The 57671-nt window shown below is 45.2% G+C and carries 59 protein-coding genes and 5 tRNA genes (2 of these 64 cut by a window edge); 45 read left to right on the top strand and 19 right to left on the bottom strand.

The features are described 5' to 3' along the window. The 3 genes from spoT to gmk form a co-directional block, all read right to left on the bottom strand. Positions 1–905 carry the 5' end (the start) of a bifunctional GTP diphosphokinase/guanosine-3',5'-bis pyrophosphate 3'-pyrophosphohydrolase gene (gene spoT, locus ST37_RS08615; protein WP_084885491.1) on the bottom strand. Its footprint begins 1216 nt before the window's first position, so only the first 905 of its 2121 coding nucleotides appear in the window; its start codon is at positions 903–905; its stop codon lies off the left edge, out of view. A gap of 39 nt (positions 906–944) precedes the next feature. Beyond that, on the bottom strand, positions 945–1217 hold the full coding sequence (gene rpoZ / locus ST37_RS08610; protein WP_084885489.1) for a DNA-directed RNA polymerase subunit omega: 273 nt from the start codon (positions 1215–1217) through the stop codon (positions 945–947). Between the two features lie 134 nt (positions 1218–1351). After that, a complete protein-coding gene (gene gmk, locus ST37_RS08605) occupies positions 1352–1975 on the bottom strand; it encodes a guanylate kinase (protein ID WP_084885487.1) in 624 nt (207 codons plus the stop codon). A 519-nt stretch (positions 1976–2494) separates the two neighbouring features. Here gmk and ST37_RS08600 point away from each other — a divergent pair. After that, entirely contained in the window at positions 2495–3502 is a 1008-nt protein-coding gene (locus tag ST37_RS08600) for a porin (RefSeq protein WP_084885486.1), read from the top strand. Between the two features lie 80 nt (positions 3503–3582). Here ST37_RS08600 and ST37_RS08595 read toward each other — a convergent pair whose 3' ends face one another. Both ST37_RS08595 and ST37_RS08590 read right to left on the bottom strand, forming a co-directional pair. Next, entirely contained in the window at positions 3583–4458 is an 876-nt protein-coding gene (locus ST37_RS08595) for an EamA family transporter (protein WP_084885484.1), read from the bottom strand. Between the two features lie 80 nt (positions 4459–4538). After that, on the bottom strand, positions 4539–5882 hold the full coding sequence (locus ST37_RS08590; protein WP_084885482.1) for an MATE family efflux transporter: 1344 nt from the start codon (positions 5880–5882) through the stop codon (positions 4539–4541). A gap of 245 nt (positions 5883–6127) precedes the next feature. On the opposite strand from ST37_RS08590, the gene ST37_RS08585 reads away from it, so the two are divergent. After that, positions 6128–6418 (top strand): co-chaperone GroES, encoded by a 291-nt coding sequence (locus ST37_RS08585; protein ID WP_084885480.1) that lies wholly within the window; start codon positions 6128–6130, stop codon positions 6416–6418. A gap of 43 nt (positions 6419–6461) precedes the next feature. Beyond that, positions 6462–8111: a chaperonin GroEL gene (gene groL / locus ST37_RS08580; RefSeq protein ID WP_084885478.1), complete on the top strand. Its 1650-nt coding sequence runs from the start codon at positions 6462–6464 to the stop codon at positions 8109–8111. A gap of 106 nt (positions 8112–8217) precedes the next feature. On the opposite strand, the gene ST37_RS08575 is transcribed toward groL, so the two are convergent. After that, on the bottom strand, positions 8218–9357 hold the full coding sequence (locus ST37_RS08575) for a peptidoglycan DD-metalloendopeptidase family protein (protein ID WP_084885476.1): 1140 nt from the start codon (positions 9355–9357) through the stop codon (positions 8218–8220). A gap of 60 nt (positions 9358–9417) precedes the next feature. Beyond that, positions 9418–10956 (bottom strand): 2,3-bisphosphoglycerate-independent phosphoglycerate mutase, encoded by a 1539-nt coding sequence (gene gpmM / locus ST37_RS08570; RefSeq protein WP_084885475.1) that lies wholly within the window; start codon positions 10954–10956, stop codon positions 9418–9420. Between the two features lie 320 nt (positions 10957–11276). Between gpmM and ST37_RS08565 the strand changes: the two genes are divergently transcribed. The 6 genes from ST37_RS08565 (at position 11277) to ST37_RS08540 (ending at position 16266) form a co-directional block, all read left to right on the top strand. Further along, positions 11277–11717: a rhodanese-like domain-containing protein gene (locus ST37_RS08565; RefSeq protein WP_084885473.1), complete on the top strand. Its 441-nt coding sequence runs from the start codon at positions 11277–11279 to the stop codon at positions 11715–11717. A 58-nt stretch (positions 11718–11775) separates the two neighbouring features. Continuing rightward, entirely contained in the window at positions 11776–12243 is a 468-nt protein-coding gene (secB, locus tag ST37_RS08560) for a protein-export chaperone SecB (protein ID WP_084885471.1), read from the top strand. A gap of 95 nt (positions 12244–12338) precedes the next feature. Then, positions 12339–13364: an NAD(P)H-dependent glycerol-3-phosphate dehydrogenase gene (gene gpsA, locus ST37_RS08555; RefSeq protein ID WP_277922139.1), complete on the top strand. Its 1026-nt coding sequence runs from the start codon at positions 12339–12341 to the stop codon at positions 13362–13364. A gap of 83 nt (positions 13365–13447) precedes the next feature. After that, positions 13448–14263 (top strand): serine O-acetyltransferase, encoded by an 816-nt coding sequence (cysE, locus tag ST37_RS08550; RefSeq protein ID WP_084885525.1) that lies wholly within the window; start codon positions 13448–13450, stop codon positions 14261–14263. A gap of 83 nt (positions 14264–14346) precedes the next feature. Then, complete coding sequence (locus ST37_RS08545; protein WP_084885469.1) at positions 14347–15513, top strand: nucleotide sugar dehydrogenase; 1167 nt, start codon at positions 14347–14349, stop codon at positions 15511–15513. Positions 15514–15630: 117 nt separating this feature from the next. Then, positions 15631–16266 carry a TetR/AcrR family transcriptional regulator gene (locus ST37_RS08540; RefSeq protein ID WP_084885467.1) on the top strand — a complete coding sequence of 212 codons (636 nt, stop codon included), beginning with the start codon at positions 15631–15633 and terminating at the stop codon, positions 16264–16266. A 61-nt stretch (positions 16267–16327) separates the two neighbouring features. On the opposite strand, the gene asd is transcribed toward ST37_RS08540, so the two are convergent. Beyond that, a complete protein-coding gene (asd, locus tag ST37_RS08535; protein WP_143698167.1) occupies positions 16328–17209 on the bottom strand; it encodes an archaetidylserine decarboxylase in 882 nt (293 codons plus the stop codon). 97 nt (positions 17210–17306) lie between these two features. After that, positions 17307–18365 (bottom strand): small ribosomal subunit biogenesis GTPase RsgA, encoded by a 1059-nt coding sequence (gene rsgA, locus ST37_RS08530; protein WP_084885463.1) that lies wholly within the window; start codon positions 18363–18365, stop codon positions 17307–17309. A gap of 73 nt (positions 18366–18438) precedes the next feature. Here rsgA and orn point away from each other — a divergent pair, with 73 nt between their 5' ends. The 6 genes from orn to ST37_RS08500 all read left to right on the top strand — a co-directional run bounded on the left by orn (position 18439) and on the right by ST37_RS08500 (position 19964). Beyond that, the gene (orn, locus tag ST37_RS08525) at positions 18439–18987 is read left to right on the top strand and encodes an oligoribonuclease (RefSeq protein WP_084885462.1); all 549 of its coding nucleotides are present in this window, start codon (positions 18439–18441) and stop codon (positions 18985–18987) included. A 150-nt stretch (positions 18988–19137) separates the two neighbouring features. Next, positions 19138–19213 (top strand) — tRNA-Gly (locus ST37_RS08520). Positions 19214–19339: 126 nt separating this feature from the next. Next, positions 19340–19416: transfer RNA gene (locus ST37_RS08515), tRNA-Met, on the top strand. A gap of 32 nt (positions 19417–19448) precedes the next feature. Next, a tRNA-Gly gene (locus ST37_RS08510) sits at positions 19449–19524 on the top strand. 166 nt (positions 19525–19690) lie between these two features. Continuing rightward, positions 19691–19767 (top strand) — tRNA-Met (locus ST37_RS08505). A 121-nt stretch (positions 19768–19888) separates the two neighbouring features. Continuing rightward, positions 19889–19964, top strand: a tRNA-Gly gene (locus ST37_RS08500). Positions 19965–20521: 557 nt separating this feature from the next. On the opposite strand, the gene queG is transcribed toward ST37_RS08500, so the two are convergent. Further along, positions 20522–21631: a tRNA epoxyqueuosine(34) reductase QueG gene (gene queG, locus ST37_RS08495; RefSeq protein WP_084885524.1), complete on the bottom strand. Its 1110-nt coding sequence runs from the start codon at positions 21629–21631 to the stop codon at positions 20522–20524. A 180-nt stretch (positions 21632–21811) separates the two neighbouring features. Here queG and tsaE point away from each other — a divergent pair, with 180 nt between their 5' ends. The 11 genes from tsaE to ST37_RS08440 all read left to right on the top strand — a co-directional run bounded on the left by tsaE (position 21812) and on the right by ST37_RS08440 (position 33455). After that, positions 21812–22267 carry a tRNA (adenosine(37)-N6)-threonylcarbamoyltransferase complex ATPase subunit type 1 TsaE gene (gene tsaE, locus ST37_RS08490; RefSeq protein ID WP_084885460.1) on the top strand — a complete coding sequence of 152 codons (456 nt, stop codon included), beginning with the start codon at positions 21812–21814 and terminating at the stop codon, positions 22265–22267. Positions 22268–22281: 14 nt separating this feature from the next. After that, positions 22282–23976, top strand: coding sequence for an N-acetylmuramoyl-L-alanine amidase (locus ST37_RS08485; protein ID WP_242426262.1), 1695 nt, complete (start codon positions 22282–22284; stop codon positions 23974–23976). Position 23977: 1 nt separating this feature from the next. Then, positions 23978–25939, top strand: coding sequence for a DNA mismatch repair endonuclease MutL (mutL, locus tag ST37_RS08480; protein ID WP_084885456.1), 1962 nt, complete (start codon positions 23978–23980; stop codon positions 25937–25939). A 10-nt stretch (positions 25940–25949) separates the two neighbouring features. Further along, positions 25950–26882, top strand: coding sequence for a tRNA (adenosine(37)-N6)-dimethylallyltransferase MiaA (gene miaA / locus ST37_RS08475; RefSeq protein ID WP_084885455.1), 933 nt, complete (start codon positions 25950–25952; stop codon positions 26880–26882). Positions 26883–27031: 149 nt separating this feature from the next. Continuing rightward, positions 27032–27292 carry an RNA chaperone Hfq gene (gene hfq / locus ST37_RS08470; protein ID WP_084885453.1) on the top strand — a complete coding sequence of 87 codons (261 nt, stop codon included), beginning with the start codon at positions 27032–27034 and terminating at the stop codon, positions 27290–27292. Between the two features lie 46 nt (positions 27293–27338). After that, positions 27339–28631 (top strand): ribosome rescue GTPase HflX, encoded by a 1293-nt coding sequence (gene hflX, locus ST37_RS08465; protein ID WP_084885451.1) that lies wholly within the window; start codon positions 27339–27341, stop codon positions 28629–28631. A gap of 42 nt (positions 28632–28673) precedes the next feature. Continuing rightward, a complete protein-coding gene (hflK, locus tag ST37_RS08460; protein ID WP_084885449.1) occupies positions 28674–29888 on the top strand; it encodes an FtsH protease activity modulator HflK in 1215 nt (404 codons plus the stop codon). Between the two features lie 2 nt (positions 29889–29890). Then, positions 29891–30871, top strand: coding sequence for a protease modulator HflC (gene hflC, locus ST37_RS08455; protein ID WP_084885447.1), 981 nt, complete (start codon positions 29891–29893; stop codon positions 30869–30871). Between the two features lie 109 nt (positions 30872–30980). Next, complete coding sequence (locus ST37_RS08450) at positions 30981–31166, top strand: DUF2065 domain-containing protein (protein ID WP_084885445.1); 186 nt, start codon at positions 30981–30983, stop codon at positions 31164–31166. Positions 31167–31299: 133 nt separating this feature from the next. Continuing rightward, positions 31300–32616 carry an adenylosuccinate synthase gene (locus ST37_RS08445; protein WP_084885444.1) on the top strand — a complete coding sequence of 439 codons (1317 nt, stop codon included), beginning with the start codon at positions 31300–31302 and terminating at the stop codon, positions 32614–32616. A 203-nt stretch (positions 32617–32819) separates the two neighbouring features. Beyond that, positions 32820–33455 (top strand): tetratricopeptide repeat protein, encoded by a 636-nt coding sequence (locus ST37_RS08440; RefSeq protein WP_084885442.1) that lies wholly within the window; start codon positions 32820–32822, stop codon positions 33453–33455. A gap of 148 nt (positions 33456–33603) precedes the next feature. Here the strand turns inward: ST37_RS08440 and ST37_RS08435 are convergent, their stop codons facing one another. Continuing rightward, complete coding sequence (locus tag ST37_RS08435) at positions 33604–35229, bottom strand: methyl-accepting chemotaxis protein (protein WP_084885440.1); 1626 nt, start codon at positions 35227–35229, stop codon at positions 33604–33606. A 137-nt stretch (positions 35230–35366) separates the two neighbouring features. Between ST37_RS08435 and ST37_RS20360 the strand changes: the two genes are divergently transcribed. From ST37_RS20360 to rplI, 6 genes are all read left to right on the top strand, one after another. Then, complete coding sequence (locus tag ST37_RS20360; RefSeq protein WP_277922137.1) at positions 35367–35498, top strand: hypothetical protein; 132 nt, start codon at positions 35367–35369, stop codon at positions 35496–35498. 29 nt (positions 35499–35527) lie between these two features. After that, on the top strand, positions 35528–37981 hold the full coding sequence (rnr, locus tag ST37_RS08430; RefSeq protein ID WP_084885439.1) for a ribonuclease R: 2454 nt from the start codon (positions 35528–35530) through the stop codon (positions 37979–37981). Positions 37982–37990: 9 nt separating this feature from the next. Continuing rightward, positions 37991–38728, top strand: coding sequence for a 23S rRNA (guanosine(2251)-2'-O)-methyltransferase RlmB (gene rlmB / locus ST37_RS08425; protein WP_084885437.1), 738 nt, complete (start codon positions 37991–37993; stop codon positions 38726–38728). Between the two features lie 263 nt (positions 38729–38991). Further along, positions 38992–39387 carry a 30S ribosomal protein S6 gene (gene rpsF / locus ST37_RS08420; RefSeq protein WP_084885436.1) on the top strand — a complete coding sequence of 132 codons (396 nt, stop codon included), beginning with the start codon at positions 38992–38994 and terminating at the stop codon, positions 39385–39387. 35 nt (positions 39388–39422) lie between these two features. Further along, entirely contained in the window at positions 39423–39650 is a 228-nt protein-coding gene (gene rpsR, locus ST37_RS08415; protein ID WP_000090472.1) for a 30S ribosomal protein S18, read from the top strand. Positions 39651–39680: 30 nt separating this feature from the next. Next, positions 39681–40133 (top strand): 50S ribosomal protein L9, encoded by a 453-nt coding sequence (gene rplI, locus ST37_RS08410; protein ID WP_084885434.1) that lies wholly within the window; start codon positions 39681–39683, stop codon positions 40131–40133. Positions 40134–40205: 72 nt separating this feature from the next. Here the strand turns inward: rplI and ST37_RS08405 are convergent, their stop codons facing one another. Beyond that, positions 40206–40931, bottom strand: a complete 726-nt coding sequence (locus ST37_RS08405; protein ID WP_084885522.1) for a DUF481 domain-containing protein — start codon at positions 40929–40931, stop codon at positions 40206–40208. Positions 40932–41151: 220 nt separating this feature from the next. On the opposite strand from ST37_RS08405, the gene ST37_RS08400 reads away from it, so the two are divergent. Both ST37_RS08400 and alr read left to right on the top strand, forming a co-directional pair. After that, a complete protein-coding gene (locus tag ST37_RS08400; RefSeq protein WP_084885432.1) occupies positions 41152–42546 on the top strand; it encodes a replicative DNA helicase in 1395 nt (464 codons plus the stop codon). Positions 42547–42551: 5 nt separating this feature from the next. Beyond that, positions 42552–43634, top strand: a complete 1083-nt coding sequence (alr, locus tag ST37_RS08395) for an alanine racemase (protein WP_084885431.1) — start codon at positions 42552–42554, stop codon at positions 43632–43634. A gap of 28 nt (positions 43635–43662) precedes the next feature. On the opposite strand, the gene ST37_RS08390 is transcribed toward alr, so the two are convergent. Continuing rightward, positions 43663–44082 carry a secondary thiamine-phosphate synthase enzyme YjbQ gene (locus ST37_RS08390; RefSeq protein ID WP_084885429.1) on the bottom strand — a complete coding sequence of 140 codons (420 nt, stop codon included), beginning with the start codon at positions 44080–44082 and terminating at the stop codon, positions 43663–43665. Between the two features lie 239 nt (positions 44083–44321). Here ST37_RS08390 and pgi point away from each other — a divergent pair, with 239 nt between their 5' ends. Then, a complete protein-coding gene (gene pgi / locus ST37_RS08385; protein ID WP_084885427.1) occupies positions 44322–45974 on the top strand; it encodes a glucose-6-phosphate isomerase in 1653 nt (550 codons plus the stop codon). A gap of 131 nt (positions 45975–46105) precedes the next feature. Here pgi and ST37_RS08380 read toward each other — a convergent pair whose 3' ends face one another. Then, entirely contained in the window at positions 46106–46567 is a 462-nt protein-coding gene (locus ST37_RS08380) for a chemotaxis protein CheX (RefSeq protein ID WP_084885426.1), read from the bottom strand. A gap of 500 nt (positions 46568–47067) precedes the next feature. After that, positions 47068–47958 carry an acyltransferase gene (locus tag ST37_RS08375; RefSeq protein WP_084885424.1) on the bottom strand — a complete coding sequence of 297 codons (891 nt, stop codon included), beginning with the start codon at positions 47956–47958 and terminating at the stop codon, positions 47068–47070. A 551-nt stretch (positions 47959–48509) separates the two neighbouring features. On the opposite strand from ST37_RS08375, the gene ST37_RS08370 reads away from it, so the two are divergent. From ST37_RS08370 to ST37_RS19970, 10 genes are all read left to right on the top strand, one after another. Further along, on the top strand, positions 48510–49712 hold the full coding sequence (locus tag ST37_RS08370) for a site-specific integrase (RefSeq protein ID WP_084885422.1): 1203 nt from the start codon (positions 48510–48512) through the stop codon (positions 49710–49712). Then, positions 49709–50362: a hypothetical protein gene (locus ST37_RS08365; RefSeq protein WP_084885420.1), complete on the top strand. Its 654-nt coding sequence runs from the start codon at positions 49709–49711 to the stop codon at positions 50360–50362. The genes ST37_RS08370 and ST37_RS08365 overlap by 4 nt, the downstream gene beginning before the upstream one ends. 83 nt (positions 50363–50445) lie before the next feature. Continuing rightward, positions 50446–50622: an AlpA family phage regulatory protein gene (locus ST37_RS08360; RefSeq protein WP_084885418.1), complete on the top strand. Its 177-nt coding sequence runs from the start codon at positions 50446–50448 to the stop codon at positions 50620–50622. A 116-nt stretch (positions 50623–50738) separates the two neighbouring features. After that, complete coding sequence (locus ST37_RS08355) at positions 50739–51056, top strand: hypothetical protein (protein WP_084885416.1); 318 nt, start codon at positions 50739–50741, stop codon at positions 51054–51056. 82 nt (positions 51057–51138) lie between these two features. Next, positions 51139–51741 carry a hypothetical protein gene (locus ST37_RS20255; RefSeq protein ID WP_242426261.1) on the top strand — a complete coding sequence of 201 codons (603 nt, stop codon included), beginning with the start codon at positions 51139–51141 and terminating at the stop codon, positions 51739–51741. A 75-nt stretch (positions 51742–51816) separates the two neighbouring features. Next, positions 51817–52908 carry a DUF5906 domain-containing protein gene (locus ST37_RS20250; RefSeq protein ID WP_242426260.1) on the top strand — a complete coding sequence of 364 codons (1092 nt, stop codon included), beginning with the start codon at positions 51817–51819 and terminating at the stop codon, positions 52906–52908. 370 nt (positions 52909–53278) lie between these two features. Next, positions 53279–53890 carry a hypothetical protein gene (locus ST37_RS08345; RefSeq protein WP_084885415.1) on the top strand — a complete coding sequence of 204 codons (612 nt, stop codon included), beginning with the start codon at positions 53279–53281 and terminating at the stop codon, positions 53888–53890. 58 nt (positions 53891–53948) lie between these two features. Beyond that, positions 53949–54245 carry a DUF5681 domain-containing protein gene (locus tag ST37_RS08340; protein ID WP_084885413.1) on the top strand — a complete coding sequence of 99 codons (297 nt, stop codon included), beginning with the start codon at positions 53949–53951 and terminating at the stop codon, positions 54243–54245. Next, complete coding sequence (locus tag ST37_RS08335; RefSeq protein ID WP_084885411.1) at positions 54226–54519, top strand: hypothetical protein; 294 nt, start codon at positions 54226–54228, stop codon at positions 54517–54519. The genes ST37_RS08340 and ST37_RS08335 overlap by 20 nt, the downstream gene beginning before the upstream one ends. Next, entirely contained in the window at positions 54519–54692 is a 174-nt protein-coding gene (locus tag ST37_RS19970; RefSeq protein WP_172400957.1) for a hypothetical protein, read from the top strand. Before ST37_RS08335 ends, ST37_RS19970 begins: the two co-directional genes overlap by 1 nt. A 387-nt stretch (positions 54693–55079) precedes the next feature. Here ST37_RS19970 and fis read toward each other — a convergent pair whose 3' ends face one another. From fis to accC, 4 genes are all read right to left on the bottom strand, one after another. Beyond that, positions 55080–55376 carry a DNA-binding transcriptional regulator Fis gene (gene fis / locus ST37_RS08330; protein ID WP_084885409.1) on the bottom strand — a complete coding sequence of 99 codons (297 nt, stop codon included), beginning with the start codon at positions 55374–55376 and terminating at the stop codon, positions 55080–55082. A gap of 22 nt (positions 55377–55398) precedes the next feature. Further along, the gene (gene dusB, locus ST37_RS08325) at positions 55399–56367 is read right to left on the bottom strand and encodes a tRNA dihydrouridine synthase DusB (protein ID WP_084885521.1); all 969 of its coding nucleotides are present in this window, start codon (positions 56365–56367) and stop codon (positions 55399–55401) included. 127 nt (positions 56368–56494) lie between these two features. Continuing rightward, the gene (gene prmA / locus ST37_RS08320; protein WP_084885408.1) at positions 56495–57379 is read right to left on the bottom strand and encodes a 50S ribosomal protein L11 methyltransferase; all 885 of its coding nucleotides are present in this window, start codon (positions 57377–57379) and stop codon (positions 56495–56497) included. A gap of 115 nt (positions 57380–57494) precedes the next feature. Then, positions 57495–57671 carry the 3' end of an acetyl-CoA carboxylase biotin carboxylase subunit gene (gene accC, locus ST37_RS08315; RefSeq protein ID WP_084885406.1) on the bottom strand. Its footprint extends 1167 nt past the window's final position, so the window shows 177 of its 1344 coding nt (coding positions 1168–1344); its start codon lies off the right edge, out of view; its stop codon occupies positions 57495–57497.

The raw sequence follows: 57671 nt of genomic DNA, 5'->3' as shown, positions 1-57671 counted from the left end.
CCATTCGCTTTTGGTACGGCAATGTAGTCTTTCATCCGTCCGGGACGCGGCTTATATAGGCTGTGGACTTGGCCGAGTACTCGATAGCAGGTGTCTGCGGTATCAACAATGACACGAAAAGCATAGATGTCCATAATGGTATGGAATCGCTGCTCTTTGGTCTTCATTTTATTGTAGATAGAGAACAGGTTTTTCTCTCGCCCCACCACTTTTGCATTTAAACCGCATTCAGCCAATCGCCCTTCCAGCTCAGAGTGAATTCGAGCAATCATCTCTTTGCGGTTGCCACGTGCCGTTTTCACTACTTCTTTAAGTACGCGATAACGATTTGGGTATAAGGCTTCAAAACCGAGCTCTTCGAGTTCGCTTTTAATGTTATGGATGCCTAAACGATGGGCCAGTGGAGAGTAAATTTCGAGAGTTTCGCGAGCAATGCGGCGACGTTTGTCTGGGCGCAGTGCACCTAGCGTACGCATATTATGTGTACGGTCGGCTAGTTTGATCAATATGACGCGAATATCTTGTACCATGGCCAAAACCATCTTGCGAAAGTTTTCCGCTTGGGCTTCTTTACGGTCACGAAATTTAAGTTTGTCTAGCTTAGAGACACCATCAACCAATTCGGCTACCGCCGTTCCAAACTGCTCTTGCAATTCTTCTTTGGTGACTTCGGTATCTTCAATGACATCGTGCAATAGGGCGGCTTGCAGCGTTTCGAGGTCGAGACGCATCTCGGCAAGGATCCGTGCCACTGCGACAGGGTGGATGATGTAAGGTTCACCGCTGGAGCGGGTCTGACCTTCGTGAGCGTCCTTTGCTACCACATAAGATTGACGCAGAGCCTCAACTTGAGGCTCTGAGAGATAGTCTTGGGCAACATCTTTTAGGCTATCGAATAGATACAAACTAAGGCCTTAACTATGTTGTCTTAAAGTATGGTCGGATTAGTGCCCGTGAGTAATGCTGCTTACAGCGGCCAGTTCTGCGGCTTCTTGCTCTTGCTGCTCTTGGCGCTCACGTGCGTCTAAAATGTCTTTTGTGATAAGACCTTCTTCGATTTCGCGTAGTGCGATAACCGTTGGCTTATCATTCTCTTCAGGCACCAATGAATCTTTTCCACCAGTTTGCATCTGACGTGCGCGACGAGCAGAGATCAAAACAAGATCGAAACGGTTACCAACTTTTTCTACAGCGTCTTGAACGGTTACGCGTGCCATGAGAACTCCAAAATTTGATTAATTTACAGGTTGACGGGAAATTATACTCACTTCACAGTAATTCTGCTAGTCATTTGCTAATGAATCTAACTCGCTTTGGTGTTGTGATTGTCTTTTTTAAGATTGTCTATCGCTTATTCTGAAAGCAGTGCTGTAAGCATTCCGCTATATTTCGCTGCTTGTTTGTCTTGTTTCAGACGTTCAGCACGGATCACAGCTTTAAGATCGACCAAAGCAGAATCAAAGTCATCGTTAACAATCACATAATCATATTCATGGAAATGAGACATCTCTGATTTTGCTTCGCTCATGCGCTTGGCAATCACGTCATCACTATCTTGCCCACGAACGTTAAGTCTACGCTCAAGCTCTCCGTTCGATGGAGGAAGAATAAAAATACTTTTTGCTGCCGGCATTTGCTCACGAATCTGTCGAGCACCTTGCCAATCGATATCTAAAAATACATCGATGCCACGTTCAAGGTTCTCTTCAATCCATATGCGTGAGGTGCCGTAAAAGTTACCGAACACTTCTGCGTACTCAAGAAAGCTGTTTTCTTTTATTAAGGCTTTGAAACTGTCTTTCTCTATAAAGTGATAGTGCTGACCATCAACTTCACCAGGGCGAGCTGCGCGGGTGGTATGTGAGACAGACACTTTCATATCATAAGTTGGATTAGTCTCTAATAGAGCCGATATTAGACTGGATTTTCCGGCGCCGCTCGGGGCCGATACGATATAGAGAGTACCTTTGCTCATGAAATGTTCCACTTAACTAACTGTTGTTTGAAACTGCACGTCAATATGGCGAGCCAAATGACACAAGCAGTTTTGAAAAGTTGCGCAGCATACCACGCACATCAATGTTATCACATATTGAATTACTCAAGTTAGCGCACAAATTGAACGCCTTCTTTGGTTTTTACTCTCTATTGTCATGACAGTGTTAGGAAAAATTTGACGCTGTTCACTTTCATTTTAGAACGGTGATTTTGGGAATTTTTTATAACTCTGTTTTTTTTAGAGATCCAGCAACGCCTTGTTAGAGCTGATTTACAATTAAACGCATTTAGTTTCAGGTTGTTACATGTGTTGCACTTAGCTTTTATATTGCTTTATTTATTTCTTTTATTTTTTTTGTTGGGTTGTAACGAGGTGTTTCATAGTGTGTCTGTGGCACTGAGGGGCACTCTGAGAGCTTAAAAGCATCTAATAGGCCATCACGGCACTTCAGATAGAAAAATAATTTTATACCAATCCAACAGTAGGATAACCATAATGAAAAAATTAGCTCTAGCTATCGCAGCGGTACTTGCATCTGGCGCAGCATTTGCAGAAACAGCTTCAACGGACATCTCAGATCTTTCGTCTACTGCTGACGCGCCAAATAACCTTTATGACTTCATCGACAACGATAAGTTAAGCGGTGTGGCTTACGGTGGTGCTGAACTGGGTATGGATGTTCTACTTGGCGATCAAGAAGGCAGCATGGCTCACTGGGATATGTTTAAAGTGGGTGCTGACTTTACTTACGCGTACTCTGAAAGCCTTTCATTCTTGATTGGTGGTGAAGCTCGCTACGCATGGGGTGGCGTCGATAGACTTGACGCAGTCAACTATGTTGATCGTTTTCAATTTGGTATCGAAACTGTTGCCGGTAAAACAACTTGGGGTAAACAGTGTGGTATCGCCGATGTCTACCTTGGCTTTGCTGATATCTCTAAAGAGCACGGTCTAGGCGCTGAAGCTGATGAAGTCGCTTGTACAGAAGAGCAGCTTAACCATCACTACTTTGGTAACAACTTCGATATCGGTGCAGCATACGAGCACACGACGGATGCATGGGCGCTAGGCGGTTCGTACACAGTAGGACCTGTTGTGATTGGTGGTACGTTTGTTGACATCGGTAAAGGCGAGCACTCGGTTGCAGGCGTAGACCACGGTGAGTCAGTTTATACTCTTGGTGCGGTTGTGGTACTGGACAAATTTAACGTAGCGGCTAAATACGCGTACGGTGAAGCTGAGACTGGTGCAGAGACTGAAGAAGTGGCTGGTTATGCACTTGGTGTTGCTTATCAAGCAACGACAAACCTTTCTCTAGCAGCGACTTACAACAACGAAGATTACAATGATGCATACGCAGCAGTAATGAACACGGACTCAGATGACTGGTTCACTCTTGGTGCATCATACCGTCTAAACGAGCACATTGAACTTGTAACAGATTACAAAGTGGCGTCTGAGCAAGACGACAAGCTATTCCTACGCGCGAACGTTTCGTTGTAAGAATCTGCTGACCTTTTTTCTCAGTGAATCATGGATGATGCAATACGAGCGGCTTGGGCCGCTCGTTTTGTATTTGGCCTTTATTGAAGCATAACTAGCATCGCCGCTATGGCAATTAAGATTAGCCCAATGATGTCTTTCCTAGCCACTTTTTGCCCTAACCAAAAGGTGGATATTAGTAAAGTGAACAGCACTTCAATTTGACCTAAGGTTTTCACGTACGGCACAGCTTGCAGCGACATCGCACTAAACCAGCCTAATGAGCCAATACAACTGGTAAAACTGGTCGCTACGGTGTAGCGAGAATGCGCTCGTAAATCCTGCATGGTGTTAGGTTCACGTTTTAATATGTAAATCAGCAGCATCAGCGTTTGCAATGAAATCACCACAAACAGCACCCAAGCGGCCCGATGCGGAAAAGGCAAGCTCAGGTTCAATGATGCTTCCCTGATCCAAAGTGAAGTGATGGCAAATGATCCACCGCAAGCTAGGCCGATAAACAGTGTTTTATAAGATAGAGACTGAATGCCTCGTCCTGCGCTCAAGATAAATACCGCAATTCCGCCTATCAATACCCCAATCCAGCCCATGATCGTCAGCGCAGTGCCAAAAAAGAGTAATCCCAGTATAGCGGCAACTAAGGCTTCGCTCTTTGCAAGACCTGCGCCTATGGCGTAGTTTTTTTGTTGGAACAGCTTAACCATTAAGGCCGTCGCGACAATTTGCATGACCGACGCACCGACAATAAAACCGACACCTTTAAGAGTGACGTTGGGTAAGGGGACAGGCTCAATCCAATATAGAATCATTAGATAGAGTAAGGCGATGGGACTTGCCCAGAGAAAGCGCGCTAACGTAACACCCGCAACACTGACATGATCGCTCAACTTACTTTGTAAAGCATTGCGCCAAGACTGCATAAAAGCGGCGAGAAGGGTAAAGCCAATCCATTCCATGGTCGAGCCTAAGTAATCAACAAGGCCTTACTATTGATTCATCGTTGATAGAAAGCAAGTTTCGCGTCAATAAGCGTTCATTAACTGTCTGAGGATAAAGTGGCTTCTCGGGTTTGAGTCGCTTCCTTATACGCCAATACTCCACCGGCAATGTTGCCCATGGTCAGCCCTACAAATAGCCCTTCAACACCCCAAATAAATGAAAACAGCAGTGCGAGTGGCAGAGTAAATACAAACAAGCGTAATAAGCTCCACTTAAGAGCGTTGAGAGGTTGATGCAAAGAGTTAAAGGTGCTGACGACCATCATCATGATCCCTTGAAATCCATAACTGACCGGAACTAACACAAGGTATAACCAAAGGTAATCAGCGACCGCCTCATCGCTGGTGAACAGCGTAGTAAAGCTGCTACTGAGCGGGACCATTACAATAAACACAAACAGTTGAAATAGTACTGAGAATCGCATTGCCATAAACAAGCCATCAAAGCTGCGTTTATCATTTCCAGCCCCAAAATTTTGAGCCATATATGGATTAAGCACGGAGTTTAACGCCATGGTGGCAAGCAACAGGACTGACTCGATGCGTTGCGCGGCACCATAGGCAGCAATGGCGGCAATACCGTGGCTTGAGATAACTTTCATCAATATAGCCGTGGAAAGTGGGGCTAGGGCGTTAGACAGTGCAGCAGGTGTGCCTAACTTTAAGATATTGAAGCCATCTTGCACTACATACAGTGGGTTGGGGAAAGTGAGCAGTTTTTCACGACGAACTAATATTGTTAGAGACCAAATAACGGCAATCAACCAACTGATGGCACTGGCTATGGCAGCCCCCATCATGCCGTACCCGTCAAATGAACCAACCCCAAAAATCAGCAAAGGATCAAATATAGCATTGACCATGGCGGCGACCATCATGATCTGCGCGGGTGTTTTAGTGTCGCCAGTAGCTCGTATCGCGGCATTGCCTGTCATTGGGATCACCAGCAATGGAATGGTGGCAAAAAACACCAACATATATTCCCGAATTAGGGGAATAAGAGCAAACTCCGCGCCCAGAGCGATAAATAAATTGTCGTGGTAGGTAAAGCCAAAATAGGAGGCAATGATCACCAATCCAACGGCGAGTAAAATCCCGTGACTGGAATAACGAGCCGCTACAGCATGATCACCTCTGCCTAAGTTGCGACCCACGTAGGTGGATAAACCAAGCCCCACGCCCATGGTAATACTGTTGATCCCAAACGTGACGGGAAAGGTGTAGCTGATCGCCGCCAGCGCTTCGGTACCGAGCAGCGAGATGAAATAGGCATCGACTAAGTTCATCAATAGGATGGCTACGATACCAAACATCATCGGTATCGTTTTATGGGTTAGCACCTGCCCTATGGGAGCCGTGAGTAAACTTTGGTTGTCGCGCATCACACCTAGCCGAGTTTCCTTTAGCCAAACAGAATACAAGGTTGCGGCAATGATGCACAGAGAAAACCACGGACGTGCTGACCCAAACAGGCTCCAATACTGACTAGCATTTGAATTCAGTCACAAAATTTTAATGGTTGCGCCCTTGGGTTCACTGAAAGCGACCCCACATAGTCTACATACTATGATCGCACAGGCTGTGTGGATCACCCTTAAAAACGAAGAGCAATCAGGAGAATTGACCAATGAACATTCGTCCTTTACACGACCGAGTAATCGTTGAACGCCAAGAAGTAGAATCTAAGTCTGCTGGCGGCATTGTACTTACCGGTTCTGCCGCGGAAAAATCGACTCGCGGTGTTGTGCTAGCAACCGGCAAAGGCCGTATTCTAGAGAACGGAACTGTTCAGCCACTGGATGTAAAAGTTGGCGACACCGTAATCTTCTCAGAAGGCTACGGCACCAAAACAGAAAAAATTGACGGCAAAGAAGTGCTGATCCTATCTGAAGGCGACATTCTCGCAATCGTAGAATAATCTCGCCCATCCACGGTTTAATAAGAATTTAAAGGAATTGATCATGGCTGCTAAAGACGTGAAATTTGGTAACGACGCTCGCATCAGAATGCTTGAGGGCGTAAATGTATTGGCTGACGCGGTAAAAGTAACGCTGGGTCCTAAAGGCCGTAATGTTGTCCTAGATAAGTCATTTGGTGCACCGACTATCACTAAAGATGGTGTATCAGTGGCACGCGAAATTGAACTGGAAGACAAATTCCAGAACATGGGCGCGCAAATGGTAAAAGAAGTAGCATCACAAGCTAACGATGCTGCCGGTGACGGAACAACCACTGCGACCGTACTTGCGCAGTCTATTATCACTGAAGGCTTAAAAGCGGTTGCTGCCGGCATGAACCCAATGGATCTTAAGCGCGGCATCGACAAAGCCGTTATCGCTGCTGTTGAAGAACTGAAAGGTTTGTCTGAACCATGTGCCGATACCAAAGCTATTGCCCAAGTTGGTACTATTTCAGCGAACTCTGATGCAACTGTTGGTAACATCATTGCTGAAGCGATGGAAAAAGTAGGTCGTGACGGTGTTATCACTGTTGAAGAAGGTCAAGCACTGCAAGACGAGCTTGATGTAGTAGAAGGTATGCAGTTTGATCGCGGTTACCTATCGCCTTACTTCATCAACAACCAAGAAGCGGGCTCTGTTGACCTAGAAAACCCATTTATCCTTCTTATCGACAAGAAAGTATCAAACATCCGTGAGCTACTTCCAACACTAGAAGCGGTTGCTAAAGCATCGCGTCCACTGCTTATCATTGCAGAAGACGTTGAAGGTGAAGCGCTAGCGACATTGGTTGTGAATAACATGCGCGGCATCGTTAAAGTAGCGGCTGTTAAAGCACCAGGCTTTGGCGATCGTCGCAAAGCTATGCTGCAAGACATTGCGGTATTGACTGGCGGCACCGTAATTTCTGAAGAAGTTGGTCTAGAGCTTGAGAAAGTGACTCTTGAAGATCTTGGCCAAGCGAAGCGTGTGAGCATCACTAAAGAAAACACCACCATCATCGATGGCACTGGTGAAGAAGCGATGATCCAAGGTCGTGTTGCTCAAATCCGTGGTCAAATCGAAGAAGCGACTTCGGATTACGACAAAGAAAAACTTCAAGAGCGCGTTGCAAAACTTGCTGGCGGTGTTGCCGTTATCAAAGTAGGCGCAGCGACTGAAGTTGAAATGAAAGAGAAGAAAGACCGCGTAGAAGACGCACTTCACGCAACTCGCGCCGCTGTTGAAGAAGGTGTGGTTGCTGGTGGTGGTGTTGCTCTTATCCGCGCTGCATCTAAGATTGTTGACCTTCAAGGTGACAACGAAGAGCAAAACGTAGGTATTCGCCTTGCACTTCGTGCGATGGAAGCTCCGCTTCGTCAAATCGCATACAACTCTGGTGACGAAGAGTCTGTTGTTGCTAACAATGTTAAAGCGGGCGACGGAAGCTACGGCTACAATGCTGCAACTGGTGGCTACGGCGACATGCTTGAGATGGGTATTCTTGATCCAACGAAAGTAACGCGCAGTGCACTACAGTTTGCGGCATCGGTTGCGGGTCTTATGATCACCACCGAAGCGATGATCACTGACCTTCCGCAAGGCGACGCACCAGCGATGCCTGACATGGGCGGAATGGGCGGTGGCATGGGTGGCATGCCTGGAATGATGTAATCATTCGACCCTCGTTGAAAAGCCGAAGCATGTGCTTCGGCTTTTTTGTGTGCGTTAATTAAGAACGTAATCTATCCCATTCTAAGGGAGACCTTAGGACAGAGCGCTATTGCAACCACTGTGTAGGGTTTTGCGTTTTACTGTTACGCCTTACTTCGAAGTAGAGCGAAGGACGCGTTTGACCACCTGTATCACCCACCAAAGCGATGGTTTCGCCGGCTGTGACCTTATCGCCTTCTTTTTTGGTGAGCACTTGATTATAACCATAGAGCGTCATATCTCCTTTGCCATGGTCAAGCAGTACCACTAGACCGTAGCCTCGTAAATATTCTGCAAACACCACGGTCCCCGAATAGACCGCTTTCACCGGTTGTTCGTATTTGCCGTCAATGACAATGCCTTTTAGATTGACCTGTCCCTCTAGGTTACTTCCATAGCGTTGTAAGACGTTTCCTTTTACAGGCCAAGGCAGTTTTCCTTTGTAGCGCGCTAATCCGTCCATTGGCACAGCATTACGTTTCGCCGCTTTTGCAATTTCTGCTTTTAGGCGCGTTTCATTACGTTGTAGCTCGGCCAACTGTGTTTTGCTGCCAGAGATGGTTTTGCTGATTTTACTGACCGTCGACTTTCTGGCTTGTTGCGAGTTACGTAATTTGTCGCGCTCGCTGGTCTGTTTGGCCAGTAGCGTCTGAATTTGCTGCTGCTCATTGATCAGCTGTTTGTTCTTCGCCTCTAAACTGGCTTCGGTTTGTTCAAGCTCTGAGATGGCTTTTGCGCGGGCTTTTGCCAAGTGCTGATAATAGTAGCTGAGTCGCTGTGCTTCTGGAGACTGGTCGCCGTTCCACATTTGCGTGGCACTTTTTCCGTGCTGCTGGGTCGCATAAAACGTACTCAATAGCCTTTCTAATGTGTCGGTTTGCTGCTGCTTAGTCTGCTCCAAAGTCGCTTTTTGCTGTTCAAACTCATTCAGGTTGCTGTTTGCTTCGGTCAGTTTTTTTTCTGTGGCTTGAATGGACGTCGTCAAAGAAGAGATGGATAACTCCTCTTTCTTAAGCGAGGCTTGCAGTGAGTTCAGCTCTTTTTGTTTGGCTGATAAGCTCTGTTGCTGCTGGCTGATCTGGCTTTTAACGCCCTTAAGCTCTTCTTGTGAGGCCGCCACGTTAGTCGCAGACAGGCATAGCAAAGCGCCAGTGCAAATCACACTGGCGCTTTTTTTCCAATTTGATGCTGTTTTGAACAGATCCATCTAAACAACCGCCAAAAAAAGGAGCGCATAGAGCGCCCCTTTGTTATCTCTTAATTGGCATTATTTCAGATTTACAATAACCTGACCAGACATCTCGGCTGGGATTTCCATATCTGTTAGGCTTAGCATGGTTGGAGCTAAGTCAGACAATTTGCCACCTTCAACAAATTCCAGTTCGCGGTTACCGACGTAAACTAGCGGTACTGGTAGGTTAGTGTGCGCGGTATGGATACCACCTGTTTCTGGGTCAACCATCATTTCTGCGTTACCGTGGTCAGCAGTGATAAGCAATTGACCATCCACTTCTTTAATCGCTTCAACAACTTTACCAACACAAGCATCAACAGCTTCAATTGCTTCGCGAGCCGCTTCGTAAACGCCAGTATGACCTACCATGTCTGGGTTCGGGTAGTTACAGATAATGGTGTCGTATTTGCCAGACTTGATAGCCGCAACCATTTTTTCAGTCAGTTCTTCAGAGCTCATCTCTGGCTGAAGATCGTAAGTCGCTACTTTTGGCGAAGCAACCAATTGGCGCTCTTCACCAGCAAACTCGTCTTCTTTACCACCGTTGAAGAAGAACGTAACGTGCGCGTACTTTTCAGTTTCTGAAATACGTAGCTGAGTTTTACCTTGCTTAGATAACCACTCACCGTAAGTATTTTCTAGTGATGCTGGCGGGAACGCGATAGCAAGAGGGATGTCTGCAGCGTATTGCGTGAGCATCACAAAGTTACATGCAGGGAATACTTTACGCTCAAAGCCATCAAATGATGGAACGAAAGTGCGTGTGATTTGGCGAGCACGGTCAGCGCGGTAGTTCATAAAGATTACAGCATCACCGTCAACGATAGCAGCATCAGCTTGATCGTCAGTTTTTAGTACAGTGGCTTTTACGAACTCATCATTTTCGTCACGTGCGTAAGCGGCTTCTAAGCCAGCAACTGCAGAATCGTACGTGAATTCGCCTTTGCCTTGAGTCAGCAAATCGTAAGCAACTTCAACGCGATCCCAGTTATTGTCACGGTCCATTGCGTAGTAACGACCAACAAGCGACGCGGTGCGACCTTTACCTAGTTTGGCAAACAGTTCATCGAAACGTTTAAGCGAGTTTTCTGCGCTGCGTGGTGGTGTATCACGTCCATCTAGGAAGCAGTGTAGGTAGATATTTTCGGCACCGCGTTCTGCAGCCATTTCGATAGCTGCGTAAATGTGGTCTTCGTGAGAGTGAACACCACCAGGAGACATGAGTCCCATGATGTGTACAGCTTTACCTGCTTTAATCGCGTTATCCATTGCTTCTACAAGCGCTGGCGTCGTTGCAAATTCGTTGTCGGCAATAGACTTAGTGATTCGAGTAAGATCTTGGTAAACCACGCGGCCCGCACCAATATTGGTGTGGCCAACTTCAGAGTTACCCATTTGGCCGTCAGGAAGACCTACATCCATACCAGACGCAGAGATTAGCGTATTTGGTTGGTTTGCAAATAGACCGTCCAATACAGGAGTGTTAGCGTTAGCGATGGCGTTGTTTTGCGAATCTTCGCGATGACCGTAACCATCTAGGATCACGAGCGCCATTGGCTTCTTGTTAGACATAGTTTAAAACCTCAAATCAAATCACTAGTAAAGTAAATTATCGTAATTTTACTACAAAAAGTAACCAATGTAGTGAGCTAAGATCAATAAATTGAATAGGCAATGCCTATTATGTTGAAAGAAATAGTCAAATCGATCAATTTCGTTAAGCAGTGAACAAAAGAATAGTTACAGTCGACCTGATGTGCAATATATGCTGAATAAGTCGACATTGGTCTCACAATCCGAGCGTTATTCAATAAACGTCGATTGCACCGCTTTACCTGAAACCGCTATACTTGCCCCTTTCCTATCGTAGTAACCGAATAAGAGTACGCAAAATGCAAGACATTATCCCTTTCGTTCAACAGAACTTAATCATGTCGTTGATCTGGGTAGGTGTGTTTATCGCGCTTATTGCAAATATTGTGAAAACCAGAACAGCACAATACAAAGAAGTGGATACCGCTGAAGTGACTCAGCTAATTAACCGCGAACAAGGGATAGTGGTCGATATTCGCTCGGCAGACGAATTTAAATCGGGCCACATTACTGACGCAGTTCACATTTTGCCATCAGACATCAAAGCAAATAACTTTGGTAAGCTTGAAAGCCAAAAATCAAACCCAATGATTGTGGTATGTAAAACAGGTCAAACTGCAGTAGACATTGCCAACCATATGGCGGGTGCTGGGTTTGAGAATGTTCACGTACTGAAAAACGGCATCGCCTCATGGAGCGAAGCTAACTTGCCACTGATTCGTAGCAAGAAGAAAAAATAGTACCCATACATAGCATTCAATTAACGCGAACGAATTTAATTATTAAAGGACCCTTGTCATGGCTGAAGCAGCAACTCAAGACAACCAAAACTTCACAATTCAACGTATCTTCCTTAAAGATGTTTCATTTGAAACGCCTAACTCTCCAGAGATCTTCCAAAAAGAGTGGCAACCAGATGTAAACCTAGACCTTGATACCAAAAGCCGTGAACTAGGTGAAAACGTATACGAAGTCATTCTACGTCTTACAGTGACTGTAAAGAACGACAACGACACTGCTTTCCTATGTGAAGTGCAACAAGGTGGTATCTTCTCTGCTGAAGGTATGGAAGCAGGCCAATTGGCTCATTGCCTAGGTGCATTCTGCCCGAATATCCTATTCCCGTACGCGCGTGAAACCATTTCTAGCCTTGTGGTTAAAGGTACGTTCCCACAATTGAACCTAGCGCCTGTTAACTTTGATGCGCTGTTCATGAACTACCTTCAAAGCCAAGCAAAACAAAAAGAAGGTCAAGCGGACGCTTAATCGCACCACTTAACTGATTGATGAAGAATGCACATCATCTCAATATGAGGTAATGTGCATTTTGTTTTTCTACTCTCCAAAAGGCAGGAATGGCAATGGTTGAGAAAGTCTCTGTTCATACTAATGTATCGATGACGGTAATTGGTGCAGGTTCATACGGCACATCGCTGGCAATTTCGTTGGCTCGAAATGGCGCTAATGTGGTGCTATGGGGTCACGAAGCGGAGCACATGCAGAAATTGCAAGACGCGCGCATGAATGAAGAGTTTTTGCCCGGAATTACCTTTCCAGAGTCGCTTATTATCGAGTCCGATCTCTCTACAGCAGTCGCATCTTGTGATGATCTGTTGGTGGTTGTCCCAAGCCACGTGTTTGGCATTGTGCTTAACAGCCTAAAACCTCACCTAACGCCTTCACATCGGATTTGCTGGGCGACAAAGGGCCTTGAGCCTGAAACAGGCCGATTGCTGCGTGACGTTGCCCATGATGTTATTGGGCAGGACTATCCGCTTGCGGTTTTATCGGGGCCAACCTTTGCAAAAGAACTCGCGGCTGGAATGCCAACGGCTATCTCTGTTGCGTCATCGGACTGTGACTATGCCTTAGAATTACAGAATAAAATTCACTGCGGAAAGACCTTTAGAGTGTACGCGAACGATGACTTCATCGGTATGCAGCTAGGGGGCGCAGTGAAAAACGTGATTGCAATTGGCGCCGGAATGTCGGATGGCATTGGGTTTGGTGCTAATGCGCGAACTGCATTGATTACCCGCGGCCTGGCTGAAATGACTCGACTTGGCACGGCATTAGGAGCAAAACCTGAAACGTTCATGGGAATGGCGGGACTGGGTGATCTAGTCTTAACTTGTACTGACAATCAGTCTCGAAATCGACGATTTGGTCTGGCCCTAGGGCAGGGTAAAGACGTGGATACTGCGCAAACTGAAATTGGGCAAGTGGTAGAAGGCTATCGAAACACAAAAGAAGTGTGGCTTTTGGCCAATCGCATGGGAGTAGAGATGCCAATCGTCGAGCAAATCTATCAAGTGTTGTATGGTGACAAAGACGCGCGTCAAGCTGCGCAAGATCTATTAGCGCGCGACAAAAAGGCAGAACGCTAAGTCAAATCTGATGGTAAGGGAGGCGATTCGTGACTCAAGGTGATAAAAAACAGCCGAATAACTGCTCCGAGTCGAAGCAGTTATTGTGTGAGAAAGATAAAGTTTGGAACGAAGTGGTAAAAGAAGCTCGTGAAATGACCGAGCAAGAGCCCATGCTGGCGAGCTTTTATCATGCGACCATCATTAATCATGACAGTTTAGGTAGCGCCCTAAGCTATATACTCGCCAACAAATTGAAAACGGCATCAATGCCCGCCATGGCTGTTCGAGAAGTGATTGAGCAGGCATTCGATGCGGACCCAAGCATTACAGCTTCTGCTGCGTGTGATATTTGCGCCACCGTATACCGCGATCCGGCCGTAGAAAAGTACTCAATACCTCTTCTTTATCTAAAAGGCTATCACGCCCTGCAAGGTTATCGTGTTGCTAATTGGCTGTGGAACAACGGCCGATTTGCATTGGCGACCTACCTGCAAAACCAGATCTCTGTCGCTTGTCAGGTGGATGTTCATCCTGCTGCTAAAATTGGCAAAGGCATTATGTTTGACCACGCAACCGGTATTGTCATTGGTGAAACCGCAGTGGTAGAAGATGATGTGTCCATCTTGCAAGATGTGACTCTAGGGGGAACGGGCAAAGAAGGCGGCGATCGTCACCCTAAAATCCGAGAAGGTGTCATGATTGGAGCAGGGGCGAAAATCTTGGGCAATATTGAAGTGGGACAAGGAGCGAAAATTGGTTCGTGTTCTGTTGTTCTGCAAGCAGTCCCCGCGCATACCACCGTTGCTGGTGTGCCTGCCAAAATAGTTGGGAAACCCAAGTCTGACAAGCCATCACTCGATATGGATCAACAGTTTAATGGACGCTCGCAGCAATTTACTGGCGGTGATGGAATTTAAGCCAGTATCATTTTTAAGGCGCTTTTTTTGGATTAGAATTGCCAAAATACGAATTAATAAAACATTTATAAGAAGATAACGTTATGAAAATTGCAGTTGCAGGTACAGGTTATGTAGGCCTTTCTAATGCGATGCTACTCGCCCAAAATCACCAAGTAGTAGCGCTAGACATTATTCCCGAAAAAGTGGCCATGCTTAATGATAAGCAGTCACCTATTGTAGACACTGAGATTGAGTCCTTTCTAACTACTAAAAAGCTAAACTTTGTAGCGACAACGGATAAAACAGAAGCATACGTGGATGCGCAGTACGTCATTATTGCCACTCCAACAGATTATGACCCCAAGACAAATTATTTTAATACCAGCTCGGTAGAGGCCGTAATTCGTGACGTTATGGAGATCAATCCAGACGCCGTAATGGTTATCAAATCTACGGTTCCTGTCGGTTACACTGAAGATGTAAAGCGACAGCTTGGCTGTGAAAATGTGATGTTTTCCCCTGAATTTTTACGAGAAGGTAAAGCATTATATGACAACCTTTACCCATCCCGTATTATTGTGGGCGAGCAAACAGAGCGAGCTAAAGTGTTTGCCGGCCTACTCGTAGAAGGGGCAATTAAAGAGGACATTGAGGTTCTTTTTGCTAACTCAACCGAAGCTGAAGCGGTGAAGTTATTTTCAAATACTTACTTAGCCCTACGTGTCGCATACTTTAATGAGCTGGACTCTTACGCAGAGGCACTTGGACTCGATTCTCGCCAAATCATAGAAGGCGTTGGATTGGATCCTCGTATCGGCAATCACTACAATAACCCTTCGTTTGGTTATGGCGGATACTGCCTACCTAAAGATACGAAACAGTTGTTAGCCAACTACGAGAGCGTGCCAAATAATATCATCAAAGCCATTGTTGACGCCAACCGTACGCGTAAAGACTTTATTGCCGACTCAATCATGAGTCGCAAACCTCAGGCTGTAGGGATCTATCGTCTTATCATGAAAACCGGATCGGATAACTTCCGCGCATCGTCGGTGCAGGGCATCATGAAGAGACTGAAAGCGAAAGGTATTCCTGTTGTTGTGTATGAGCCGGTATTAGAAGAAGATCACTTTTACTATTCGCCTGTGATACGTGATCTTGATAAGTTTAAGCAAATGAGTGACGTGATTGTGTCTAATCGAATGGTTGAAGAATTAGCAGATGTCGCTGACAAAGTGTACACGCGCGATTTATTTGGTTCAGATTAGCTCATAAATCCATCGTAAAAGACTCGTTTATCGACTCTAGCGGGGTCAGATCTACATAAGTGGATCTGACCCCGCTTTATATTTATACTAATCGGCCAAGTATCAGAAGGTTAAGATATGAAAACGCGCGATAGAATAGTTTTAAAGTCACTCGAGTTGTTTAACGAGCAAGGCGAGCGCAATGTCACTACCAATCATATTGCTGCCCATATGAACATCAGTACTGGGAATCTCTATTACCACTTTAGTAACAAGCAGGAAATCATTCTTGCGATTTACGAACTGTATGAAGGGGAGTTGTTAGAGCGATTTTCACCGCATTATCATCAGCAAGAGAATCTGGCGCTTCTAAAGCACTATTTGGATTCGATCTTTACTTTAATGTGGAAGTATCGTTTTTTCTACGCAAACTTGCCTGAGATTTTGCAACGGGACAGTGCTCTGCATCAGCGTTACATGCGAACCCAAAAAGAGTTAAGTCGCAACTTGCTATCCATTTTGGATTCGTTTCAAAATATGGATCTTGTCACCTTTACAGATATTCAGAAATCGCAACTGTGCGTTAATTTACACATGGTTGCCGTCTCTTGGATAGCGTATCAATCAAGTATGTCGCTCAATATAGAAATCACCCAAAAGGTCATCTATCAGGGCATGCTACAAATGATTTCAATCATCAAACCGTTTGCTACATCATTGGGTAAAGAACAAATGGAATTGTTAGAGGAAGGAATTCAAGTCATGTTGGCTTGATGGCTTCCCTAAAAGTAGAAAAGGGCGCTAAATGCGCCCTTTTTAGTGTCTGTGTTAAACACTACAGCTCGTCGTTTTCTGTCGGGTTTTTATGTGCGTAGGCACTGCCCATTCGTGTTGGCGCACCGTTTTCCATGCTGGTGTCAAAAGTGATGGCTTCTTTGGCAAACACGTTGATAACGGTTGAGCCTAGCTTGAAGCGACCCATTTCGTCACCTTTCTTGAGGGTAATCGCTTCATCGCCTTCCGTTGGATAGTTCCAGCGATATACTGAGTTTCCACGTGGCGGTGTAACCGTACCAGCCCAGATAAGTTCGATACTGCCGACGATGGTTGCACCAACCAAAACTTGCGCCATAGGGCCAAATTCGGTGTCAAAAATACAGACAACACGTTCATTTCGTGCAAACAGGTTAGGCACATTCTCAGCAGTTAGTGGATTGACCGAAAAGAGATCACCTGGGACATAAATCATTTGGCGCAGAGTACCGTCACAGGGCATATGGACGCGATGATAATCTCGTGGGGAAAGATACAAAGTAGCAAAACTGCCGTGTTCAAACTCTTTTGCTAAGCTGAGGTCGCCACCAAGCAACTCTAAGGCGCTATAGTGATGATTCTTGGCTTGCACCAGTTGATTATCAACAAGTGGCCCAAATTGGCTTACACAGGCATCTGCGGGGTGAGTGAGTACAGACTGACGTTCATCCACCGGACGAGCGCCGGGTTTGAGCTCTCTTACAAAAAACTCATTAAACGTTTTAAAGTGCTCAGGATCTGAATGCAAGGCTTCGTCCATATCCACTTTATATTGCTTAATAAACGTTTTGATTACTGCTGTAGTGACACTTCCTAACTTAGCCGATGCCAGTTTTCCAACAAGACGAGTCAGTCCATGTTGAGGTAGCCAATATTGCAGAGTTACTTTCAGTTTGTTTAGCACGGTCAATCTCTTTCGGTCTATAAAGTTTCTAAGCGCGAATCTTACTCAATTCGTACTCGCTTGTCTAAGTCGCTAGATGCAGTGTTGGGGTTGTGAGTTACTGATCCAAGCGTTTGTTTTTTGAATATTGCCTGTTGGCTTTATTTTCAGACATCGATTCTAAAATTCGATGATAGCTTTCAAACCGTTGGGTAGAAATTTTCCCTTCTGAGACGGCGTCGGTGATCAGGCAGCCGGGATCATCAAGGTGTTTACAATCTCTAAATTTACACCCTCCTAGAAAGGGTTCAAATTCGATAAAAGCTTTAGTAATTTGTTCGGCATCAAGATGCCACAGTCCAAACTCCCTAACTCCCGGAGAGTCGATGAGATCGCCACCACTAGGGAAATGATAAAGTCTTGCTGCTGTCGTCGTATGCTGGCCAAGCCCTGAGTTTGTCGAGACGGCACCTTCTTCAATATTTGCTTCGGGCAATAGAGCATTCACCAAACTGGACTTCCCAACACCAGATTGACCAACAAAAATGTTTATCTTGTCGTTAAGTTCAGCTTCTAGTTTCGCTAAACCATCGGTGTCTTCTTTGCTGACAAACAGCACTTTAAAGCCTAGCGATTCATAGATAGATAAGGTTTGTTGGTAACTATCGCGTTCAGCAGTGCTCAGCAGGTCAATTTTATTGAGAACTAATAGCGGCGCTATGTCCAGCGTACGTGAGGCCACTAGGTAACGATCGATAATATCCAGTGAGAGCTCTGGCAATACCGATGAGACGATAACCATCTGATTGACGTTCGCAGCAACAGGCTTGAGGCCGTCATAGTAGTCTGGTCGTGTTAATACTGACTCTCTAGGCTCTACTGCCTCTACAACACCAGAAATACCCGCCATTACTTCCAGTCCCATGCGCCATAACACTCGGTCACCAGAGACAAGACTCTCAATTCCACGTCTAAGGTTACAACGATGGATAACACCGCTGTCCAAATCTTCAATATCTGCATGTTGGCCAAATCGCGTGATCACTAAACCCTGCTTAGCATCACCAAGCATTGCTTCATCCCACTCTACACTCGACTCAGATTGCTTTAAGCGCTTTTTTTGATTCGAGCGGACTCGGCGAACTTGCCCTTTTGTCAGTTTTTTCTTCTTTGCCATTCAAACAGTGTTGGTCGGTATTGGATTATTCAGTATCATACCTGTTTTCGTTCAAGAATAGGGAATTTCCTCCATGGCGACGAACAACGATAGCAACCTGATTTGGGTTGACCTTGAAATGACTGGACTGGATCCAGAGCAGCATAAGATCATTGAGATCGCCACAATTGTGACAGACTCAGAGCTAAACATATTGGCTGAAGGCCCTGTTCTTGCAATTCATCAACCAAAATCAGAGTTGGATAAGATGGATGACTGGTGCACGAACACGCACACCAATAGCGGTTTGGTGGCTCGTGTAGAGCAAAGCAACGTATCGGAACAAGACGCCATAGAGCAGACAATTGCATTTTTAGAGCAATGGGTGCCTCAAGGAAAGTCGCCGATTTGTGGCAACAGCATTGGCCAAGACCGCCGGTTTTTATACAAGCACATGCCCAAGCTTGAAGAGTATTTCCACTACCGATACGTTGATGTGAGCACAATTAAAGAGCTGACGCGACGTTGGAAACCCGAAATTTTGGATGGTTTTTCAAAATCAGGCAGTCATTTGGCGCTCGATGATATTAGAGAATCGATCGCAGAATTGAAATATTACCGCCAAACGGTGTTCAAAATTTAGCCGCTAGCCAGTGAGTGCGGATTTAAGCAGCAACATTTTGCGGTGAATCGCCTAACATTTAGTCACTTAATTAAAAATGACGTTTTTTTTCGATTAAGACTTGCATCACACAGAAATGCTCTTATAATTCGCATCCCTAAACGGTGAAACGCGACACTAGCTCAGTTGGTAGAGCGCAACCTTGCCAAGGTTGAGGTCACGAGTTCGAACCTCGTGTGTCGCTCCATTTATTGGATTGATTTTACCTACCCAAGGAACCTCGTGCCCTAGCCGGTCGCGTCGCTCCAGTGTTTTAATTAAAACGCATTGGTAATGTATCGTTTAGAACAATCATCTAGTTAGATGACATGGACGCGGGGTGGAGCAGCTTGGTAGCTCGTCGGGCTCATAACCCGAAGGTCGTTGGTTCAAATCCAGCCCCCGCAACCAATTTTAGGAATACGTTGTAAAACGGATTCTTTGCGACACTAGCTCAGTTGGTAGAGCGCAACCTTGCCAAGGTTGAGGTCACGAGTTCGAACCTCGTGTGTCGCTCCAAATTTTAGGATTGCCGCGAAAGCACACGAGGAACCTCGTGCCCAAGCTGGTCGCGTCGCTCCAAATTTTAGGATTGCCGCGAAAGCACACGAGGAACCTCGTGCCCAAGCTGGTCGCGTCGCTCCAGTTTTTAAAAGTTCTCATCAGCTTTATATGATGACATGGACGCGGGGTGGAGCAGCTTGGTAGCTCGTCGGGCTCATAACCCGAAGGTCGTTGGTTCAAATCCAGCCCCCGCAACCACTTTTATGTTCAACGGACGAGGTTTTCATAACCCTCAGGCCGTTGACGGATGCGCCGCTCGGATCAAATCCAGTTCGCGCAGCCACATTCTAAACGAAACCGTTGATAAACGGCTTCCGATGCGACACTAGCTCAGTTGGTAGAGCGCAACCTTGCCAAGGTTGAGGTCACGAGTTCGAACCTCGTGTGTCGCTCCAAAATATAAAAAAAGACCACAAATTAGTTTGTGGTCTTTTTTTCTGCTCTTTCATTGCTGTTAGCGACTTTTGCCTGAATTATTCACAGAAGCAAATTTTAGACGCTTAGCTCAAAGCAATATACATAGCCTTAATTTATCCCACATAAGCACAATGTCGCTTACACGAGATTTGTTTTTGTTAGTAACAGAGTTATCCACAAATTCAGACTTGTGGATAACTTGGTGGGTAAATATAATTTCCGAACCAATTTCTGTGATCTTTTTCTTAACCCCTCATTTTTTCAATGGATCAAAAATCAAGGGTATTTTATAACCTATTGTTTTTAAATGATTTTAATGGAATTTGGGAGATCGACCAGTCTCGATGGCGGATCAAAAGCTAGTTATTTATTGATCTTAGTCATTTTATATGGCTGTGCTTAACTTTTTGGGGGATGATCGGCTCAATCCAAAGATGGATTTTTTTCCACATCCAAAAAAATGCGAACTTCGTCAAACATTTTTACCAATCAGTAACAAAAATTAGATAAATGAAGTTTTGGCTTTAAATACACTTTAAGCATCTCTAGGTAAGCCCTTTTCTATTATCCGGATCAAGCGTTGCTGTTTGTTGTTAGGCTGAACTTGTTCTATTTGACGCGCTAGCGCCCATTCGATATGCACGTCCCACAATGGGTCAATACCTTGTATTGAGATCAGTGCCTCAACGATGGCATGAGAAAATGGCGCATTACCCATCGCAATGATGAGGTTTCTACGCCACTGCTTGTGGCCGATACGGCGAATAGCTGAACCCTGCAAGTTGTCTAAAAATGTCGTTTCGTCCCATTCGAGTAAGTGAACCAAATCGCTATTGTTAAATACACGTTTACGTTGGAATTCTGCTTGCTCAGTTAGAGGGGATTCACGGTTGTAAGGACAGACTAATTGACAGTCGTCGCAACCATAGATGCGATTGCCCATCGCAGTTCGAAATTCTTCAGGAATGACGCCTTTATATTCGATGGTTAGATAGGAAATACATCGGCGTGCATCAACGATATTGTCGTCAATAATCGCGTCGGTTGGGCAACTTGTAATGCATGAACGGCATTTTCCACACTGCTCGTCGACTTGCTCATCCGTTGGTAAAGGGAGGTTAACCAGTAACTCTCCAAGAAAAAACCATGAACCTGAATGAGGGTTGATTAATAGCGAGTGTTTACCCGTCCAACCTAATCCCGCTTTTTGAGCCAAAGGGCGTTCCAAAATAGGGGCAGAATCGACAAAAGGACGAAAGTCGGTACCCTCAAAATGGGCTTCGATCTTTTTACCAAGCTCACTTAATCTTTTTCTAATGAGTTTGTGATAGTCGCGTCCTAGTGCATAGCGACTGATATATCCGCTTGAGGTATCTCGAAGATTTCGGGCAAATTGTGCATCTTCGGGTAAATAATCCATCCTTACACAAATCGCACGAACGGTACCTTGATGAAGTTCTCCGGGTCTTGCTCGCATCATACCGTGACGAGCCATCCACTCCATGTCACCGTGGTAGCCGTTATCAAGCCATGATTGCAGATAGGCTTCATGTTGCGAGAGGTCAACATCGGTGATACCGACTTGCTGAAAACCTAATTCTAGCCCCCATTGTTTAATCATTTCGGCCAGTTTTTGCAGGTCCATATTCATCAAATTATCCAATGTGCTTATGTTTAAGTGTAGTCGGGGTTAAGAATTGGTAAAAAAGAGCCTATTTGCAGCGGTTTAGGCAAATTTCTTCTTGTCTCTCATATTCAGATCTGAATACTATTCCCTCAGTTTCGATTTTTATATAGTTAATTAAGAAAAAACTAAGAGTTCACTATGCCTTCTGCCCAATTTGTTTTAACCGATGCTCAAGCAACCGTCGATTTTGGTGCGCGTATCGCCCATTTATGTAAGCAGCAAACCACCATTTATTTGCATGGTGATTTGGGCGCAGGTAAAACTACGCTAAGTCGGGGGTTTATTCAGTCACTCGGTCATGAAGGCAATGTAAAAAGTCCAACCTACACGTTAGTGGAGCCTTATCACCTTGCCACATTCCAAGTATTCCACTTTGACCTATATCGTTTAGCGGACCCTGAAGAGCTTGAATATATGGGTATTCGTGATTATTTCAGTGACGATGCGATCTGTCTGGTTGAATGGCCAGAAAAAGGCGAAGGATTATTACCTCAAGCAGACTTGGATGTAACGCTCACCTATCAACAACAACAGAGAATTGTTGAAGTGTCGGCAAATACCGAATACGGACAGGAAATACTAAAACAATTATGAAAATGACGTCATGGATGAGAAAAGTTTGCACTGCCTTGTTTGGCGTTGTGACGCTGCTTGTTTCGGTTACAGCTCAAGCGAATACCATTGAGCAATTTCGGGTGTGGACATCTCCCAGTGAAACTCGGATTGTAATGGATACTCAAGCGGTGCCAGAGTACAGCTATTTTAGTCTTACCTCTCCCGATCGCTTGGTAATAGATGTAAAAAAGAGCACCAACCAAGCTTCACTGCCCGTTGAGGTCAAAGATAGCCCTGTTCTAAGTAAAATTCGCAAAAGTACGCCTGCAGAATCGTCCAGCTATCGACTGGTGTTTGAGCTAAAGTCAAAAGTCACCCCTAATTTGTTTACGCTTGCTCCGACGCCAGATGGCCAAAAAGGGCATCGCTTAGTCATAGACTTACCTCATAATGCGGCGAAGTCCGTTGCGTCACCATCAACATCGAGCTCCTCTACCACAACGGCTCAGGTTACGTCAGCACCAATAGCTCGAGCTAAAGATGTATTGATCGTCATTGACCCTGGGCACGGTGGTGAAGATCCTGGGTCAATTGGTCCAACCAAAAAATATGAAAAGAATGCAACCTTAGCGATCTCTCGCAAGTTAGAACAACGCCTCAATGCCGTTGATGGCGTAAAAGCGCGATTGACTCGCAATGGTGATTACTTTGTCAATTTAAATCGCCGAGTTGCGCTCGCTCGCGAAAACAACGCCCATCTACTTATATCCATACACGCTGACGCATTTACCAGTCCACAGCCGAGAGGTGGCTCGGTGTTTGTACTTAACACTCGCCGCGCCAATACAGAAATATCGCGTTGGATAGAAAACAGTGAAAGACAATCAGAATTATTGGGTGGTTCAGCCACTGTAATCAATAATGACGATAAAAATGTCAACCAAACATTGCTAGACCTCAAATTTAGCTATTCTCAAAAAGAAGGCTATAAACTGGCAGAAGAAATTCTTAAAGAAATGGGAAAAGTCGCAAAGCTGCACAAAACCAAACCGGTAAATACCAGTTTGGCTGTATTGCGCTCTCCTCAGATCCCATCTGTACTTGTTGAGACGGGTTTCATTTCCAATCCAACTGAAGAAAAACTGCTGTTTCAGCGCTCTCATCAAGACAAGCTGGCCAAAGCACTTGCGGATGCGGTTATCACTTACTTAAAGCAAAATCCACCCGAAGGTGTGTCGCCAATTCAAAGTGCAGCGCCCACCTACCATACAGTGAAAAGCGGTGAGTCTTTGTCTGTCATTGCCAGTCGCTACGGAACGTCGACGAGTGCGCTTCAGCGTGAGAACAATTTGAAAAGCTCGACCATCAAGGTCGGGCAAAAATTGACGATACCTTCAGGCAGCACCTCAAGTCAAAACTCAGTGAAACCGGTAGAAACGGAAACGCTGACACATGTGGTTAAGTCGGGTGAGTATTTGGGGAGCATTGCGCAAAAATACAAAGTGTCCGTTGCAGCGATTAAGCGTGAGAACAACCTAAGAAGCGATACGGTGAGGGTTGGCCAAAAGTTGAAGGTGACAGTTAAGCTGGTGGACAAACCCGTCCGCTACCATACGGTGGCTAGAGGTGAATACTTAGGTAAGATCGCGTCCAAGTATGGTGTGACCATCAGCGCGGTTCGCAGCGCGAATAACCTTCGTTCCGATGAGCTGGCTATAGGCCAAAAATTAGTGATCCCAAATAAATAATATGACAATCAAAATCTTGCCAGCTCGCCTGGCCAACCAGATTGCTGCAGGTGAAGTGGTAGAAAGACCAGCTTCGGTAGTGAAAGAGTTGGTCGAAAACAGTTTGGATGCTGGAGCAACCAAGATTGAAATCGATTTGTCTAAGGGTGGCAGTAAGCTCATTCGAATTCGTGATAATGGCAGTGGCATCAACAAACAGGAGTTATCACTCGCATTAAGTCGCCATGCAACGTCCAAAATTGACTCATTGGACGATCTTGAAGCCATCAGTAGTTTAGGTTTTCGTGGCGAGGCCCTAGCCAGTATCAGTTCGGTCTCACGTTTAACGCTAACCTCACGGACGGCGACGCAAAGTGAAGCGTGGTCTGCGTATGCTGAAGGCCGAGAAATGGCGGTGAAGTTGGATCCAGCCGCGCACCCCAAAGGAACGACAGTTGAAGTCGCTGACCTCTTCTTCAATACACCGGCACGGAAAAAGTTTCTAAGAACCGATAAAACAGAGTTTTCGCACATTGACGAACTGCTTAAGCGAATTGCATTAAGCCGATTGGATGTGACGATGATGCTTCGACATAACGGTAAAGTGGTCCGCCAGTATCGGGCCGCCAAGAATGCACAGCAAACAGAAAAGCGTATTCAAGCCGTATGCGGCAATGCCTTTGTCCGTCATATGGTCAACGTTGAGGTTGAACATCAAGGCTTAAGGCTGCATGGATGGATCACGGCACCGGAGGGTGCAAGACTCACCAACGACTTACAGTATTGCTACGTGAATGGTCGAATGATGAAGGATAAACTCATCAATCATGCGATACGCCAGAGTTATGAGCGAGCATTGTCTCCTGAACAATACGCCACGTTTGTTCTGTATATTGAGCTAGATCCCTCACAAGTTGATGTGAATGTTCATCCCGCAAAACATGAGGTGCGTTTTCATCAAGCGCGATTGGTGCACGACTTTATTTATCAAGGCTTGTCAGATGCACTGCAACAAGCCGAACACGTAGATGTCACGCCAAAAACGGCTTCAGCGTTCCATCACGCGGATACAGAAACTAACGTTCAAGAAAAACCAGAACCTGTTACAGCAAAGGAACCTCAACCTTCTTATCCATCGTACCCCAATCAGGTGCTTGCGGGTTCAGATCGCGCGATAAGTGATAGTGCAACAGGAACACAGTGGCAAAAAACTACAGAACCAAGTAAAGGGCAACTGACAAAAAAAATCGCCTCCTCAAAACCAAATACAGGCGCTCAGCCTGTGGTGTCCAAGGCTTATCAAGAAGCATACAGCGCCCTTATGACACCCTTGCCGTCGCAAACAACTACCGATAGCGTAGTGTCTAATCGTGTGGAGGGTGTAGTGGATGCAGCACCTAGCCCATCGTTGCCACTATCTGCATTGCGAATCGATAAGTCGATTGCCATTGTCGAAGAGGTGTATCTATTGGTGATGCTGGCCGATAAAGCTGGGTTGGTGAACCTTCACTATTTGGAATGGCTAAGAAGCTATTCACAACTTGGTGGCGGCGTAACAGCTCAATCACCGAAACCTCAACCTTTACTAATCCCACTTAAGATAAGTTTAGAGCAGTCTACCGTGGCTCGCATTCAAGCTCATGAAAACGAGCTGTCACACCTTGGATTTCAGTTTAAGTTTTCTGCGTCGTCTATCATGATCATGGCTGTGCCAGGACCACTCAGAGAAAAGAATTTGACGGATGTTATGTCCGCGTTAGGAGGGTGGCTGGATGATCAAAAGGGGCAGAATGACCTAAAATCACTTACAGGCTGGTTAACCCATCAAGCTGTATTGGTTAAGCCGAACTATACTTTATCTCAAGCGGTGCAGTTGCTTGCTGACGCTGAAAACCTTTGGCAAGAAAAGTTGCCGTTAAATGACCCGCGCCTGTTACAGCTAGTGGACTTTTCCGCTACCATTGCGGCGTTTAATGCAAAGTAGATAATTGATCATGACTCAACAGCCCTTGGCGCTCTTTTTAATGGGCCCAACCGCATCCGGTAAAACGGATCTTGCAATCAAATTACGTCAAAAATTTCCTGTAGAGATTATTAGTGTTGATTCAGCCCTGATCTACCGTGGTATGGATATTGGCACTGCAAAACCAGCACCCTGGGAATTAGAATTAGCCCCTCATCGATTGATCGACATTTTAGATCCTGCCGAATCGTATTCCGCCGCCGATTTTCGTCGTGATGCTTTGCGTGAGATGGATGAAATCGTGAAGCAAGGAAAAATCCCTTTGTTGGTAGGGGGCACGATGCTGTATTACAAAGCACTGATCGAAGGTCTATCCCCGCTACCCGCCGCGAATCCAGATATTCGAGCAGAGATAGAAGCACAGGCACAACAATTAGGTTGGGATGCAATGCATGAACAACTTGCCAGTATCGATCCGATTTCGGCAAAGCGAATTCATCCTAACGATCCACAACGACTTTCCCGAGCTCTTGAAGTGTATCGAATTACCGGCAAAAGCTTGACCGAGCTAACGGCTCAAAAGGGAGAACCAATCCCTTACCAAGTAAAACAGTTTGCGATTGCGCCTAAAGAGCGTTCAGTACTGCATGACAGAATAGAGCAACGTTTTGAGAAAATGATGGCGGCTGGATTTAAGCAAGAAGTCGAAAAGTTATTTGTGCGTAAAGACTTGCACAAAGACTTGCCCTCTATTCGCTGTGTAGGCTATCGTCAAATGTGGGAGCACCTCGACGGTGACATTTCATTGGATGAGGCCGTTTTTAAAGGCGTATGTGCCACGAGACAATTAGCCAAACGACAGATCACATGGTTGCGATCGTGGAAGGATCTAACATGGCTTGATAGTGATCACACAGATCTTGCTTTAGAAACGTTGTCAAATGCCGTAATATCTAACACTTGATCACTTTTTGAGTGATTATTTGAATAACCTCTGCATGGAAGTAGTACTTAAAGAGGTGTTTACTGTTTAGCTCGGGTGCAAAATTTGCGCTAAATGCTTACAACCACTAGCTAAATTAAAACTATTACAAACAAATAAGGAAAATAACAATGGCTAAGGGGCAATCTTTACAAGACCCATTCTTGAACGCGCTACGACGTGAGCGTGTGCCGGTGTCTATCTATTTGGTCAACGGTATTAAACTTCAGGGTCAGATCGAGTCTTTCGATCAATTCGTGATTCTTCTTAAAAACACAGTTAATCAAATGGTCTACAAGCACGCAATTTCTACTGTCGTTCCTGCTCGTGCGGTCACGCATCACAGCAGTAACGAGCGCGGTGGCGATCGCCCAGAGAAGACCGAGGAATAAAGCACCTCTTTGAACAATCTAGTTGTATTAATAAGGAACACATCGCTTGTTTGACCGTTATGAATCCGGTGAACAAGCGATTCTTGTTCACATCAATTTTACCCAAGAAGGCGAGTGGGAAGACTTAAATGAGTTCCAAATGCTCGTCTCTTCTGCTGGGGTAAATTCATTGCAAGTAGTGACTGGCAGTCGCCAAGCACCGCAAGTTAAATATTATGTCGGAGAAGGCAAAGCGCAGGAGATCGCAGAGGCGGTGCGCTTACACGAAGCGGATATTGTTATCTTCAATCACGCGTTATCACCGGCACAAGAACGCAACCTAGAACAACTGATGCAATGTCGAGTATTGGACCGTACCGGTTTGATTTTAGACATCTTTGCACAGCGCGCTCGAACTCACGAAGGTAAATTACAGGTTGAATTAGCTCAATTACGCCATATATCTACAAGACTGATACGTGGTTGGACCCACCTTGAAAGACAAAAAGGTGGGATTGGTCTGAGAGGGCCAGGCGAAACTCAGCTTGAAACCGATAGACGTTTGTTGCGTGATCGAATTAAAGCCATTTTGCGTAGGTTAGAAAGAGTAGCTAAGCAACGTGAGCAGGGAAGACGAGCTCGTAACCGAGCTGAGATTCCTACGGTTTCTTTGGTAGGATATACCAATGCGGGGAAATCAACACTGTTCAACCGCATCACCGAAGCTGGGGTTTATGCCGCAGACCAATTGTTTGCGACCTTGGACCCAACACTTCGAAAGATAGAGTTGGACGATGTGGGCCCGGCGATTTTGGCAGACACGGTTGGATTTATCCGACACCTACCGCATGATTTGGTTGCCGCATTTAAAGCAACCTTGCAAGAAACGCAAGAAGCTGACATTTTGTTACATGTTGTGGATGCCAGTGACGACAGGTTTCGTGAGAATATCGCGGCCGTCGACGAGGTTTTGCTAGAGATTGATGCCCATGAAGTTCCGACTTTATTGGTGATGAATAAAATCGATAGCATGGAAGATCAAAAACCGCGTATCGAGTTTAATGATGAAGGTGTGCCGACCCGAGTTTGGGTATCGGCGATGGAAGGCGAAGGAATAGACCTACTGTTCGACGCGTTGACTCAACGTCTCGCGAGCGAAATGGTTAGCCAGAGCTTATGCATACCACCGAGTCATCAAGGTAAATATCGCAGTTTGTTTATTCAAATGAAGTGCGTGCAACAAGAGTCGTATGACGAGCAAGGTAACCTGCGCATCGATGTACGAATGCAGCAAGCCGATTGGGCTAGACTGACAAAAAGAGAAGGAGCAGCCTTCGGTGACTTTATAGTGATCGATTAGACTGTTACATTATATCGTCAAACTCAATAATGGAGTTTTCTGATGGCGTGGAATGAGCCTGGAAATAACAACGGTAACAACGGTAAAGATGGCCGCGATAATGACCCTTGGGGGAATAATGATCGTGGCAACCGCAACTCCGGTGGAAAGAATCAAGGACCACCAGACTTGGATGAAGTATTCAGTAAGCTGAGCCAAAAGCTCGGTGGACTAGGCAAAAAAGGCGGCAGTGGTGGCGGTGCATCTTCTGGCAATGGCGGCTTTATTGGAATGGGGCTTATCGCAGCAATCGCGGTTGGCGTATGGGGTGCCTCAGGTATCTATACGGTTGGCGAAGCGGAGCGCGGTGTCGTCTTACGTCTGGGTAAATTTCATTCGATAGTAGATCCCGGTCTTAACTGGGCACCTACCTTTATTGATGAAGTTCAATCGGTTAACGTACAAGCGATTCGTGCATTGCAAGCCTCTGGAACCATGTTGACAAAAGACGAGAACGTAGTGACGGTTGCAATGGGTGTTCAGTACCGTGTGGCGGATCCATACAAATACCTATATCGCGTAACCAACGCTGATGATAGCTTGCGTCAAGCGACTGATTCAGCTCTACGTGCCGTTATTGGTGACTCCTTAATGGATAGTATCCTGACCAGTGGCCGTCAACAGATTCGTCAAAGTACTCAAGAAGAACTGAACCGAATTATCGACGTGTACGATATGGGCTTGATTGTTGTCGATGTCAACTTCCAGTCCTCGCGTCCACCGGAGCAAGTTAAAGACTCTTTTGATGATGCTATCGCTGCGCGAGAAGATGAAGAGCGTTACATTCGTGAGGCAGAAGCGTACAAGAACGAAATCTTGCCTAAGGCAACAGGTCGTGCTGAACGTCTCAAGAAAGAAGCTTTGGGTTACAGCGAACGTGTAACAAATGAAGCTTATGGTCAGGTTGCACAGTTCGAGAAACTGTTACCTGAATACCAAGCGGCTCCAGAAGTGACTCGTAATCGTCTGTACCTAGACACAATGGAAGAGGTGTACACCAACACTTCTAAAGTGCTGATTGATTCGGAATCAAGCGGTAACCTTTTGTACTTGCCAATCGATAAGATTGCCGAGCAAGGGACAGCCACGCAATCAAAACGCGCTACCCGTTCTGACTCTAGTTATGATCAAATCGAACTTGACTCTTCTTCGACAAGCTCAAGCAGCACTAGTACGTCTAGCTCAAGCTCCACGTCTACTCGTCAAGGGAGATTCTAATTATGCTTCGTAAATTATTTGTCCCAAGCATTGTGATTCTAGTGATCATTGCATTGATGTCTCTGTTTGTCATTCCAGAAGGCGAGCGCGGTATCGTGATCCGTTTTGGCCGAGTGCTTAAAGTGGATAACACGGAAGCCTCAAAAATCTATGAGCCTGGGATTCACTTTAAGATGCCGTTGTTTGATAACGTTAAGCGCTTAGATGCACGTATTCAAACTATGGATGGTCAGTCAGACCGTTTCGTCACCTCAGAGAAAAAAGACGTTATCATCGATTCGTACGTAAAATGGCGTATCGAAGATTTCGGTCAATACTACCTGGCGACTGGTGGCGGTAACGCGCTGACGGCTCAAGCACTACTTGAGCGTAAAGTGACAGACGTACTTCGTTCAGAGATCGGTTCTCGCGACATCAAGCAGATTGTTTCTGGTCCTCGTAACAGAGACGTATTGCCAGATGATCTTGAACTTGACGAAACCGTCACAGAAGCGGCTAGACAAGCTGCTGAGATTGACGGTGAACGTGACAAGATCATGGAAGAAGTACTGAACGATACTCGTGAAAGTGCTATGAAAGACTTGGGTGTGTATGTGGTTGACTTCCGAATGAAGAAAATCAACCTTCCTGATGAAATCAGTGAATCGATTTATCAACGTATGCGCGCAGAGCGTGAATCGGTTGCTCGTAAGCACCGTTCACAAGGTCGTGAGAAAGCGGAAGTTATTCGTGCACAAGCGGAGCTAGAAGTAGCAACCGTGTTAGCGGAAGCGGACAGAACGGCTCGTGTAACTCGAGGTGATGCAGACGCAGAAGCGGCTTCTATCTATTCGACGGCTTACAGCAAAGATCCTGAGTTCTACAGCTTCCTTCGTTCACTCAGTGCCTACGAGAAATCATTTGCAGAGAAAAGTGACATTCTTGTCCTTGATCCAAACAGTGACTTCTTTAAGTACATGAACGATGCTAACGGCGCTAAATAGTCTTCGTTGATCGTCAATAAGGGCTCCCTAGGGAGTCCTTATTTGTTTGTAGGGCCATTTAAATGCTATTTAGCTCAAATGGGCCGTTTGGCTCAAGAAGAGGGAAGTCATGTCAGAATCAATTTGGATCGCGTTTGGAATAGTTTTAATCGTCGAAGGAGCGGGTCCCTTCATCCATCCAAAGGGGTGGAGAAACATGGTTGCCCAACTTGCCAGCCAAGATGATAACCAGTTGAGACGAATTGGTGGATGCCTATTTGTGGCGGGAGCCGTGATGATCCTTATGTTTGGCTGAATTACTATTCAGCAAACCGATCTCGGTTTTAAACATTTACTCAAGCATTTTAGTATTAAATGACTAAAAAATGACTGCAAAGTCACTTTTTCGGTGCTAGAATCCTTTTTTAACCACTATTCAGATTGGAAAAATGGGAAATAACGTAGTCGTTCTTGGCACCCAATGGGGTGACGAAGGTAAAGGTAAAATCGTAGACCTTTTAACAGAAGATGCAAAATATGTGGTTCGCTACCAAGGCGGACATAACGCTGGGCATACTCTTGTCATTGACGGTGAGAAAACCGTTCTCCATCTTATTCCTTCAGGTATTCTTCGCAACAACACAAAATGTGTTATTGGCAATGGTGTTGTATTGTCACCAGATGCACTGCTTAAAGAGATGAAGCCTCTTGAAGAGCGTGGCATTCCTGTTCGCGAACGTCTATTTATCTCAGAAGCATGTCCGCTGATATTGCCTTATCACGTTGCACTTGATCAAGCTCGTGAACTTGCTCGTGGTAAAAAAGCTATCGGTACTACAGGTCGTGGTATTGGTCCTGCGTACGAAGATAAAGTGTCTCGTCGTGGTCTGCGTGTTGGTGATCTTTTCGATAAAGAAGCCTTCGCAGTGAAGCTTAAAGAAGTGATGGAGTACCATAACTTCCAGCTAGAAAACTACTACAAAACCGACACTGTTAGCTACGAAGAAGTGCTTGAGCAAGCGATGGGCTACGCCGATCTATTGACCTCAATGGTTATCGATGTAACCGACGAGCTAGACGCGGCTCGCAAGCGTGGTGACAAAATCATGTTTGAAGGTGCTCAAGGTACGCTTTTAGACATTGACCACGGTACTTACCCGTACGTAACCTCTTCAAACACTACCGCTGGTGGCGTTGCTGCAGGCTCTGGCTTTGGTCCAGCGCACCTAGGTTACATTCTCGGTATTGCGAAAGCGTACTGTACGCGCGTTGGCTCGGGTCCATTCCCAACAGAGCTTTACGATGGTCTAGATAAACAAGATCCAGTAGGTAAGCATCTGGGCGATGTTGGCCATGAGTTTGGTGCGACAACTGGTCGTTTACGTCGTACAGGTTGGTTTGATGCTGTCGCTATGCGTCGCGCAATCCAAATTAACTCAGTGACTGGCTTTTGCTTAACTAAACTAGATGTTCTTGATGGTCTTGAAGAGCTTAAGATTTGTACCGGCTACAAAATGGCCGATGGTTCAGTTCTTGAAGTATCGCCAATGGCTGCTGAAGCTTTTGATCAAGCGACTCCTATTTACGAAACAATGCCTGGTTGGCCTGAAAAAACATTTGGTGCGAAATCACTGGATGAGCTACCTCAAGCTGCATTGAACTACGTTAAGCGCATAGAAGAGCTTACAGGCGTCCCAGTTGACATTATCTCAACTGGCCCAGATCGCCTAGAAACCATCATTAAAGTACACCCATTTGAAGTGTAATTCATCGATGGTCTTTTGATGTTAAAAACCGGCTTAGGCCGGTTTTTTTGTGTCTGTAAGTTAAGTGACAATGCGGATCAAAGGATCTTTTAGGATCCTTGGGTGGCAAGTATTTGCCTCTATCGCCCATCAAAGTGTAAAAATTACTAAAGCTAGGACAAAGATTGCCGCTAAATAAGAACAGTCAGTAAACAAGGTGCGTAATGAAATTAAAAGCGATCACCGCGAGTGTATTATTGGCGATAAGCTCATCTCTAAGTCATGCGAATATTGCAGCTGTGGGGGAGCCTGTCCCCATATACAGTGAAGCGGAATTGATAGATTGGATAGAGCAGGGTAAACATTTAGAACAAGTGAAAGCTGACGGTTGCCAGTTGGTTGAAGATATTGTGGCGCGCGCTACGCGGATCAGTCTGCCATCGTACGAGTTTTTGTATGGTGACATGCTTGCTTGGGGAGTATGTGTTTCGCAGGACGTTGAGCTCGGTATTTATTATATGGAAAATGCCGCACATCAAGGTTTGCCTACTGCACTAGAGCAGTTAGGACGTTACTACTCTCGAGGGACATTGGTCCAACAAGATAAAGAGCGTGCTATTCCTTATTTACGTGAAGCCGCCTCAATGGGGAACTTACGCGCACGGATCCAGTTGGCCGAACTGCTACTGCACGATTATGGTAGCCCGTTGGACTATGAAGATGCGTACCGTTGGCTATACAACTCTGTGACAGCCGATAAACAAATTCACCGTCGAATCGCGATGCTACGCGAAGGTCTTGAGCAAAGAATGCCACAAAATATAGTGGCCAGAGCCAAGCGGCGAGAAACATTTTGGTAATCAAAAAAGTCCTTCATAAAGAAGGACTTTTTTATTGGCTAATTGTTCTGCTCAAAATAAGATGGAACACAGTGCAAAGATACTATTTTCACGGTCATAAAGTCGCGCCTCAACGGCGCGCCGTTGAGAGTCAGCTTTTCAATACCCTCTAGTTTGATTTCGAAAGCTTTTGGATAGCGAGGTTGAGCGTCGCATTCGACTGTTCCAATTCGATTGTTTGAGCCTTCATAATCGCGACTTGCTGGCTGTTTTCATCCGCGGAGTCCTTAATCGACACAATGGACTGACTGATTTCATTACTCACGGAAGACTGTTGCTCGACAGCCGTCGCTACCTGAAAGTTGAGATCAGAAACCGTAGACACTACCTCCGTGATGTTTTGAATTTTCTCGACCGCGCTTTGTGATATCCCCGTTGCTGTTTTCGCCATATCGAGTGTACTTGCTATCGACTCTTTGGTGCCATCGACTTTATTGAGCAAGGAGTTGAGCATGCTTTGAATTTCGTCGGTCGAGTCTTGAGAGCGGGTCGCAAGCGTTCGAACTTCATCGGCGACCACTGCAAATCCGCGCCCTTGTTCGCCCGCTCGTGCCGCTTCAATTGCCGCATTAAGAGCCAACAGATTGGTTTGCTCAGCAATAGATTGAATGGTCTCAACGATGCCCGATACATTATGCGCTTCACTGGCTAGATCACTCATATCAATATTCATCGATTCAGCTTTATTGGCGATTTGATCTATGATTCGACTCGTGTCAGTGACCGATGATTTACCCGTTTCTGCACTTGCGTTCATCTCGCTCATTAGGTCGCTCGATTGTGTGGCATTTGCAGTAATCTCAGCAATGGAGGCACTCATTTCGTTGGTGGCTGTCGCAACGGTGTCGAGTTGGCGGGTGATGTTCGAACTGTTGGAATTCATTTTGGCGTAAACATCTTGCTGCTCGGTGATGTTTTCGGTGAGAGCCACTGAAGAACGTTGTATATCGCTAAGCGTTGACGTTAATTTGTTGTTGATCCTATAGATACTGCCTGCAATCGTATCTGGGTTTACTGTGTCAGGGGTGTCAGTTTGATAATGACCTTCTGCAATATTCCCAGCCAGTTGCGTGATGTCGGTTGGTTCGCCTCCAAGCTGTTTAATCGTGTCTCCAAATACTTTACTTAAGGTAATCATCGCGACGGATAAAATGAGCAGTACAATGCTGCCAATTTTAATCTCGGTGTTGAGTACTTGTGCATTGATGTCATCAGTATACAGACCGGTACCCACTATCCAGTCCCATTTGTCTAAATAGACAAGATAAGAGAGTTTTGGGTATGAACCTTCCGGATCGTCAGGCTTGGCCCAGTAATACTCTAATGCTCCATTTTTAATCTTGGCCATTTCAATAAACAACGTCAGTCCATTTTGATCGGTTATGTCGCCTAGAAAACGGTCATTTAATGCTGGCTTAAGTGGATGATCGATCATAGTGGGAGTCGAGTCTTGTATCCAGAAATAACCATCTAGATTCTCACCCCATCGAGATTGGTTTATTAATTGAATAAATTGAGTCTTTGCTTGCTCATCCGTGATCTTTCCTGATGCCGCCTCTCGAACTAGATTGTCATAGGATTGCTTCACTTGCGCAACTTCGCTTTTCAGCAGTGCTTCACGCTCGTTATAGATTACGCTGCTCATTTCAGAAAATAGTGTGATGATAATGGCGAGTCCTGCAACCGCCATTGCAGCTAAAACGAGATAGAGTTTTCTCTGTAGGGTTAGATTCATTCGTTCTTCCTTGATCTGTGGCAAAAGGCTCACCGGTCTAATGAGTGAATAAATAATAATCAACTTTCATGCCGTTTATATAATATGGCGTTCTATTTTTGCGGGGTTTGTGCAAAGGACAGGGTGTTAATGGTTAAATGTTTGAGCGTCATCCCGATTATGGACCAACTGATGACGGTCGATGCGATGCTACAGACGTTGTGGGGCATCAACAGAGCAAAGAAATTGCTCTATCGACAATCATTTTGTGCCTAGGTTGGTTATACTAAGCTTATCAACATTTTGCGAGCGACCTTCTATGTCTGACTCTAGCCATCTCGACCCTCATGCTGAGCGTGAATCCCAAAACTATGAAAACCCAATCCCAAGTCGAGAGTATATTCTTTCGTATTTAGAGGCTGCGGGTGTACCTATGAACCGCAACGATCTTTTTGACGCGCTAAAACTGACGGGTGAAGACCATTATGAAGGCCTTCGTCGGCGTCTGCGCGCAATGGAGCGCGATGGACAATTGGTGTTTACTCGTCGTCAATGTTACGCACTCCCAGATAAGCTGGAAATGATTAAAGGTTATGTGATTGGCCACAAAGATGGGCACGGATGGGTTCGGCCAGAAGGTGGTAAAAAAGAAGATGACATCGTTCTTCCGCACCATCAGATGCGCACGGTGATCCACGGTGATTTTGTGTTGGTTCAACCTACAGATAATAGCAAGCGCGGTCGCAAAGAAGGTCGTCTTGTACGCATCCTAGAAGAGCGAAAAACCCAAATAGTAGGGCGATTTTTCCTAGAATATGGGTACAGTTATGTCGTCCCTGATGACTCGCGAATCAGCCATGACATCCTCATTCCTGTGGAGCACAAATCCAGTGCTCGTATGGGTAATGTGGTGGTGGTTGAGATCACCGACAGGGGTAGCCGTTCTCGAGGCATGATGGGAAAAGTGGTCGAAGTACTGGGTGAAAATATGGCACCTGGAATGGAAACGAAAATTGCTATCCGTACTCACCAGATCCCACATGAGTGGCCAGAAGAGGTTAACAAACAGATTGCCAACCTGGGTGAAGAGGTGCCAGAAGAGGCGAAAGTGGGTCGGGTCGATTTACGAGATTTGCCTCTGGTGACGATTGATGGTGAGGATGCTCGAGATTTTGATGACGCGGTTTTCTGTGAAAAGAAAAAAAGCGGCGGCTGGCGCCTATGGGTGGCCATTGCTGACGTCAGTTATTATGTTCGCCCTGATACCGCTCTGGACAAAGAAGCTATTCATCGTGGTAACTCGGTGTACTTTCCGTCGCAAGTTGTCCCAATGCTTCCTGAAGTGTTATCGAATGGTCTCTGTTCTCTGAATCCGCAAGTCGACCGACTGTGTATGGTGTGTGAAATGACCATTTCTGCTACCGGTAAACTCTCAGGTTACAAACATTATGAAGCGGTGATGAACTCGCATGCCCGTCTTACCTACAATAAGGTTAACGATATTTTAGAGGGCAACGCCGAGCTCATAGACCGTTATCAAGCGGTCGTACCGCACCTCATTGAACTGCACAATATGTATCAGGTGCTTAAGCATGCACGTGATCAGCGCGGAGCCATTGAGTTTGAAACGGTCGAAGCGAAGTTCATTTTTAATGCGGAACGTAAAATTGATCGCATTGAACCTGTTGTGCGCAACGATGCGCACAAGATCATCGAAGAGTGCATGATATTGGCCAACATCGCATCCGCCAGCTTGGTCGAGAAAGCCAAAGAGCCATCTTTGTATCGAATTCACGAAACCCCAGGTGAAGAGAAACTGCAAGGATTTAAGGACTTTTTAGGTGAGCTAGGTTTAACCATTGAAGGTGGTTTAGCACCGTCCCCCACTGATTATGCAACGCTGATACGTAAAGTGGGTGAACGTCCAGATAAAGAACTTATTCAAACCATGTTGTTGCGTTCGATGAAGCAAGCGGTATACAACCCCGACAATGTAGGGCACTTTGGTTTGGCATTAAAACGGTACGCACACTTTACCTCGCCAATTCGACGTTACCCCGATTTGCTGCTGCACCGTGCGATTAAGTACCTGATTGCTAAGCATGAAGGTCGCGCTACGGATCGATGGACGCCAACGGGTGGGTATCATTATTCGTTTGACGACATGGACGGATATGGTGAGCAGTGCTCAATGACAGAGCGTCGTGCCGACGATGCGACGCGCGAAGTGGCCGATTGGCTCAAGTGTGAATACATGCAAGACCATGTGGGTGATGAGCTTGAAGGGGTCATTGCTAACGTAACCGGCTTTGGTTTCTTTGTGCGGTTAACCGATCTTCACATCGATGGTTTGGTTCACATTTCTACATTAGCCAATGACTACTATCAGTTCGATCCTATTGGCGCGCGCTTAGTTGGAGAAAGCTCCGGCATGGTCTATCGATTAGGTGACGCCGTGAAGGTAAAGGTATTGTCTGTGCACCTCGATAGTAAGCAAATTGATTTTGAAATGGTCGGTAGTGAGCGGCAACCTAGAGGTAAAGGGAAAACGGCTAAAAAACGTGCGGCAAATGCTGATAAAAAAGCCCGCACTAAGAAAAAAGTACAAATTAAAGCCAAACAATCGGGCAGTAAACCATTTGTCGAACCGACTAAACGTCCTGATGGCCAAGAGATGAAACAAGATGGTCACAGTAAAGTGAAAAATGCGCGTAAAAAGGCTAAACTGCGCCGCGCAAATCGAAAAGCGGATAATCCGTCGTCCAATAATTAGGCAGGTAACATGAGCAACGAATTTATATATGGCATTCACGCAGTCAAAGCAGTACTTGAACGTGATCCGCTACGTTTTAAAGAAGCCTACGTGCTCAAAGGTCGACAAGATGATCGTCTACTGCCATTGATTAACGAGTTGCAAGCTATTGGTGTGTCTATTCAGCAGATGGGGCGAAAAGTGTTGGACGATAAAGCCAAAGGCGCCAATCACCAAGGAGTGATTGCTCGTGTCACTCCAGCTAAATCGCTGAATGAAAATGACTTAGACGACTTGCTTGCCGGTCAAGAGTCGCCATTGCTGCTTGTGCTTGATGGCGTTACCGATCCTCACAATCTCGGCGCGTGCTTGCGTAATGCTGATGCGGCCGGTGTAGCGGCTGTGATAGTCCCTAAAGATAAGTCAGCACCGTTGACGCCTACTGTAAGTAAAGTCGCTTGTGGCGCCGCTGAGACCGTTCCTTTGGTGCGAGTCACTAACCTTGCGAGAACGATGCGAGCGTTGCAAGAACAAGGTGTGTGGTTTGTTGGCACTGCAGGTGAAGCGACTCACGATATTTACCAAGCGAAACTCACCGGACCGCTAGCCATTGTCATGGGAGCAGAAGGTGATGGGATGCGTCGCCTAACACGCGAAACTTGTGACGATTTAATCAAGATCCCAATGGCCGGTTCTGTATCAAGCTTGAACGTATCGGTAGCATCTGGAGTCTGTTTGTTTGAAGCGGTACGACAACGTCTAAGCTAGTTGTATCTCGGAGCATGAAAGGATGGCGTATTCTTTTAAAGAGTACGCCATTTTTTCATTCACTATCAGTCGCATACAAATACTCGACGCTGCTTATTCCCTTGTGACAAAAATAACCGTCGATTTAACCGATTCTCTCCTTGATCTTAGCGCACGCTTTCTGTACTATTTGCCGTCCTTAAAACTCAGTCAATTCATTAAGTTCCTTGCTTCCTCAGGACGACTGAGCCTATCTGGAAGCTACTAATCCGTAAGGAGCAAACATGCGTCATTACGAAATCGTATTCATGGTGCACCCTGATCAAAGCGAGCAAGTTGCTGGCATGATCGAGCGTTACACTAACACTATCACTGAAGCTGGCGGAACTATCCACCGTCTAGAAGATTGGGGCCGTCGTCAACTGGCTTACCCAATCAACAAGCTGCATAAAGCACACTACGTTTTACTAAACGTAGAAGCTGAGCAAGCTTCAATTGATGAGCTAGAGACTGCTTTCCGTTACAACGATGCAGTTCTACGTAACATGATCATGCGCACTAAAGCAGCTATCACTGAGCCTTCTATCATGCTTAAGCAGAAAGAAGAGCGTCAAGAGCGTGCTCCGCGTCAAGACCGTCAAGATCGTTCAGAAGCAGCTCCTGCTGCAGATGCTGAATAATCATTAGTCCTAACAATTAGATCAGGAGATAGCCCATGGCTCGTTTCTTCCGTCGTCGCAAATTCTGCCGTTTTACTGCAGAAGGCGTTCAAGAGATTGATTACAAAGACGTAGCAACTCTTAAAAACTACATCACTGAAGCTGGAAAAATTGTACCTAGCCGTATCACTGGCACAAGTGCAAAATACCAACGTCAACTAGCGCGCGCTATCAAGCGTTCTCGCTACCTAGCACTACTACCGTACACTGACAAGCATCAGTAATCGGTCGGTTTATTTAAAGAGGATTAAACAATGCAAGTTATTCTACTTGATAAAATCGGTAACCTAGGTGGTCTTGGCGATACTGTAAACGTTAAATCTGGCTACGCTCGTAACTTCCTTATCCCTCAGGGTAAAGCTGTTATGGCGACTAAAGGCAACGTTGAAATGTTCGAAGCTCGTCGTGCTGAACTAGAAGCTAAAGTTGCTGAGCAACTGACAGCTGCACAAGCTCGTGCTGAGAAAGTTAACGCTCTAGAAGCTGTTGTTATCGAATCTAAAGCCGGTGACGAAGGCAAACTATTCGGTTCTATCGGTACTCGTGACATCGCTGATGCAATTACTGCAGCTGGCGTTGAAGTTGCGAAAAGCGAAGTTCGTCTTCCTGAAGGCGCTCTACGTAACACTGGTGAATTCGAAATCAGCATCCAACTTCACTCAGAAGTTTTTGCTGCAGTGAAGCTAAACGTAGTTCCTGCTGAGTAATTCGTTACTCGATAAAGCATTTAAAAACACTCGCTTCGGCGGGTGTTTTTTTTTTTGCTTTGATTGGTATTGCTAGAAAATAAACAACAAGTTCGCCGAGAAGACAGAATCGGTATCTTCTAACCCTTCAGGGACGCGGCTGTGTTTTTGGCGAGTGTGTACGAGTTTTAGCGCGATGTCATCTGTAATGGTGTTCGTTAGACCAAATTGAGTATCCAACCGAGTATTACTCTCACCGCCCACCAAGGTGATATTCCCATCTAAAGAAAGCGATGTAATCGCCTGCCACCGAACTGATACATTGCCACGAAAAATGGGCTCATTAACCGTTTCTGGAAAGACGAGGTCATCATCGCCAATTTCTTCTAAATTGGGATCTTGGGAGCGAAAACCAGGACCCGCTTCAACCTCTAACCCAAATTTATCGGTGTTAGTTAGCTGATAACCGATACCGCTAGAAAGCGTATAGTCTTTATAGTAAGCGCTATAGCGCGAGTCATAGCCGGTAAAACTGGTATAAAAATAGGTTCGTTGACTTAACTTATAGTCCGCTTGTAAGTCATAACTCGATTGGCGTTTGTCTTCTATGTCGTCTTTATAGAGTTGATAATATTTCCACTCTCCCTTAAAACGATAACGACCGGTGAAATACTCATTGCTAAGCCGCGCATTGAGCGATTGCGAATCGGAGTTGCCAGAGTACGCCTGATAGCCAAACTCGACTTCAGTATTAAATGGACTGATTTCTGGAGGGGGAGCATCAATATCCGTATCAAGTTGCTCGTTCGCATTTAGCATTGTGCTGGCACACAAGCCTATACAAATAAGCCATTTATTGGACACAGACACCTCATAGAGTAGAAAACTGTGGCGAATTGTAATCGCTCAACAACCTAAAGAGTCAGCACCATGTTAATTTTTGACCCACTAACTCAACAAAGATTTTAGCAAATGGGTGACACGTGTTAAAGAGCAAACGTATAATGGTGGGTCTAGACAAGGGGCATTCCTAAATATCATGGCTGAACAACGTAGCAACCAAATTCAAGACTCTCAAGTCGACGCAATCAAAGCACCTCCACACTCAATTGAAGCCGAGCAATCTGTCATTGGCGGATTGCTGTTGGACAACGAGCGCTGGGATAGCGTTGCAGAAAAAGTGATTGCACAAGATTTTTATAGCCGCCCTCACCGCGTAATTTTTGAGGGTGTGAAAGCACTGCTCGAAGAAAGCCAGCCGCTCGATTTGATTACCCTATCCGAGTATTTGGAAAAGCGTGAGCAACTGGAAGAAGTCGGGGGATTTGCCTACCTAACCGACCTTGCCAAAAATACGCCTAGCGCGGCGAACATCAATGCCTATGCAGACATTGTCGCAGAGCGTGCGTTAGTAAGAAGCCTAATTGGTGTTGCCAACGAGATTGCTGATGCGGGTTACGATCCGCAAGGCCGTAGCTCTGAAGACCTGCTGGATCTGGCTGAGAGTAAAGTCTTTGCGATTGCGGAAGCGCGTACTTCTGAAAATGAAGGTCCTCAAAACGTCGACACCATTTTAGAAAAAACTCTGGAACGCATCGAGATCTTATTTAAAACACCGCAAGATGGTGTGACGGGTGTGACTACGGGCTTTACCGACCTAAATAAAATGACCGCCGGCCTTCAAGGGTCTGATCTCATTATCGTCGCGGCGCGTCCTTCTATGGGTAAAACCACGTTCGCTATGAATCTGTGTGAAAACGCCGCCATGGCATCAGACAAGCCTGTGCTTATTTTTTCTTTAGAGATGCCCTCTGATCAGATCATGATGCGTATGTTGGCGTCGCTATCACGCGTCGACCAAACCAAAATCAGAACCGGCCAGCTTGAAGATGAAGACTGGGCCAAAATTTCGGCCTCTATGGGGTTACTCATGGAGAAGAAAAACATGTACATCGATGACAGTTCAGGCTTAACACCAACCGAAGTTCGTTCGCGCGCGCGTCGAATTGCGAGAGAGCATGGTGGATTGTCGATGATCATGGTCGATTACCTGCAGCTAATGCGTGTCCCATCGTTAACCGAAAATCGAACGCTAGAAATCGCCGAGATTTCTCGCTCGCTTAAAGCATTGGCCAAAGAGCTTAATGTCCCTGTTGTCGCTTTATCACAGCTTAATCGCTCGCTTGAGCAGAGAGCCGATAAACGCCCGGTAAACTCAGATTTGCGTGAATCAGGCTCTATCGAGCAGGATGCCGATTTGATCATGTTTATCTACCGAGACGAAGTCTATAACCCAGACAGCCCCATGAAAGGCACGGCAGAAATCGTTTTGGGTAAACAACGTAATGGCCCTATCGGCTCGGTTCGATTGGTGTTTAATGGCCAGTACTCTCGATTTGATGATTACGCTGGCCCTGCATTCGACGAGGATTAATCGTGATGGCGTATATGAAAGCGGCGATTGCGGAGATCAATCTTGGCGCTCTGGAACACAATCTAATTCAGATAAAGCACGCAGCGCCCGAAAGCAAAGTGTTGGCAGTTGTGAAAGCCAACGGCTATGGGCATGGCTTGTTGGAAGTCGCCAAACACGCCAACCACGCTGACGCATTTGGAGTGGCTCGAATAGAAGAAGCGTTGCAACTGCGCGCTGGTGGTATCGTGAAACCGATATTGCTGTTGGAAGGCTTTTATTCTGCGTCCGATCTGCCTATTTTAGTTACCAACAACATTCAAACCGTGGTGCACTGTGAAGAGCAAATGCGTGCACTGGAAGAGGCGGCTCTCGATGTGCCTGTGATTGTGTGGTTAAAAGTCGATACAGGTATGCACCGTCTCGGCGTGAGTGAAACTCAGTTTGATGACTTCGTAGAGCGCCTGCATCGCTGTCCTAATGTCGCCAAACCACTAAGGTATATGAGCCATTTTGGCTGTGCGGACGAACTTGATAACCCAGTTACAGAGTTGCAAATTTCACGGTTTAACGCTTTGACAGACAACGCCCATGGTGAACGCTCGTTAGCGGCGTCGGCGGGTCTTCTTAAATGGCCGACGTCCCGATACGATTGGGTGCGCGCTGGTATCATCATGTACGGTATTTCACCTTTTGCTCAAGAGTATGCAGCAGAGCTAGGTTTTCGACCTGTGATGACTCTAAAGTCTCACCTTATTGCTGTTCGTGAAGTCAAAGCGGGCGAAAGTGTTGGGTACGGCGGGATTTGGACCAGCAGCAGAGACACCAAAGTCGGTGTAATAGCGATTGGCTATGGTGATGGTTATCCCCGTACAGCTCCCAATGGTACGCCAGTCATGGTTAATGGACGAAAAGTACCACTCGCTGGGCGTGTTTCAATGGATATGCTAACGGTCGATCTTGGACCGGACTCAACCGATAAAGTTGGCGATCAATCTATTTTATGGGGTGAATCGTTGCCAGCCGAGGAAGTTGCTTCGCACATTGGTACCATCGCTTATGAATTGGTGACCAAGCTAACGTCGCGTGTCGAGATGGAATACGTCTAATTGAATCGTCACTGTTATCGGTGACGACTTACTCCCCTTGTAATGTTGCGACGATCGTTCGGGATCCTCCATGATCTCTATGCTCTCCTAGATACACACCCTGCCACGTTCCCAGTGCTAATCGGCCATTTGTGATAGGTATACTCACAGAACACCCTAATGTGGATGCTTTGATGTGAGCGGGCATATCATCCGAGCCTTCATAGGTGTGGCGATAGTAAGGCGCGTCTTCTGGAACAAACCGATTAAAATGTGACTCAAAGTCCAAACGAACTGTTGGATCAGCATTTTCATTAATAGTAAGACTGGCCGAGCTATGCTGAATAAACAGGTGCAGTAGGCCAACACTAAGCTGTCTAATTTCAGGTATCGCTTGCTCAATCTCATCGGTGATCAAATGAAATCCACGTTTTCTTGATGCAAGTTTTAGGGTGGTTTGGTGCCACATAGTTCGAGTTCCAATGTTGTTTATTTACATTTTAGACATATCGAGCGATAAGATAGGCAAAAAACGCCTTTTTACGTGACCGGACTCAAAATGTGTGTAGTAAAATTACGGCATAATTCCAAGTTATAAAGTATAAGAATAACCAGCGATAAAAACTCATTTTTTACTTCGGGGGAAACAACAAAAGTAGATTTTGAACTACTTTTAGTTGTGCAAAACCTAAAAAATAGGAAATTGATATGTTGAAAAACATCAACCCAACGCAGACCAACGCGTGGAAAGCGCTAACTGCGCATTTTGAAGCAGCTCAAGATGTTGAGCTCAAAGACCTGTTCGCATCAGACACAAACCGTTTTGAGCAATTCTCAACACGTTTTGGACAAGATATGTTAGTCGATTACTCAAAGAACTTTGTCACTCAAGAGACAATGGATTTGCTGTTTAATCTGGCGAAAGAAACCGAGCTAGATACCGCAATCAAAGCGATGTTCTCTGGTGATAAAATTAACCAAACAGAAGGCCGTGCTGTACTGCACACTGCGCTCCGTAATCGTAGCAATACACCTGTTATGGTTGATGGCAAAGACGTTATGCCAGCGGTGAATGCCGTTCTAGAAAAAATGAAATCGTTCACTGATCGTGTGATTGGTGGCGAATGGAAAGGTTACACTGGGCAAGCAATTACCGATGTAGTAAACATTGGTATCGGTGGTTCAGATTTGGGTCCTTACATGGTGACCGAAGCACTAGCACCATACAAAAACCACCTAAATCTTCACTTCGTGTCAAACGTCGATGGCACTCACATTGCTGAGACGCTGAAGAAAGTGAACCCAGAAACAACCTTATTCTTGGTGGCTTCAAAAACATTCACCACTCAAGAGACGATGACCAACGCACACTCTGCGCGTGACTGGTTCCTAGAGTCAGCGCAAGACGAAGCACACGTTGCTAAGCACTTTGCCGCTCTTTCTACCAACGCAACTGCGGTTTCAGAGTTTGGTATCGACACAGACAACATGTTCGAGTTCTGGGACTGGGTTGGTGGTCGTTATTCACTATGGTCAGCAATTGGCTTGTCTATCGCTCTGGGTGTTGGCTATGACAACTTTGTTGAGCTTCTAGCCGGCGCTCACGATATGGACAACCACTTCGCTTCTGAGTCTTTAGAGAGCAATATTCCGGTGATACTGGCGCTTATTGGTCTATGGTACAACAACTTCTACGGCGCTGAGTCAGAAGCCATTCTACCTTACGACCAGTACATGCATCGTTTTGCTGCCTACTTCCAGCAAGGAAACATGGAATCGAACGGTAAGTACGTTGACCGTGAAGGCAATGCAGTTACATACCAAACAGGACCAATCATCTGGGGTGAACCTGGTACAAATGGCCAGCATGCGTTCTATCAGCTTATTCACCAAGGCACCAAGCTTATCCCATGTGACTTCATTGCTCCGGCAATCAGCCACAACGCGATCAGCGACCATCATCAGAAATTGATGTCGAACTTCTTCGCTCAAACAGAAGCATTGGCATTTGGTAAAACGGCAGAGACAGTAAAAGCCGAATTTGCCGCAGCGGGTAAAACTGACGCTGAGATGGCCGATCTTGTACCATTTAAGGTATTTGAAGGTAACCGCCCAACGAACTCGATTTTGGTTAAACAGATTAACCCACGTACACTAGGTAGCCTAATTGCCATGTACGAGCACAAAATCTTTGTTCAAGGTGTTATTTGGAATATCTTCTCGTTCGATCAATGGGGCGTTGAACTTGGTAAGCAGCTTGCCAATCAAATACTGCCAGAGCTAAGTGATGACTCACCAATCGATTCACACGATGACTCTACAAATGGCTTAATCAATGCATTTAAAACATTGCGCGGCTAACCCTAAAGGTTGAGTCATGAGCTACAAAGGGGCGATGAAAGTCGCCCCTTTTTTATGCGTTTTAGCAACGACATAGCTAAAAATAAAAACGGCCCACTAAACAGTGAGCCGTTTTTGAAAAGTAGTGATGTTTATTCGAAACAAATTTCGATGAATGCGTTACCCCAAGGCGACTGAAACGGCATGATAATAATCGAGCCTTCGCACTTGTGACGGATGGTATGGCCTTTACCAGATACCACTATTGGGGTCGCCATATTGAAATCGAAACCACTGTCAGCGAGTATTCGTTTGGCACCACCAGTCACCATATTGGTGATTTCGCCTACCATGTCCGTGACTTCTTCGTTGATACTGTTTGGACGTTCGCCCAACATATTCTGCATGATTTCTAATGCAAGCTTCTCATCAAAGGTGATCGACATCGAACCTTTGGTTTGTTGGCCAACCATACCAATTAGGCCAGAAACATCACCTCGAGCGATCTCGTCTTTTTTAACGCGTGGCTTTTGTGGAGTGAGCTCCATCGAGGCCATAGTTTTCAAGACATTCATGAGAGATGCTAAAAATGGGTTTACAAATTCTGCGCGCATAAGAGTTACTCTTCTTCCATCTGTACGTTCGATCGCCTCGGTAGTTTACAATAAAATACCGTGTTCCATACGAAAAATTATCAACTATTTGATAATTCAACGACGCAATATCTATTCTAATGCAAGCAGTATGCCTACAAATGTTTGACGGTGTCATTAATTTTACAGTGATTTCTGCAAAAGCTGCCATTAAATGAGATAAAAAAGTGTCAGTGGCTATGTATTTTTCCACGTTATGACAAATAGCCTGGAAAGCGTTTACCCGGCAAGGAAGGGCAATATTGGGAACGAGTGTTGCGATATTGGATTAACAAAGAAATGCGCGCAGTCACTTATGACGCCCGCTTTTAATTTGTTAGGAAATGTAAGTGTGGAGGGTGCTAGTCGTGATTAAGTCATTTCATTGATAAATGAAATGACTACTTACCCTCAAAATCACATATTCATTCATGTAACCCAATAGTAAGTAATGCTATTTTGGTGCGTCACTGAACACAAAGTTAGATTTTGTTGTCGTTATAGACTGAGTCGAGATAGTCGTCTTTTTCTTGCCAAACATTGTTAAGCCAGTGATGGAAACGGCGCTTAAACGCTTTATCTTTAAAGTAGTCACCGTTTAAGTTTTCATCAATTTTGTGAACCGTAATTTTAACCACCACACGAGTTAACTTGCCCTGCAATAGGTCTTTAAAAGGTTGCTGCCTATTTTCTGGGTAAGCAATGGTAACGTCGACGACACCGTCGAGCAGTTGACTCATCGCATTGAGAGTAAATGCCACGCCGCCTGTTTTAGGCTTCAACAAATGTCGGTACGGCGTTTTCGCCCGAGAAAGCTTCTCTTCAGTGGCACGTGTTCCTTCTGCAAAGCTGACCATGGTCGTCGGCACATACTTGAATTTGTCACAGGCTTTCTTAATGGCGTCAAAGTCATCATTACGTCTTTCCGGGTGTCGAATGAGGTACTCACGAGAATGGCGCTTCATAAATGGCATATCGAGCCCCCAGCACGCTAAACCAACAAAGGGTACGTAGAGAAGGCTTTGCTTAAGTAAAAACTTAACCATGGGCATTTTGTCTTTCATCACGGAAGACAGTATGACGATGTCTGCCCAACTCAGGTGATTAGAAAGCAGCATGTACCATTGGCTGCGTGAGAGGGTCTCACCGCCTTCGATTTGCCAGTCGACATTATTGTTGACGTTGAGCATCCAAAGATTGAGTGTTGCCCATAACCAGGTTTGCTTATTGGCTAATTCGCTCATTGTGGTCTGAATGACACGGAATGGTAGGATGATTTTAACCATGGCCAAGAAGCAAACGACAACGCAGGTCCATGCTGTATTTAGTGTTACAAGCAGCACGTTGATGCCCATTTGGATGTTTTTTAGCATGAAAATCACTCAATCAATCGTAAGTTTGTCGAACGGAAGACTCAATACTGTTGACGATGTAGTGTATTGGGCTCGAGCAGTGCGACATAGATTAACAGATTAGCAATAGATTGCATCGCTTCAAAATGGGTAATAATTACAAGATATTCGAGTTAGAGACGTTTACCTAACGAGCAGGCAAGAAAAAGCCCAGCGGTAATAGCTGGGCTTTACAATTCAATAGACTGGCTAATAGAAATTAGTTCATGCCGTATTATCGAAATAAGCATTTCCAGATGTTTAACTTCGTTTAGCCCTAATTATCCTAATCCCTTGTTTCTACTGGCTATGCCTCTCTATTGTGTCTCTCTTTGTTTCCCTTTATCTTTGTTTAAGTAAGTTATTTTTTGGTGTTTAGTTTGGGGTTTAATCAATTGACCCATTAAAAATATCTACAGTATTAATTTAACTTAGGACACTTAGGACACTTAGGACAAACCTATTAAATACAAGGGTTTAGACTGTCCCAAGTTGTAATTGAAGTTAGGACACATTAGGACAGGACTTATGGCATGGCACTGACAGATAAGAAACTTAAATCTCTACACGGCAAGAAGCATGATGGCTTACCTATCAAGATTGCGGATCGTGATGGTCTAACCGTGTTTCATCGTCCTACTGGCAAATTGTCTTTTGTACTGCGCTATCAATACAACGGTAAAGCTAAGGAGTTGTCCTTTGGTGTTTATCCTATTGTTGGTTTGGCAGAGGCTAGGGCAGAGGCTATCAAGTGTCAGAAGATGCTAGCTGATGGGCACGACCCTAAAGTCATTAAGAAGCTAGGCAAAGAAAAGATATTGGCTGCCGTATCAGTAGAGCAAGCCCTTACCTACTGGCTAGATAATTACGCAGTTAAGAACAGAGCAAACCATGAGAAGCACAGAGCACAGTTTGAAAAGCATGTGTTTCCCTTTATCGGACACCTTCCATTAGAGCAGTGTGAGACTCGCCACTGGGTAAAGGTCTTTGATGATGTCACCAACGGCACACACCACCGCCCAGCACCTAAAGCTAGTGGCTACATCCTACAGAACGCAAAACAAGCCCTTAAATACTGCCGTAATCGCCAATACGCACACAGCACCGCATTAGATGATCTGAATATTGCTGATATTGGAGAGCATCAAGGCAAGAAAGACCGTGTTTTATCTTGGTCTGAGCTGGTGGACGTATGGAATTGGACGCAGGACATTAAATCTAACTGGTATTACAAGAACCTAATTCACCTATTGGTAGTGTTTGGTTGCCGTACCCAAGAATTAAGGCTCTCAAAGGTTAGCGAGTGGGACTTAGAGGAAATGATCTGGACGACTCCAAAAGCCAACTCCAAGACAGGGCAAGAGATTAAACGACCTATCCCTCAAAGCATTAAAGGCTACATCGAAACACTGTTAGAACGCACTGAAAACGAGATGCTGTTGGGTGAGTTAAAAAGCCCAGAAGCAGTGTCAGGGTATGGTCGCGCCATGTTTAAACGACTAGGACATAAGACACCTTGGACGCTTCACGACCTACGAAGAACCTTTGCCACCACCTTAAACGATATGGAGATTGAACCTTATGTAGTTGAGCAATTACTAGGACACGCATTAGGTGGAGTAATGGCGGTTTATAACCGTTCTCAGCACATAGAAAAGAAGAAAGTAGCGTTAGATATTTGGACAGCAAAGCTCAACGAAGTAGAGCCACAAGTAAACGTAGTGGGGATTAGATGAATTTAGATAACGCACTAGCAGACTTTCCTTACGAGCACATACCGCAATTGCCTTGGGACTTGTCAAAACTCTCATGGAGAGAGTACGAGTTAACTAGGCAGTCACTAGTAGATGAGCTAGGAGACAGTCACACATCAGGCCAATTCATTTTTAAGATGTTAACCAACTGGCGGGTATCTAGAGATCCTGATTACTTAGACATCCTTTCTATTTACTGCCTAAAAAATAAAGTACCAATACCCGAAGTAGCACAGCTACACATGGCTCTAGCTGGAGAGATGAGGTTAAAAAGAGTTATTGGTCACTCAATTGGCTCAAAGAAAACCATTAAAACTCTTGCGGTAAAACGCCTTGCTAACATTTTGCTTTTGTACATGACTGAGGTTTTAGGGCACACGTTGCGGTTTTCGAGTGAAAAAACTGCTGCTTGGATACATGAAAAGTACCCTCTATTCGACATGAAAGCATCAAGCATTGAGAAAGAGCACTCCAAATGGAGAGCTGACAACTATTCACTGGTTGAGAAACATAAAGCCGAAAGCTCAAATATTGATTGGGACAATGGAGAAGGACTTGAGTACAGAACTAACTTCAGCCGAATCATTGAAAGAATTAACGCATCTCCAGAGCTGATAGGCGAGAGAAGGTAAGGGAAAATATTTTTACTTTTTATTCCCCTCTAATTCATTAAGCCAAGTGACATACTTAATTCAAAACAAACGGAGACAAAGTTATGACACCAGAAAAGTTAATCAGTATTAAAGAAATGATGAGCCTGTTAGGCAAGGCACGACCAACACTTTACAAGATGGTTAAAGAGGGACGATTCCCGCAGCCAGTAAAGGTGAACAACCGCACTATGGGTTGGACTGTATCTTCTTATCAAGGCTGGATTGAAAACCACAGCTAATGGCGTTTGAATTGGGGTTTAAGGAAAAATCTCAGGTGTTTTATTGGTTTAAAGCCTTTAAAAACAATAACTAAAGGGATTTATTTTGTTCATAGTCAGTTATCCAAGGAGATTTTATGACGCTGATTTATAAAGACGAATGCTTTGAACTTGGTTTACCAGAGCCAAAGAAAGGCGAACATCAAACACACTACGTGACTCGAGTAATGATGGAGGGAATTAGATTAGATACACGACAAGCTCGATACATTGGCATTGGAAACCTTCACAGCCTTGTGTCTGAGTTAAACCGAAAGCGAGTACCTTTTAGCTTGGCTCACCTTAAAGTGCCTTGCCCGAAAACAAAACAAGTACCACCCAACCCTGTGGATGTTATCTGGATGACTGATACAGAAAGAAGTGAGTTCCTAGAAATGAAAAAAGGCTCTAAGTAAACCTAGAACCCTTTCCAAAAATGGCGGTTGGTGTCTGCGACCAAACTTTCACCACCGCCCACAAATAAGAGTTTATAATATTATGGCTAAAACGGCACGTAAAAATGATGAGCGGTTTCGGTATGAAAAGGCGTTAGCTGATGCTATCTGTCATGAAATGCCTATCTCGTATGCTGACGCTGACAAAATTAACCTTTCACTAATTACTGATACTACTAGCAAACGTATCATTTCCACCTTCAAAGACCTTTATCAAACCCCGACAGGCCAACCAAACAACAAGCAAATAGCTGATGATATTAATCTATGTATGGTTCAAGCGGGTTATAGCGCAACAGATGCCAATAAAGAAGCAGATTCAATTGAGAACTTACAGGGTAGAAAGAGACAGCCAAACGTTAGCCTAGTAAGTGACGCAATTAATTACTTTACCACCAACACCACAGCGCCAACCTATCTGCATATTGTAAGAAATGAAGAAGCACCACTGGCTTATGATGCTCTATTAGACCTATGCCGAAAGGCTAGTGATGAGGACTTAGAAGAGCACCGCGAACAGATAGTTAATACCTTTAATGCGAGTCATTCAGTAGTAAAACACGGCACTAAAACGCTTGTGTGTGAGAAATCCACAGACCACAAGCACAATGTAGGCTATGAATTTACACCAGAGCACCAGAAGTGAGCCTTTTATGCGAATCTAAACTTTACCCACCTACAAGAAGATAAGATAAAGAAGGCTAATTGCTTTGATTTATGGATGAAGGACATAGACCGCAAGACCTATCATGGCGTTGTGTTCGATCCTTCTAACCGTGCTAGTAGTCGCTTTCTTAATATGTGGTCAGGCTTTGCCGTTGATGCTGTAGAGGGTGACGACAAGCTAGATAATATTATGTGGCATTTAAGGAATATCATTTGCTGCGGTAATGACGATCACTTCTATTACTTGCTTGCTTGGATGGCTCATATCATCCAGAAGCCAGAGAAAAAGAGTGGGGTTTGTGTCGTTCTTAAATCAGAGGCTAGAGGCACAGGAAAGAGCACGGTTTCTATCCTACTTGAGAGGCTATTAGGACAGCACTCAATGCGAGTACAGGACGGTAAACATTTACTAGGGGCATTCAACAGCCACTTAGCTAACAAGCTATTTGTGACCATTGAGGAAGCATTCTGGAGTGGTTCAGCTAAAGATGCTGGCAAGCTCCGAACCCTTATCACAGAAAGCACTGTCACCATTGAAGCCAAAGGAAAAGACGCTATTGAAGTTGATAGTTTCCACCGCTTTTTGATGTGTACTAATAATGATTGGGCAGTACCACAGACCAAAGATGAAAGACGTTTCTTTGTGTTGGAAGTGTCGGAAGATAAGAAGCAGGATAAGGAATATTTCACAGAGCTATACAATGACATTAGATCTGATGAAGTAATGGGGCAACTGTTCGACCTGCTAAAGAACTACGATCTTGAACCATACAATCTAAGCAAAGCACCAAAGACAGAAGCAACACAGCAACAGGTAATGGAGTCACTACCTAGTGAGGGTGTATGGCTTAAATCTCTACTGGATGATGGCTTACTAATTGACGGCAATTTGTCTTTTGATTTGGACACAGCTCAAACCATACCTAAGCGAAGTTTCTTTAACTCTTACATAGACTATTGCGACAAGATGAACGTTCAAGGTTATGACCGTTGTACTCCAAACAAGCTAGGTATCTATTTAAAGAAAGTGATCGATCTTACTGATGGAGGCAAACAGACTTTTAATGGTGAGAGGGGTTATTGCTACAGAACCAAACCACTAGAGGAAATGGATTCCTTATTTAACGAGCACTACGAATACAAGTGAGGCAAGAATGGATAGTAGTATTGTCTTATCGATATTGGTGTTTGGTGGTGTGGCCTATGGTGTTATGTGCCAGATCATAGAGGCACTAGCTAGATACTTTTCCTAATTACAGAACCGCTTGAAAGGGCGGTTTTTTTGTATCTGATAATCATTAATGAACAAAGCATAGTCTTATAGTCCTTATATCTACTGGTTTCACTCGCAAATCAAAGCTTATTAATTCTGACAAACCCCAATCTATACCCCAAATTCATGAGGGTTCACCGTATAAATAATTAATTCGATAATTGTAGAAGTATTCTTGGGTGGATAAATAAACAGGTGGTAAAATATACAGTATAGAAACAACAAATAACAAGGGATTACAGAGATGAGCATTTCAATGAACGACCTAGTAGGTCAAGCAAAAGTAAGTACACGACTAAACGATACAACTCTATTCAATGGCGTTATTGCTCAGGCTGAGGCGTACACAGCGTACTCAGAGAAGTTAAACACTATCGACATGGCAAAGGTATCTAGTTCTGACAAGCAAGACCTATTCAACAAGCTAGAGAAGCACCAGAAGCAACTGGATCAAGCATTTGAGCAGGTAGGGCACGAGCTTTTAAAGGTAGGCACACAAGCCCAGCAGATGTTTGAAACATCAATTAAGCCGACACCAAATGATTTTGCCTTAGCTGGATTACTACAAGGCAAATCAGCGCCAGAGCTTTTGGAAGTAGCTCACTCAAGCCCAGCAGCTGCGCGATTACTTCATGGTTCAGATGCCGGAAAGATGGCAGGACTTGATAGTGAAGCCGTTGCCAGCCTTGCTAAGTATGCCGCGCCTAAATCATTCGCAGAAGTTGAACGAGTTAATGCCCTGATTGATTCAGCAGGAAAGCTAAAGGCTACAGCTACACAAGCACACCAAGCACAGGTGGGTAAATTCCACATTACTCACACAGAGAACAAAGTTTTAGACGCACTAAACGATTAACACTCGCTCGGCTCAAGGATGAGCCACCCTCAACCACTGTAAACAACAAGGAAAAACAATGGCATTTAAGAAAGGTGAATCAGGAAACCCAAAGGGTAGACCGAAGAACTCTAAGAATAAGAGGGAGTTTATAAGTGAGAAAGTACAGAGCAAGGCGGTTAAGCGTTTGGAAGATGCTGTCGAAGAAGGTGAGCAGTGGGCGATCATTGAGGTATTGAAGCGTGTAGCTCCACCATTGAAACCAATTACAGCACCAGATTCATTAGATGCTGACATGCTACGAGCACGGATCTTTGAATTGGTTGAGCTAGAGCAGCGATTGAAGGCACTGGAAGATGAAAGCGCAGATAGCTAAACGACTTGAGAAACTGGAAGAAGCCAAAGCACCAACATGCCTTTGCTTCATTCACTACGGAGAGCCTGACCGCACTGTAGAGACCGTTGAATACTACGGAGAGACTAGACCAGGGCATCACAAGTGGCTAGTTCATCCAGACCATGAACAGGCGTTTAACGACGCTGTATCAGAAAGATTTGATTTTGCCGATAGTCGGGGAATAACGCCATTGAATATCGTTCTAACAGTGGACGAACCAAAGCGACCAATCAAGATCACAAGGGGTGAATAATGACTAATGACGAAGTAGAAAAGTTAGTAGAGATAGCATGCGCAGAGTACTTCCAGCACCTCTATTTCGTAATGGATAGACGTTACTCTCCTGAGATAATAGGAGCGCATCACAAGGCAGCCAAGAAGAAAGCCATCAAGTACACAACTATGGCGGTGAGCAAATTAAAGTAATGGAGGCAGTCATTATGGTTCAACTCTCTATTATATTGGTTATGGTTGCTCTACTTAGATAATCTATGTGGTCGGGCTGTTTTCTTGATTGATATGTCACGCAGTACTGACCACACCATTACCTGTCCTAACTACCGTCCTAACTACTTAGGACACCCTCTCAAGTTAGGCCACTAAAAAAGTCTTATAAAACAATGCTTTGTCCTAACGTCCTAAGTGTCCTAACCTTTTTGCGTTTTTTTCCCCATATTTTTTCACATGAGATTTATTTGGGGTTTGATTTATCTTCGCAAAAATCCATCTGGGGTTTTCGTTGGGGTTTGGGTATAAAAAAAGGCTCACCCCAAAAGATAAAGCCTTTAATATCAGTAGCTTAACTAACTATGTTTAGTTCATGCCGTATTTTTTAAGTTTCTTACGTAGCGTACCACGGTTGATACCCATCATGTTCGCAGCGCGAGTCTGATTGCCACGCGTGTACTGCATGATCATATCTAGAAGAGGTTGTTCAACTTCAGCCAGTACCAACTCGTAAAGGTCGTTTACGTCTTGGCCGTTAAGCTGTGCAAGGTAGTTTTTGACAGAAGCTTTGACTGAATCACGTAAAGGCTTTTGTGTGATTTGGTCTTGTGAAGTAACAGTAGTAACAGTTAGTGCTTCTGAATTTAGATTTTGTTCGAACATATTCGGTCTAGCTCTTCTCTAATTATGATGCAACGTTTTCAAAATACGCTTCAAGGACATCAAGTTGCTCGTTGGCAGCCTCAATACCATTGAAGGTACGGCGAAACTCAACCGCTGTCTCATGCTCTTTTAGGTACCATCCCACGTGTTTGCGTGCGATACGTGGTCCTAAAAACTCTCCATAAAACTCATGCAGAGCGGCAACATGATCCAACATAATGCTTTTCACTTCCAAAGTTGGAAGCTCGGGCATATGAGTGCCGTGATCCAAAAAATAACGGATTTGGTTAAAAATCCATGGACGACCTTGTGCAGGGCGTCCAATCATTAGGGCGTCTGCTCCAGTAGTCTCTAGAACATACTTGGCCTTTTCTGGGCTATCAATATCTCCATTGGCGATAACCGGGATCGAAATGGCCTGTTTGACGGCACGAATGCTGTCGTATTCGGCTTCCCCTTTGTACATACAGGTTTTTGTTCTGCCATGCAGAGCGAAAGCTTGAATGCCACATTGTTCTGCCAGTTTGGCAATCTCGACACAATTTTTATTGTCGGGATCCCAACCAGTTCGAGTTTTGAGGGTCACAGGAACCTCAACCGCGTCCACTACTGATTTGAGAATGCTCTCAATGATATCCGGATACTTCAGTAGTGCCGAACCGGCTAACTTCTTGTTTACTTTCTTGGCCGGACAACCCATGTTGATGTCGATGATTTGCGCACCGTTTTCAACACTAAATTGAGCTGCTTCAGCCATTTCCTGTGGATCGGAGCCCGCTATTTGCACAGAACGAATACCAGATTCGCCTTCATGCACCATACGTTGCTTCGACTTCGATGTATTCCATACTTTGGGGTTAGACGACATCATTTCACTGACGGCCATCCCCGCACCATATTGAAGGCACAATTCGCGAAACGGTCTATCGGTCACACCAGCCATAGGTGCGACGATGAGATTGTTTGACAATGTGTACGGTCCAATTTTCAAAACATCGATCACAGTTTTGAGTAGTAAGGGCGCGCATTTTACGCATTTTTTCGGTGCGTGAAAAGACTAATATTTAGTCAATTGGCAAATGTTTGCTATTTTGTATAAAAATCAGTCAATTAGTGGATTAAGCTTTCTTTCCAGAGATGCGACACCATTCACTTTGTTCGGTAATTGGGTCAAGTTTGAAGCTATCACAGTAATGATTAGCAACATCTTCAGCCTGTGTATCTAGTACTCCGGACATCGCCAAGTCGCCAGACGGTTTCACCAATGAAGTGATCACCTGGTTTAATTCTCGTAGTGGCGCAGCCAAAATGTTGGCCACAACAACGTCTGCTTGAAGGGCTTCAGGCTGATCTTCTGGTAAGTAAAGTTCCAACTGGTCGGCAACACCGTTTCGCCCAGCGTTATCTTTAGAGGCAAGTATTGCTTGAGGGTCGATATCAATACCGATCACTTTGGCCGCGCCCAATTTGATTGCAGCAATGGCTAAGATGCCCGAGCCACACCCAAAATCGATGACGGTTTTACCTTGTAGATCGAGGCTTTCTAGCCATTCGAGACAGAGCGCAGTGGTTGGGTGTGTTCCTGTGCCAAAGGCAAGACCAGGATCCAGCATCACATTGACGGCATCTGGCTCTGGGATATCACGCCAGCTTGGGCAGATCCATAGACGCTCACCAAACTTCATTGGGTGGAAATTCTCCATCCATTCGCGTTCCCAATCTTTGTCTTCTAACTGCTCCACTTTATGAGCAAAGTCTGTCGCCAGCAGGTTGGAGGCTTTAATTGTCTCTAAAATCCACGAGGTGTCGGCTTCTGCATCATAGAGGGCAAGGATGTCTGTATCACCCCAAAGTCTTGTTTCGCCAGGGAGAGGCTCAAATACAGGGGTATCTTTCGCGTCAAGGAAAGTCACCGATAGAGCGCCAGTCTCTTCCATTAGCATATCGCCAATGGTTTCTGCATTGTCGTCGGTCGCGTTCAGTTTTATTTGGATCCAAGGCATGGCATTCGCCCTCTATAAATAATTTGGCAGGAGTGTAGCAGGAAAGGGAGTTTTGTTCATCTTAGTAAAAACAAAGCCCGCACGAGGCGGGCTTTGAAGTCTTTATGACATCGGTTTAATGAATACCGAGTTTTTTCTCGAGGTAGTGGATGTTCGCACCACCGTGCTGGAAGTTTTCATCGTTCATGATTTCAACTTGCAGTGGGATGTTGGTTTTAATGCCCGTTACGATCATCTCACCCAATGCATTTTTCATGCGAGAGATAGCAACGTCACGGTTTTCACCGTAAGT

It is taken from the genome of Vibrio sp. qd031, from assembly GCF_002100145.1.
Lineage (GTDB): Bacteria > Pseudomonadota > Gammaproteobacteria > Enterobacterales > Vibrionaceae > Vibrio.
Note: the sequence above shows the minus strand (reverse complement) of the source record. Positions and strands in the feature narration are given on the sequence as shown.

Bases quoted from the DNA above. Each gene is read 5' to 3' on its own strand.
- rpoZ (WP_084885489.1), bottom strand. From the start codon at position 1,217: ATGGCACGCGTAACCGTTCAAGACGCTGTAGAAAAAGTTGGTAACCGT.
- gmk (WP_084885487.1), bottom strand. From the start codon at position 1,975: ATGAGCAAAGGTACTCTCTATATCGTATCGGCCCCGAGCGGCGCCGGA.
- ST37_RS08600 (WP_084885486.1), top strand. From the start codon at position 2,495: ATGAAAAAATTAGCTCTAGCTATCGCAGCGGTACTTGCATCTGGCGCA.
- ST37_RS08595 (WP_084885484.1), bottom strand. From the start codon at position 4,458: ATGGAATGGATTGGCTTTACCCTTCTCGCCGCTTTTATGCAGTCTTGG.
- ST37_RS08590 (WP_084885482.1), bottom strand. From the start codon at position 5,882: ATGCGCGACAACCAAAGTTTACTCACGGCTCCCATAGGGCAGGTGCTA.
- ST37_RS08585 (WP_084885480.1), top strand. From the start codon at position 6,128: ATGAACATTCGTCCTTTACACGACCGAGTAATCGTTGAACGCCAAGAA.
- groL (WP_084885478.1), top strand. From the start codon at position 6,462: ATGGCTGCTAAAGACGTGAAATTTGGTAACGACGCTCGCATCAGAATG.
- ST37_RS08575 (WP_084885476.1), bottom strand. From the start codon at position 9,357: ATGGATCTGTTCAAAACAGCATCAAATTGGAAAAAAAGCGCCAGTGTG.
- gpmM (WP_084885475.1), bottom strand. From the start codon at position 10,956: ATGTCTAACAAGAAGCCAATGGCGCTCGTGATCCTAGATGGTTACGGT.
- ST37_RS08565 (WP_084885473.1), top strand. From the start codon at position 11,277: ATGCAAGACATTATCCCTTTCGTTCAACAGAACTTAATCATGTCGTTG.
- secB (WP_084885471.1), top strand. From the start codon at position 11,776: ATGGCTGAAGCAGCAACTCAAGACAACCAAAACTTCACAATTCAACGT.
- gpsA (WP_277922139.1), top strand. From the start codon at position 12,339: ATGGTTGAGAAAGTCTCTGTTCATACTAATGTATCGATGACGGTAATT.
- ST37_RS08545 (WP_084885469.1), top strand. From the start codon at position 14,347: ATGAAAATTGCAGTTGCAGGTACAGGTTATGTAGGCCTTTCTAATGCG.
- ST37_RS08540 (WP_084885467.1), top strand. From the start codon at position 15,631: ATGAAAACGCGCGATAGAATAGTTTTAAAGTCACTCGAGTTGTTTAAC.
- rsgA (WP_084885463.1), bottom strand. From the start codon at position 18,365: ATGGCAAAGAAGAAAAAACTGACAAAAGGGCAAGTTCGCCGAGTCCGC.
- orn (WP_084885462.1), top strand. From the start codon at position 18,439: ATGGCGACGAACAACGATAGCAACCTGATTTGGGTTGACCTTGAAATG.
- queG (WP_084885524.1), bottom strand. From the start codon at position 21,631: ATGGACCTGCAAAAACTGGCCGAAATGATTAAACAATGGGGGCTAGAA.
- tsaE (WP_084885460.1), top strand. From the start codon at position 21,812: ATGCCTTCTGCCCAATTTGTTTTAACCGATGCTCAAGCAACCGTCGAT.
- ST37_RS08485 (WP_242426262.1), top strand. From the start codon at position 22,282: ATGAGAAAAGTTTGCACTGCCTTGTTTGGCGTTGTGACGCTGCTTGTT.
- mutL (WP_084885456.1), top strand. From the start codon at position 23,978: ATGACAATCAAAATCTTGCCAGCTCGCCTGGCCAACCAGATTGCTGCA.
- miaA (WP_084885455.1), top strand. From the start codon at position 25,950: ATGACTCAACAGCCCTTGGCGCTCTTTTTAATGGGCCCAACCGCATCC.
- hfq (WP_084885453.1), top strand. From the start codon at position 27,032: ATGGCTAAGGGGCAATCTTTACAAGACCCATTCTTGAACGCGCTACGA.
- hflK (WP_084885449.1), top strand. From the start codon at position 28,674: ATGGCGTGGAATGAGCCTGGAAATAACAACGGTAACAACGGTAAAGAT.
- hflC (WP_084885447.1), top strand. From the start codon at position 29,891: ATGCTTCGTAAATTATTTGTCCCAAGCATTGTGATTCTAGTGATCATT.
- ST37_RS08450 (WP_084885445.1), top strand. From the start codon at position 30,981: ATGTCAGAATCAATTTGGATCGCGTTTGGAATAGTTTTAATCGTCGAA.
- ST37_RS08445 (WP_084885444.1), top strand. From the start codon at position 31,300: ATGGGAAATAACGTAGTCGTTCTTGGCACCCAATGGGGTGACGAAGGT.
- ST37_RS08440 (WP_084885442.1), top strand. From the start codon at position 32,820: ATGAAATTAAAAGCGATCACCGCGAGTGTATTATTGGCGATAAGCTCA.
- ST37_RS08435 (WP_084885440.1), bottom strand. From the start codon at position 35,229: ATGAATCTAACCCTACAGAGAAAACTCTATCTCGTTTTAGCTGCAATG.
- ST37_RS20360 (WP_277922137.1), top strand. From the start codon at position 35,367: ATGTTTGAGCGTCATCCCGATTATGGACCAACTGATGACGGTCGATGC.
- rnr (WP_084885439.1), top strand. From the start codon at position 35,528: ATGTCTGACTCTAGCCATCTCGACCCTCATGCTGAGCGTGAATCCCAA.
- rlmB (WP_084885437.1), top strand. From the start codon at position 37,991: ATGAGCAACGAATTTATATATGGCATTCACGCAGTCAAAGCAGTACTT.
- rpsF (WP_084885436.1), top strand. From the start codon at position 38,992: ATGCGTCATTACGAAATCGTATTCATGGTGCACCCTGATCAAAGCGAG.
- rpsR (WP_000090472.1), top strand. From the start codon at position 39,423: ATGGCTCGTTTCTTCCGTCGTCGCAAATTCTGCCGTTTTACTGCAGAA.
- rplI (WP_084885434.1), top strand. From the start codon at position 39,681: ATGCAAGTTATTCTACTTGATAAAATCGGTAACCTAGGTGGTCTTGGC.
- ST37_RS08405 (WP_084885522.1), bottom strand. From the start codon at position 40,931: ATGCTAAATGCGAACGAGCAACTTGATACGGATATTGATGCTCCCCCT.
- ST37_RS08400 (WP_084885432.1), top strand. From the start codon at position 41,152: ATGGCTGAACAACGTAGCAACCAAATTCAAGACTCTCAAGTCGACGCA.
- alr (WP_084885431.1), top strand. From the start codon at position 42,552: ATGGCGTATATGAAAGCGGCGATTGCGGAGATCAATCTTGGCGCTCTG.
- ST37_RS08390 (WP_084885429.1), bottom strand. From the start codon at position 44,082: ATGTGGCACCAAACCACCCTAAAACTTGCATCAAGAAAACGTGGATTT.
- pgi (WP_084885427.1), top strand. From the start codon at position 44,322: ATGTTGAAAAACATCAACCCAACGCAGACCAACGCGTGGAAAGCGCTA.
- ST37_RS08380 (WP_084885426.1), bottom strand. From the start codon at position 46,567: ATGCGCGCAGAATTTGTAAACCCATTTTTAGCATCTCTCATGAATGTC.
- ST37_RS08375 (WP_084885424.1), bottom strand. From the start codon at position 47,958: ATGCTAAAAAACATCCAAATGGGCATCAACGTGCTGCTTGTAACACTA.
- ST37_RS08370 (WP_084885422.1), top strand. From the start codon at position 48,510: ATGGCACTGACAGATAAGAAACTTAAATCTCTACACGGCAAGAAGCAT.
- ST37_RS08365 (WP_084885420.1), top strand. From the start codon at position 49,709: ATGAATTTAGATAACGCACTAGCAGACTTTCCTTACGAGCACATACCG.
- ST37_RS08360 (WP_084885418.1), top strand. From the start codon at position 50,446: ATGACACCAGAAAAGTTAATCAGTATTAAAGAAATGATGAGCCTGTTA.
- ST37_RS08355 (WP_084885416.1), top strand. From the start codon at position 50,739: ATGACGCTGATTTATAAAGACGAATGCTTTGAACTTGGTTTACCAGAG.
- ST37_RS20255 (WP_242426261.1), top strand. From the start codon at position 51,139: ATGGCTAAAACGGCACGTAAAAATGATGAGCGGTTTCGGTATGAAAAG.
- ST37_RS20250 (WP_242426260.1), top strand. From the start codon at position 51,817: ATGAAGGACATAGACCGCAAGACCTATCATGGCGTTGTGTTCGATCCT.
- ST37_RS08345 (WP_084885415.1), top strand. From the start codon at position 53,279: ATGAGCATTTCAATGAACGACCTAGTAGGTCAAGCAAAAGTAAGTACA.
- ST37_RS08340 (WP_084885413.1), top strand. From the start codon at position 53,949: ATGGCATTTAAGAAAGGTGAATCAGGAAACCCAAAGGGTAGACCGAAG.
- ST37_RS08335 (WP_084885411.1), top strand. From the start codon at position 54,226: ATGAAAGCGCAGATAGCTAAACGACTTGAGAAACTGGAAGAAGCCAAA.
- ST37_RS19970 (WP_172400957.1), top strand. From the start codon at position 54,519: ATGACTAATGACGAAGTAGAAAAGTTAGTAGAGATAGCATGCGCAGAG.
- fis (WP_084885409.1), bottom strand. From the start codon at position 55,376: ATGTTCGAACAAAATCTAAATTCAGAAGCACTAACTGTTACTACTGTT.
- prmA (WP_084885408.1), bottom strand. From the start codon at position 57,379: ATGCCTTGGATCCAAATAAAACTGAACGCGACCGACGACAATGCAGAA.